General features: G+C 43.3%; 48 protein-coding genes and 1 pseudogene (1 of these 49 running past the window's edge). 41 read left to right on the forward strand and 8 right to left on the reverse strand.

The features are described from left to right. From L4D76_RS19370 to L4D76_RS19385, 4 genes are all read left to right on the forward strand, one after another. A partial coding sequence (locus tag L4D76_RS19370) for an SEL1-like repeat protein (protein WP_489686029.1) occupies nucleotides 1-745 on the forward strand: 745 nt, incomplete at its 5' end. Between the two features lie 74 nt (nucleotides 746-819). Then, nucleotides 820-1,104, forward strand: coding sequence for a hypothetical protein (locus L4D76_RS19375; RefSeq protein ID WP_428442532.1), 285 nt, complete (start codon nucleotides 820-822; stop codon nucleotides 1,102-1,104). A gap of 421 nt (nucleotides 1,105-1,525) precedes the next feature. Beyond that, complete coding sequence (locus tag L4D76_RS19380; protein WP_428442533.1) at nucleotides 1,526-2,077, forward strand: OmpA family protein; 552 nt, start codon at nucleotides 1,526-1,528, stop codon at nucleotides 2,075-2,077. A 324-nt stretch (nucleotides 2,078-2,401) separates the two neighbouring features. Continuing rightward, nucleotides 2,402-3,766 carry a cytochrome-c peroxidase gene (locus L4D76_RS19385; RefSeq protein ID WP_428442534.1) on the forward strand — a complete coding sequence of 455 codons (1,365 nt, stop codon included), beginning with the start codon at nucleotides 2,402-2,404 and terminating at the stop codon, nucleotides 3,764-3,766. Between the two features lie 64 nt (nucleotides 3,767-3,830). Here the strand turns inward: L4D76_RS19385 and moeB are convergent, their stop codons facing one another. Together moeB and moeA are read right to left on the reverse strand one after the other, a co-directional pair. Continuing rightward, entirely contained in the window at nucleotides 3,831-4,577 is a 747-nt protein-coding gene (gene moeB / locus L4D76_RS19390) for a molybdopterin-synthase adenylyltransferase MoeB (RefSeq protein ID WP_428442535.1), read from the reverse strand. A gap of 143 nt (nucleotides 4,578-4,720) precedes the next feature. Next, nucleotides 4,721-5,956, reverse strand: a complete 1,236-nt coding sequence (gene moeA, locus L4D76_RS19395; RefSeq protein ID WP_428442536.1) for a molybdopterin molybdotransferase MoeA — start codon at nucleotides 5,954-5,956, stop codon at nucleotides 4,721-4,723. Nucleotides 5,957-6,171: 215 nt separating this feature from the next. Between moeA and folE the strand changes: the two genes are divergently transcribed. Next, nucleotides 6,172-6,825: a GTP cyclohydrolase I FolE gene (gene folE, locus L4D76_RS19400; RefSeq protein ID WP_428442537.1), complete on the forward strand. Its 654-nt coding sequence runs from the start codon at nucleotides 6,172-6,174 to the stop codon at nucleotides 6,823-6,825. A gap of 82 nt (nucleotides 6,826-6,907) precedes the next feature. Further along, nucleotides 6,908-7,831 carry a LysR family transcriptional regulator gene (locus L4D76_RS19405; protein ID WP_428442538.1) on the forward strand — a complete coding sequence of 308 codons (924 nt, stop codon included), beginning with the start codon at nucleotides 6,908-6,910 and terminating at the stop codon, nucleotides 7,829-7,831. 20 nt (nucleotides 7,832-7,851) lie between these two features. On the opposite strand, the gene L4D76_RS19410 is transcribed toward L4D76_RS19405, so the two are convergent. Together L4D76_RS19410 and L4D76_RS19415 are read right to left on the reverse strand one after the other, a co-directional pair. Beyond that, a complete protein-coding gene (locus L4D76_RS19410) occupies nucleotides 7,852-8,766 on the reverse strand; it encodes a YjjW family glycine radical enzyme activase (RefSeq protein WP_428442576.1) in 915 nt (304 codons plus the stop codon). 9 nt (nucleotides 8,767-8,775) lie between these two features. Continuing rightward, nucleotides 8,776-10,305: a YjjI family glycine radical enzyme gene (locus L4D76_RS19415; RefSeq protein WP_428442539.1), complete on the reverse strand. Its 1,530-nt coding sequence runs from the start codon at nucleotides 10,303-10,305 to the stop codon at nucleotides 8,776-8,778. Nucleotides 10,306-10,771: 466 nt separating this feature from the next. Here L4D76_RS19415 and L4D76_RS19420 point away from each other — a divergent pair, with 466 nt between their 5' ends. Continuing rightward, nucleotides 10,772-12,538 carry a L,D-transpeptidase family protein gene (locus L4D76_RS19420; protein ID WP_428442540.1) on the forward strand — a complete coding sequence of 589 codons (1,767 nt, stop codon included), beginning with the start codon at nucleotides 10,772-10,774 and terminating at the stop codon, nucleotides 12,536-12,538. Nucleotides 12,539-12,649: 111 nt separating this feature from the next. On the opposite strand, the gene L4D76_RS19425 is transcribed toward L4D76_RS19420, so the two are convergent. Next, on the reverse strand, nucleotides 12,650-13,609 hold the full coding sequence (locus L4D76_RS19425) for a TerC family protein (protein WP_428442541.1): 960 nt from the start codon (nucleotides 13,607-13,609) through the stop codon (nucleotides 12,650-12,652). Nucleotides 13,610-14,206: 597 nt separating this feature from the next. On the opposite strand from L4D76_RS19425, the gene L4D76_RS19430 reads away from it, so the two are divergent. The 20 genes from L4D76_RS19430 (at nucleotide 14,207) to L4D76_RS19525 (ending at nucleotide 31,936) form a co-directional block, all read left to right on the forward strand. Continuing rightward, nucleotides 14,207-14,380, forward strand: a complete 174-nt coding sequence (locus L4D76_RS19430) for a hypothetical protein (RefSeq protein ID WP_428442542.1) — start codon at nucleotides 14,207-14,209, stop codon at nucleotides 14,378-14,380. A gap of 806 nt (nucleotides 14,381-15,186) precedes the next feature. Then, complete coding sequence (gene eutS / locus L4D76_RS19435) at nucleotides 15,187-15,537, forward strand: ethanolamine utilization microcompartment protein EutS (protein ID WP_107282488.1); 351 nt, start codon at nucleotides 15,187-15,189, stop codon at nucleotides 15,535-15,537. A 1-nt stretch (nucleotide 15,538) separates the two neighbouring features. After that, on the forward strand, nucleotides 15,539-16,009 hold the full coding sequence (locus tag L4D76_RS19440; protein ID WP_428442543.1) for a EutP/PduV family microcompartment system protein: 471 nt from the start codon (nucleotides 15,539-15,541) through the stop codon (nucleotides 16,007-16,009). Between the two features lie 30 nt (nucleotides 16,010-16,039). Beyond that, entirely contained in the window at nucleotides 16,040-16,744 is a 705-nt protein-coding gene (eutQ, locus tag L4D76_RS19445) for an ethanolamine utilization acetate kinase EutQ (RefSeq protein WP_428442544.1), read from the forward strand. Between the two features lie 2 nt (nucleotides 16,745-16,746). Further along, entirely contained in the window at nucleotides 16,747-17,622 is an 876-nt protein-coding gene (gene eutT, locus L4D76_RS19450; RefSeq protein WP_428442545.1) for an ethanolamine utilization cob(I)yrinic acid a,c-diamide adenosyltransferase EutT, read from the forward strand. Then, complete coding sequence (gene pta / locus L4D76_RS19455; protein ID WP_428442546.1) at nucleotides 17,609-18,586, forward strand: phosphate acetyltransferase; 978 nt, start codon at nucleotides 17,609-17,611, stop codon at nucleotides 18,584-18,586. The genes eutT and pta overlap by 14 nt, the downstream gene beginning before the upstream one ends. Before the next feature lie 36 nt (nucleotides 18,587-18,622). After that, nucleotides 18,623-18,949: an ethanolamine utilization microcompartment protein EutM gene (gene eutM, locus L4D76_RS19460; RefSeq protein ID WP_428442547.1), complete on the forward strand. Its 327-nt coding sequence runs from the start codon at nucleotides 18,623-18,625 to the stop codon at nucleotides 18,947-18,949. Between the two features lie 27 nt (nucleotides 18,950-18,976). Further along, nucleotides 18,977-19,252 (forward strand): ethanolamine utilization microcompartment protein EutM, encoded by a 276-nt coding sequence (eutM, locus tag L4D76_RS19465; protein WP_107282494.1) that lies wholly within the window; start codon nucleotides 18,977-18,979, stop codon nucleotides 19,250-19,252. Nucleotides 19,253-19,315: 63 nt separating this feature from the next. After that, on the forward strand, nucleotides 19,316-19,609 hold the full coding sequence (locus L4D76_RS19470) for a EutN/CcmL family microcompartment protein (RefSeq protein WP_107282495.1): 294 nt from the start codon (nucleotides 19,316-19,318) through the stop codon (nucleotides 19,607-19,609). A 65-nt stretch (nucleotides 19,610-19,674) separates the two neighbouring features. Beyond that, nucleotides 19,675-21,093 (forward strand): aldehyde dehydrogenase family protein, encoded by a 1,419-nt coding sequence (locus tag L4D76_RS19475; RefSeq protein WP_428442548.1) that lies wholly within the window; start codon nucleotides 19,675-19,677, stop codon nucleotides 21,091-21,093. A 2-nt stretch (nucleotides 21,094-21,095) separates the two neighbouring features. After that, nucleotides 21,096-21,935: an ethanolamine utilization protein EutJ gene (gene eutJ, locus L4D76_RS19480; RefSeq protein WP_428442549.1), complete on the forward strand. Its 840-nt coding sequence runs from the start codon at nucleotides 21,096-21,098 to the stop codon at nucleotides 21,933-21,935. A 3-nt stretch (nucleotides 21,936-21,938) separates the two neighbouring features. After that, complete coding sequence (locus L4D76_RS19485) at nucleotides 21,939-23,201, forward strand: iron-containing alcohol dehydrogenase family protein (protein WP_428442550.1); 1,263 nt, start codon at nucleotides 21,939-21,941, stop codon at nucleotides 23,199-23,201. Continuing rightward, complete coding sequence (locus L4D76_RS19490) at nucleotides 23,201-24,631, forward strand: ethanolamine ammonia-lyase reactivating factor EutA (protein ID WP_428442551.1); 1,431 nt, start codon at nucleotides 23,201-23,203, stop codon at nucleotides 24,629-24,631. The genes L4D76_RS19485 and L4D76_RS19490 overlap by 1 nt, the downstream gene beginning before the upstream one ends. A gap of 13 nt (nucleotides 24,632-24,644) precedes the next feature. Beyond that, nucleotides 24,645-26,009 (forward strand): ethanolamine ammonia-lyase subunit EutB, encoded by a 1,365-nt coding sequence (locus tag L4D76_RS19495; RefSeq protein WP_428442552.1) that lies wholly within the window; start codon nucleotides 24,645-24,647, stop codon nucleotides 26,007-26,009. 10 nt (nucleotides 26,010-26,019) lie between these two features. Then, nucleotides 26,020-26,928, forward strand: coding sequence for an ethanolamine ammonia-lyase subunit EutC (gene eutC / locus L4D76_RS19500; RefSeq protein WP_428442553.1), 909 nt, complete (start codon nucleotides 26,020-26,022; stop codon nucleotides 26,926-26,928). A gap of 15 nt (nucleotides 26,929-26,943) precedes the next feature. Continuing rightward, a complete protein-coding gene (eutL, locus tag L4D76_RS19505) occupies nucleotides 26,944-27,600 on the forward strand; it encodes an ethanolamine utilization microcompartment protein EutL (RefSeq protein ID WP_428442554.1) in 657 nt (218 codons plus the stop codon). Between the two features lie 15 nt (nucleotides 27,601-27,615). Continuing rightward, a complete protein-coding gene (locus L4D76_RS19510) occupies nucleotides 27,616-28,959 on the forward strand; it encodes a 4Fe-4S dicluster domain-containing protein (protein ID WP_428442555.1) in 1,344 nt (447 codons plus the stop codon). 23 nt (nucleotides 28,960-28,982) lie between these two features. After that, the gene (locus L4D76_RS19515; RefSeq protein WP_428442556.1) at nucleotides 28,983-29,531 is read left to right on the forward strand and encodes a BMC domain-containing protein; all 549 of its coding nucleotides are present in this window, start codon (nucleotides 28,983-28,985) and stop codon (nucleotides 29,529-29,531) included. 146 nt (nucleotides 29,532-29,677) lie between these two features. Next, entirely contained in the window at nucleotides 29,678-31,105 is a 1,428-nt protein-coding gene (gene eat, locus L4D76_RS19520; protein ID WP_428442557.1) for an ethanolamine permease, read from the forward strand. A 432-nt stretch (nucleotides 31,106-31,537) separates the two neighbouring features. Next, a complete protein-coding gene (locus L4D76_RS19525) occupies nucleotides 31,538-31,936 on the forward strand; it encodes a hypothetical protein (RefSeq protein WP_428442558.1) in 399 nt (132 codons plus the stop codon). 107 nt (nucleotides 31,937-32,043) lie between these two features. Here L4D76_RS19525 and L4D76_RS19530 read toward each other — a convergent pair whose 3' ends face one another. From L4D76_RS19530 to L4D76_RS19540, 3 genes are all read right to left on the reverse strand, one after another. Beyond that, nucleotides 32,044-33,450 carry a basic amino acid/polyamine antiporter gene (locus L4D76_RS19530; RefSeq protein WP_428442559.1) on the reverse strand — a complete coding sequence of 469 codons (1,407 nt, stop codon included), beginning with the start codon at nucleotides 33,448-33,450 and terminating at the stop codon, nucleotides 32,044-32,046. 182 nt (nucleotides 33,451-33,632) lie between these two features. Beyond that, complete coding sequence (locus tag L4D76_RS19535) at nucleotides 33,633-34,103, reverse strand: cell division inhibitor SulA (RefSeq protein WP_428442560.1); 471 nt, start codon at nucleotides 34,101-34,103, stop codon at nucleotides 33,633-33,635. A 148-nt stretch (nucleotides 34,104-34,251) separates the two neighbouring features. After that, complete coding sequence (locus L4D76_RS19540) at nucleotides 34,252-34,518, reverse strand: hypothetical protein (protein WP_428442561.1); 267 nt, start codon at nucleotides 34,516-34,518, stop codon at nucleotides 34,252-34,254. Between the two features lie 744 nt (nucleotides 34,519-35,262). On the opposite strand from L4D76_RS19540, the gene L4D76_RS19550 reads away from it, so the two are divergent. The 14 genes and pseudogenes from L4D76_RS19550 to L4D76_RS19615 all read left to right on the forward strand — a co-directional run. Beyond that, complete coding sequence (locus tag L4D76_RS19550) at nucleotides 35,263-35,676, forward strand: hypothetical protein (RefSeq protein ID WP_428442562.1); 414 nt, start codon at nucleotides 35,263-35,265, stop codon at nucleotides 35,674-35,676. Beyond that, nucleotides 35,663-38,422 carry a hypothetical protein gene (locus L4D76_RS19555; RefSeq protein ID WP_428442563.1) on the forward strand — a complete coding sequence of 920 codons (2,760 nt, stop codon included), beginning with the start codon at nucleotides 35,663-35,665 and terminating at the stop codon, nucleotides 38,420-38,422. The genes L4D76_RS19550 and L4D76_RS19555 overlap by 14 nt, the downstream gene beginning before the upstream one ends. Beyond that, nucleotides 38,422-39,087 carry an OmpA family protein gene (locus tag L4D76_RS19560; RefSeq protein WP_428442564.1) on the forward strand — a complete coding sequence of 222 codons (666 nt, stop codon included), beginning with the start codon at nucleotides 38,422-38,424 and terminating at the stop codon, nucleotides 39,085-39,087. Before L4D76_RS19555 ends, L4D76_RS19560 begins: the two co-directional genes overlap by 1 nt. After that, the gene (locus L4D76_RS19565) at nucleotides 39,077-40,468 is read left to right on the forward strand and encodes an EH signature domain-containing protein (RefSeq protein WP_428442565.1); all 1,392 of its coding nucleotides are present in this window, start codon (nucleotides 39,077-39,079) and stop codon (nucleotides 40,466-40,468) included. Before L4D76_RS19560 ends, L4D76_RS19565 begins: the two co-directional genes overlap by 11 nt. A gap of 24 nt (nucleotides 40,469-40,492) precedes the next feature. Continuing rightward, nucleotides 40,493-42,670, forward strand: coding sequence for a hypothetical protein (locus tag L4D76_RS19570; RefSeq protein ID WP_428442566.1), 2,178 nt, complete (start codon nucleotides 40,493-40,495; stop codon nucleotides 42,668-42,670). Then, nucleotides 42,670-43,449 carry an OmpA/MotB family protein gene (locus L4D76_RS19575; RefSeq protein WP_428442567.1) on the forward strand — a complete coding sequence of 260 codons (780 nt, stop codon included), beginning with the start codon at nucleotides 42,670-42,672 and terminating at the stop codon, nucleotides 43,447-43,449. Before L4D76_RS19570 ends, L4D76_RS19575 begins: the two co-directional genes overlap by 1 nt. Next, entirely contained in the window at nucleotides 43,446-44,441 is a 996-nt protein-coding gene (locus L4D76_RS19580; RefSeq protein ID WP_428442568.1) for a hypothetical protein, read from the forward strand. The genes L4D76_RS19575 and L4D76_RS19580 overlap by 4 nt, the downstream gene beginning before the upstream one ends. A gap of 9 nt (nucleotides 44,442-44,450) precedes the next feature. Beyond that, on the forward strand, nucleotides 44,451-45,335 hold the full coding sequence (locus tag L4D76_RS19585) for a hypothetical protein (protein WP_428442569.1): 885 nt from the start codon (nucleotides 44,451-44,453) through the stop codon (nucleotides 45,333-45,335). A gap of 212 nt (nucleotides 45,336-45,547) precedes the next feature. After that, a pseudogene (locus tag L4D76_RS19590) lies at nucleotides 45,548-45,679 on the forward strand (restriction endonuclease subunit S); the annotation flags it as partial. 60 nt (nucleotides 45,680-45,739) lie between these two features. Beyond that, nucleotides 45,740-48,190, forward strand: coding sequence for an McrB family protein (locus L4D76_RS19595; RefSeq protein ID WP_428442570.1), 2,451 nt, complete (start codon nucleotides 45,740-45,742; stop codon nucleotides 48,188-48,190). Nucleotides 48,191-48,193: 3 nt separating this feature from the next. Continuing rightward, nucleotides 48,194-49,567 carry an McrC family protein gene (locus L4D76_RS19600; protein WP_428442571.1) on the forward strand — a complete coding sequence of 458 codons (1,374 nt, stop codon included), beginning with the start codon at nucleotides 48,194-48,196 and terminating at the stop codon, nucleotides 49,565-49,567. Between the two features lie 78 nt (nucleotides 49,568-49,645). Beyond that, the gene (locus L4D76_RS19605) at nucleotides 49,646-49,984 is read left to right on the forward strand and encodes a hypothetical protein (protein ID WP_428442572.1); all 339 of its coding nucleotides are present in this window, start codon (nucleotides 49,646-49,648) and stop codon (nucleotides 49,982-49,984) included. Nucleotides 49,985-50,087: 103 nt separating this feature from the next. After that, complete coding sequence (locus tag L4D76_RS19610) at nucleotides 50,088-53,483, forward strand: STY4851/ECs_5259 family protein (RefSeq protein WP_428442573.1); 3,396 nt, start codon at nucleotides 50,088-50,090, stop codon at nucleotides 53,481-53,483. 20 nt (nucleotides 53,484-53,503) lie between these two features. Then, nucleotides 53,504-57,671: the 5' portion of a DEAD/DEAH box helicase gene (locus L4D76_RS19615; RefSeq protein WP_428442574.1), read on the forward strand. It continues 2,018 nt past the right edge of the window; 4,168 of the gene's 6,186 nt are visible here — the first part of the coding sequence; it begins with the start codon at nucleotides 53,504-53,506; its stop codon lies off the right edge, out of view.

Consider the following 57,671-nt stretch of genomic DNA (forward strand, 5'->3'; position numbering starts at 1 on the left):
TCCGGATGCAATGTACTGGCTGGGTCGTTCATTAGAATTTCAGGATTTTCAAAAGGGTTTAACCGCCGGAGAATGGTTCTATAAATCAGCTGAGTTAGGTAACCCATGGGCGATGACCTCACTTAGGGATAAAACGAATTGTGAATTCTTTGGTTGGCCGTGTAAAAGAACAAACTGGAGTGAAAAGCGATTAGAGATCTGGCGTGACATGACAGCAAAAGGTGATGGACGCGCTGAATATTATTTATCACATTATGATTTAGGATGGAGAGGATATATTCCATTTGTTAGAAAAAAAGAGAAAATTCGTAGAATGGTTAGAGCATTAGATATGGGGGAAGGTTATGCTGCAATAACATTAAATGAAATTGTACTCGGAAATTATGGTTATGATACCGCACCAAAACAATTAAGAGAGGAAAGTGCTAAGTATTTATTAATTGCGGCAAATAACGGCTATGCCCCTGCCATGAGTGATCTTACAAGTTATGCTGATATTATTGGCTATAAAGAAACAAAAGAATGGTTATATAAAGCACTTAATCTTGGTTATCCTGCTGCAGCGTTTTTATTAATGATTAATTACGATGAGGGACGATATGGGAGCACAAAAGATAAAGAAAAAGCGTATTATTACACAAGGATTTTAACAGCGTTTGGTGGGAGGTATTCAAATAGCTCTTATATCTCTAGAGACGGTGGTTACATTCAAGATTATTTATCAATAGAAAAAAAATTGAATTAGATAAAAAAGCAGAAGAATGGCTATCTACTCATACAGTAAATCACTTTTACAACGAAGTTAATTTGTTTTAAGCCATGATGAAAGCCTTCTTAACACAACTAACACATGCCATATTGATCAATGTAGTTCTCTGCAGCTACAGCCATGCCAGTTTCGAACAAGGTATGGAATATGTTCAGCAAGCCCGTTGGTATGATGCTGAGCAAGAATTTAGGCCAGAAGCAGAAGCGGGAAATGCGCATGCAATTTACTGGCTGGGGCGTTCATTAGAATTTCAAGATTTCCAAAAGGGGCTAACAGCTGGGGAGTGGTTTTATAAATCGGCTGAACTAGGTAACCCATGGATGATGGCTCGCTAAGTGATCAAGCAATTGTGGTTTTGGATGATCTTTCTTTAATAAAATAAGAGTCGAAATGATTGTAAACGGTCTGTGTAAATTACAGGTAATACATTTTCCTATAAATTGAAATACAAATTAAATATATTGATAATGAAAGTGGGGTAGGTGGTTTGTATATATCACGGCTGTTTTTGACGGTAGATTTCCATATCTATTTGTGACTTAATTTCCAGTGGTATTTCTTGGTCTAGATGGAAAGAATAATAATAACAATATTGACATTAAAAACATACTGATGAACATATCCAAGCAAATCAATGTAAATCTTGTTTTACTTGAAATATACTTGTGAAGTCACTCTATTATAATAATTTTCACCGTGTAATTAACCAGTCGGTTTGATAGCCTTTCATATAGAAGCTTGGATGGGAATATATTCATGGATAAAGTAAAAATCGCAATTTTGGTGTTATTGTCAACATTGCTAGTTGGTTGTCAATCTACCGGTAGTGAAGCGGCAAAGCAAAAAGCCATTAAGAATGATATTGAGTCTTTTGTAAGTTATAACTTCAAACAAGCTCAGAAATTAATTCCATCTAAAATTGGTACGGTTATAAGAGATGGCGATGAGGTCATCATTGTCTTTAATGGTGATAAAAGTTTCGACGGTAATAGTGCTTATATACGTAGTGATAGTCACGATGCACTAGAAAAGCTTTCTTCTTTACTAGCTGATAGCCCTAAATCTAAAGTATTTATTGCAGGCCATACTGATAGTGTTGGTAGTAAGGTCTACAACAAGGATCTGTCGGCTAAACGTGCGAAATCTGTATTGAAGTTCTTTGTTTTAAGAGGGGTTGATCCTGATCGTATCGAAACACAGGGTTTTGGTGAGATAAGCCCTATTGCGAGCAATAAGCTGGCTTCGGGGCGAAAACAAAATCGTCGCATTGATGTTCGAATTACACCTTGGGTTGAAAAATTCGAATAAGAATCATTCCTTATACCTGCCTGTAAAAGAAGGGAAGCATGATGCTTCCTTTTTTGTCTTATCTTCTATCATATTTACATTTATTGAAGAAAGCATAATGTCAACAATTATCACTTTTGAAAATATCTGTCCTTTGAATGATTATGATGTATTAAACGTAAGAGTGTCACTTTTTCCTTCATGATTCTGTTTTATTTATAACTAAAATTGAGAGCATCGGTGATTTTCTTGTTTGTTTGTATTTATTTGTTCATAGAAAGGGAATAAAGGAGACAACTGATGAGAAGCAGTGTGTTGACTATAAGCATAATAATAAGTGGCCTTTTGGTAAGTTCAACAGCATCGGCCGTAGAAGGAGCCGATAATAATAATAATTTCGGTCTAGTGCCTCTAACCGATGCAGATTTTCGTAGTCATACTGAGGCACAGGTTGAATTGGGGAAAAACCTATTTTTTGACAAAATTTTAAGCGGTAATGAAAATATCTCCTGTGGCACCTGCCATCATACCTTGACCAATACCGCCGACGGCTTGTCTTTGGCAATTGGTGAAGGAGCCAGCGGTTTGGGGGTTAATCGTGATACCGGTGAGGGTCTTGATGCTGTTCATCAGCGAGTTCCACACAATGCCCCGGCAATCTTTAACTTAGGTGCAGATGCATTTAAAGTTTTGTTTAATGACGGCCGTATATTTGAAGACGTCGGTCACCTCAGTGGATTTACGTCGCCTGCAGGAGATTTTTTACCAGAAGGCTTAGAAAACGTCCTGGCCGCGCAAGCCATGTTCCCCGTAGCCAACGCCACCGAAATGGCTGGACAAGACGGTGAAAATCCCGTAGCAACTGCCGTAGCAGCTGCCCCCGGTGGCGAAGACTTTAGACTTGCCTGGGATCTGCTTGCCGAGCGGTTGCAAGGTATTCCTGAATATGTGGATATGTTTAAGGTCGCCTTTCCTGATGAAATCAGGTATGCCAACGAAATCACCTTTGTTCATGCTGCAAAGGCCATTGCTGCCTTTGAAGGAACAGCCTGGCGTGCTGATAATAGTCCGTTCGACCGTTATCTACGGGGTGAAAAACAAGCGATGAGCAAAAATGCCCAAAAGGGGATGGATCTATTTTACAAACAAAAGAAACAAGGTAGTCAAAATCAAACGTGCGCGAACTGTCACAGCGGGATCCTTCAAACCGATCATGCTTTTCATGCCATCGCAATGCCTCAGATAGGCCCTGGTAAGGGAGATGGTTTTGAGGGTCGTGAAGACTTTGGTCATAAACGAGTGAGTGGTGATGAAGCTGATCTGTATAAATTCCGTACGCCGTCCCTGCGCAATATTGTACTGACTGCACCTTATGGTCATACTGGCGCCTACAATACGCTGCGCGCAGCTGTTGAACATCATGTCGATGCGATCAACGCCTTACATGACTACGACCAAAGCCAGGCTGTTTTGCCATCAGGCGTTAATTTTGATGGCGATAATTTGGATGACTTTGATTTTGTAGTTATGGACTCGGACACTTACAGAGGGTATATCGCTGATGCCAGTGAAATACAGAGCCTCAACTACAGTCGCCAGGATATTGACCGAATTATGGATTTCCTGCATGCGTTAACGGATCCGGCCAGTCTCGATTTGCGATCTCATACACCTAAGCGCTTACCCAGTGGTTTGCCTTTAGCAGACTAATACCAAGCGGAAAAAAGAAAGGAAGCATAATGCTTCCTTTTTTTAGCTACAGCGTTTGAGAGCTTTAACCACACACAGGGCAAGTTGGCTGTTTGGTGAGTTTCATTTCACGCCAGCTCATCGACATTGCGTCCAGCATCAGGATTTTCCCTGTTAGCGGGGTCCCCATATTTGCGACGACTTTAATGGCTTCCATCGCCTGTACGGCACCTATGATGCCAACAACAGGAGACATAATCCCTGCTTCAACACAGCTCAGGGTTTGCTGGCCGAACAGGGCGCTTAAACACTGGTAGCAAGGCTCATCGTCTTTATACGTGTAAACGCTGATCTGCCCTTCCATACGGATAGCGGCACCCGAAATCAGCGGTGTTTTTGTCTGATGACATAAACGGTTGAGCTGATTACGGGTATCAACATTATCGCTGCAATCAAGCACAATGGAGTGCTGTTCGATTAACGGTAAAAGCTCGTCATCACTTAAGCGCTTGGCGATAGTGTCAACTTGGGTGTAGGGGTTAATCGTGGTTAATGCCTGTCTGGCAGATTCCACTTTTAACTGGCCAATGGTGCTGTCATTATGCAGCACCTGACGTTGCAGGTTTGAAACTTCCACTTTGTCGTCATCGATCAGAGTGAGTTTTCCTACCCCTGCTGCCGCCAGGTATTGGGTTGATGCACAACCTAAACCACCAGCCCCTAAAATGAGCATAGATGCTGCTTTCAGCGCTTCCTGACCATCAAAATCAAACTGACGAAGAATGATCTGGCGGTTATAACGAAGCATTTCTTCATCAGAAAGTTCTACCACAATGCGGTCCTGTTCAATATAGTTTCGAGTTTCGAGTTTCGAGTTTCGAGTTTCGAGTTTCGAGTTTCGAGTTTCGAGTACCGAGTATCGAGTATCGAGAACCTAGACTCTAGCACCTAGATCCTCTCCACTCTCCACTCACATTAGTACATCGTGTGATTGAAAAACTCGATAGTGACGTCTTCACCCGGCATAATTCGCCCGCGTTCTTGTTCAAGAACCACGAAGCAGTTGGCTTGGTGCATCGAACTGAATGCGCCAGAACCCTGATTTCCTGTGGTTGCCACTTCAAGCTGGCCTTCAGCGTTGATCTGGTAAATACTGCGTTGGAAGTCGGTACGCCCCGGACGCTTTTTAAAGACGGTTGTTGCTTTTGCTTTCATGCGTTGCGGTGGTTGATACTGAGAATGACCAGACAGCTGAGCCAGCATTGGTTGCACCAGTTGATACAGCGTCAGCATGGCGGATACCGGGTTGCCTGGCAGACCGCAAAACCAGGTGTTTTCGATAGTGCCGAAGGCAAATGGTTTACCCGGCTTCATCGCGATTTTCCAGAATCCAATCTCACCCTGCTCATCAAGAATGTCTTTGGTGTAGTCTGCTTCACCGACACTCACACCACCAGAAGTGATCATCACATCTGCTTCGTTCGTTGCCTTGGCGAAGGCCTCACGCAGTTTTTCCGGGCAATCTGGGATAATGCCCAGATCGATAACATCACAGCCAAACTTTTCAAGCAGTGCACGAATACCGTACCGGTTGCTGTCATAGATCTGGCCAGCTTCTAATGGTTCACCGACCGGACGCAGTTCATCACCGGTTGAGAAAAATGCAGCCTTAGGGCGTGCAATCACGTTGATCGTTGCAACACCTAATGAGGCCAGTAGCGGCATTTCACGTGCTGTAATACGAGTGCCTTTAACTATTACTACATCACCAAGGTGAACATCATCACCAATCGGGCGGACATTATCATCAGCGGGTGGCTTGATCAGAAAGCGAATTTGGTCGTCGTTGGCTTCTGTTTCTTCTTGCATGACAACTGCATCAGCGCCTTCGGGCATCTGTGCGCCGGTCATAATGCGAATGCACTGACCTTCAGACCATTCGCCGTCAAAAGGAATGCCTGCAAATGATTTTCCAGCAAGAACAAGCGTGTCGGTAGTGTTCAGATCCTGAGAGCGAATCGCATAACCGTCCATTGCTGAATTAGCAAAGGGTGGCACATTAATTGGTGAGAGAATATCTTCTGCGATGACACGTCCCATCGCGTCGGAAAGGGAAACAGCAGAGACTGCTTCCAAAGGCTTAACATCGGCCAAAATTTTGTTCAAAGCCGTTTCAACAGGCATTAGGCCTGGAGCGTCACAACATCCCATATTGGTGTCCGTCGTTAGTTATAAGTTATAGGCTTAGTAAAGGTTTATTATGACAAAAAAAACGTGTTTGAACTATTCACTTATCATTATGTGATGTAATTGTTTTTATTTGCAGGTATCCTTCGGTCAGATTTATCACTGGCGTAGTGATTTCAGATAGACATTATGAATGGGCACGTTTTTGCATTTAAGCCCAGGCCAGTTGGAGGCGAAGAATGACGGCATTAAGCGAATCTGCATTAAAGGTGCGTGCAGCACTTGAAGCTCGCGGACTTGAAACACCAATGACTGACAAAGCTGTGAGTCGCGAAGAGAAAAAAGAAAAGATCGAATATCATGTGCGTGAGATCTTAGAGCTGCTTTCGTTAGACTTAACGGATGATAGCCTGATGGAAACACCTCACCGTGTTGCAAAAATGTATGTGGATGAAGTGTTCTCCGGATTAGATTACGCAAACTTTCCGAAAATCACAGTGATCGAAAATAAGATGAACTGCGATGAAATGGTGCGAGTGAAAGATATTACGCTTACCAGTACCTGTGAGCACCATTTGGTGACGATAGATGGTAAGGCGACTGTCGCTTATATTCCGCGTGGCAAGATCATAGGTCTGTCAAAGATCAACCGCATAGTGCGCTTCTTTGGCCAGCGTCCTCAGGTGCAGGAACGTATGACACAACAGATTTTAGTTGCGCTGCAAACATTGCTGGAAAGCGATGATGTTGCGATCACCATTGATGCGACGCATTATTGTGTAAAAGCACGCGGTGTGATGGATGCAACCAGTGTGACGACAACAACGGCACTGAGCGGTATCTTTAAAAGAAACCCCGCGACACGTGCTGAATTTCTTCATGGCATCCGGTAATTTTATACAAGTAAAAATGAAGCCGCGACTTGTTCGCGGCTTTTTTTTGTTTTTCTGAACGCAGATTATGGAGTACGGTTTAATGGATCTGATCAAGCTTTCCCGGATCAGTATGAAGCACTTGATAACGCTTCATGTCATGTTAGATACCTTGAGTGTCACGGCCAGTGCCGAACGATTATGCCTGAGCCCGTCATCTGTAAGTAAGACCTTGAGTCAGCTGCGGGAAAATTTGAATGACGAGCTGTTCTATCGTCACGGGAACAAGTTAGTCGCTACTCCGCTTGCGCGGCGACTGGGCCCGACAGTACACCAGATGATTAATGACATGAACCAAATCATGACGCAGGAGGCTTTTGAACCGTCTCGCTATGAAGGTCGTTTTTCACTGGCTATGCGTGAAAGTACCTTTGAATTACTGGCGGCTAAGCTAAGTGCTCAGGTGCTCGCGCAGGCGCCTAATATCCGATTAGATATCTGGTCGAAAGATAGCTTAGGGTTTGATGGGGTATCTAAAGGTCAGCTTGATTTTATTATGTTGCCTCATGACAGAAGTCAGCCACCGAGCTCTCATAATAACTTGGTATGGGAGACCTTAATTCATGATGAAATGGTCTGTCTGATGAATCCGTCTCATCCTTTAGCCGATAAGAACTTAACCATTGAAGATTACCTGCGCTATGGTCATATCGGGATCATGGATAGCGATCTGAATGTTCCTTTCTTTGAATTACAACTTGCCCAACAGCATCAAAAGCGCAAAACTATCATTACCGTTCCTGATTTCGGTGGTGCAGCACTGATGTGCCACCACAGTGATCTACTCTTTACCTGCTCGAAACGCTGGGCACAAATCGCTTTTCAGGCTAAGGGATTGATCACCAAACCGTTACCCTTTAATTACGGGGATGTGGCCTATAGCTTAGTCTGGCATCAGCCAAGTATGAATGATCCCGCACACCGATGGTTGTATGAGCAGATAAAGCAATGTTGTAAAGACGCATAACCTGAATTTTGATTCTGTTATTAAACATAAACCGCAGGCAACACTAAGTTTCTCACCCCGCGAGAGGTTAGCCCGATTGCCAGCTGGTCAATATCTTCTTCCAGACAGACAGCCCATTCGCGAGCTTCACGTGTAACCCCGTGATGCTGAAAAGCATTGAGCTTAATTCGGGTATCGGTTGGCAGTGTGTTCAGGTAGGCTGCTAGCTCGTCGATTTCTGCATCAAAATCCGTTATTCCGGGAATGTGAAGCAAACGCACTTCATACAATTTTTGGTGTCTGGCTAATAGTTCAATAGATTGAAATACACGATGATGATTGCGACCGGTCAGCCATAAATGAGTTTCCTGTTGCCAGGCTTTCAGATCGATCATCGCGCCATCAATGACGGGAAGCAGTTTCTGCCAGCCATTGCTGCTAAGGCTGCCATTGGTATCGACCATGCACGTTAAATGCTGCAAATCGGGCGCTGATTTAATCGCTTCAAACAATGCAATAATGAACTTAAGCTGTAGGGTTGCTTCTCCACCCGTAACGGTAATACCCGTAATAAACAGACTATTTTTTCGGATCACTGCCAGCATCTCTGCAACCGAATATTGCTGGGTTTTCGGGGTTGATTGTTGCGGGCAAACCGCTAAACACTGATCGCAGTGGCTACAGAGTGAAGCGTCCCAGCGTACTCGGGTTGTGCCTTTTTGTTTCTGTAGATCTTGCCCGTCCTGATCTTGTTCATAGAGCGATAACGCCTGAGTAGGACATTGCGAAACACAGTCGCCGCAATCATTACAGTGCCCAATCGTATGGGGATTGTGGCAATTCTTACAGTCGAAGTTGCACCCTTGCAGGAAGATAACGAGCCTGTTGCCAGGCCCGTCAACGCAAGAGAAAGTCAGAATTTTACTGACCGTCGCTTTATTTACAGTCACTTTTATTACTCTGCTTTATTTAACATAGCAAGGGGATTGTTCATGACTGGCGACTCTTGGTTTGCGATTTAAGATCCCGGTCTTTTCAGCCGCTTCTGCGCCTAATCCTGTGGTATTGGTACGAGAACCTTGTTCTTTAAAGATCGCAATATCTGATAACTTAATCATGTAACCCGTCACACGCACTAAATCATTGGAACCAACATTCGCAGTGAATTCTCGGAAGCCAAGATTGAGTGCCCCTTTGCACAGCTGATACATTGCTTCAGGGTTCGACTTAACGGTTTCATCAATGGTCAGGATCTCACTGATGCCTGATGTGTAGTATTGATGGTGCTCAGCCAATGCCTGAATGTGAGAAACCGGATCCGGCTCTGTACCATAGGGAATACGTACGCCCGGAGTCACGCCTTCATCAAGACTAATACCGCCCTGAGAGTGAAGCAACGCCCGATCACGGTAGCCGTAAGTCACTGGCGTTGATTTCACAATAGTATCCAAGGCTGCTGAGATTTGATGGCCTAACTGGTTTGCTGTTTCGTCATGACCGTATTTGCCGTTGCGGTCAGATTTTTCCATCAGAATGTTCACGGCTTCGGCCATCCCATAAATGCCGAACATTGGTGCAAAACGGTTCTGGTCAATTAAGCCTTCTTTGACCAGATAGCTATCAAAGAAGTGGGATTCTTCATGGAGGAACTTCGCACGGGCTTCAATCAGTTCATACATGATTTGACAGTAATGAGGCAGGGTTTCGGCAAAGAAGCTATCGCTGTTTTCTGCTTGCAGTGCGACCTCTTTTAAATTCATTCGAACCAAGGTATTGGCACCGCCCGCCAGTGGTAATGAGTTATAACAGCTGACAATACCGAAGCCTTTATTGTCGAAAGCGTTGGCATGAATAGGGTAGTTAGCGATATGTGGCTTACTGCATTCACAGATATTGCTGGCTGCGACACGCAATAGACTATCTGGTGTGAGTGTCGGATCGTACATAAAGGTCAGGTTTGGCGCGATTTGTTTTAGCTCGGCATCGACTTTGAGAATGGTACGACAGATGATGTTATCGCTTGGGCCGATGTTCACATGCATAAAGGCATCGGGCAGGGTCCGGTCAAGCATGATCCAGAATAGCTTGATTTTACGATAAATTGCCGCTTCATCCAGATCATCAATATAAGGAATTAAGAGCTCATCAAGTTGACCCAGATATACGGGGATGTTGGTCACTGAAGGCACATGATGATAAATAATGGTTAATGCGTTTAGCGCTTCATCAAAATTCGTCGCTGGTGGTAATTCCAGATACTCCGAACCTTGTTGAAGAAATTTGGCGTAGTCAGGCAGAACATAGCGTGGTTTGAATGGGGCATTGCCCTCAAACATATCGCAGATGATACCTGCCGTCATAGCGGTTTTTACCCTTTCAGAGACGGGTAGGTAAGGTAAGCTTGCATCAGCTTCTAACGCGAGATAATTTGATTTTTGCTTAGGGGAAAGCGTCGGATCAGTGACGATCTGTTTAAATTTAGCCGGCAAAGTCATAGTACAAAATCCACGTAGTTATTATGGTTATAAGTTACCGTCTACTTTAGCTTTCCAAAAGTGAAAAACAGAGAATCATTAATTTGCCAAATGGAAATTCGCAGTTCCCGTTCACACTTTTTTTTCCAGCAACAATAAAAAAATAATCACTTTTTTGTGCTAATTGGTAATGCCTGCATTTGAATAAATTTGGCTGTTATTTAAGTTTGTTTTATTGATGAAAATCAATCGGTTTGTCAAATTATTGACGCTTATTTCTCAGAGGAAAAGAGTGAGTCTGGAATACTAATACTAAAAAAATAACCTATTTGAGCTGTATGAATAGCGATTTTTTGTCTAAATATATAATGAGTAAACAAAAATATCAGGGCTTTTCGAACCATGAAAATCGTTTCTGACGGCGTTAATTATCATGGATTGAAGTCAAATATTTATTCATTTTCCACAGATAAGGATCGCGTTGACGATGTTTGATCATAAGCGTGTTTTTCCTCAACGGTACGGCCAATGTTTAGCGTTGTCTTTATTGCTGTCCGGTGGAGCCTCAGCTGGCGAAAATTTCATTACGGATAAATATGTGGTTGCTGTTGAAATTTCCCCTGCAGAAGAAAGTGTCGCTGAAATAAATGCTGCTATAAAGATCCCATTAGTCAAAAATATCGCAGCGGTTAGAAGCTCCCTGAGTTGGTCCTACCTGGATGATGTTGCCGTTAACAGCAGTAGACAACTGTGCCCGTCAACAGGATCGAAAGTGTGCTTTTCTCAGCTATCAGAACAAGCGTATGCGGCTAATAATTTTTATCCACTCTGGCATGAAGAAGCGTTAAGAAAAGAGCTTGAGTTGCAACTCAAATCCGTTGCTGACACTGAAATGGTACCCGGTTTAACGGAACGTCTGTCTGAATTACGAACCTTGGCATTATTTATAGATCAGCGGGCTTATGATCTGCTCGCGACGGATAGCTATTACGTTTATCAATCTTATCTGACGCAGATCAAGCAAGATCGCAGTGCGTTATTCAGAACAGAGCCATTAACTCTATCTAATCAATCTGATGTGATGTTAAGTCAGCTCTCGTTGCCGTTGACTCTGACAAAATTACAGTCATTACGACCGCGAAATACAAAGTTTGAATTTGCAATGAATATCGTGGAAAAGATGCAGCAACTGCCATCGCATCCGTTATCTTCTTTTCACTTACAGGGAGTGATTCATCAAGGTGAGATAATAACGGCAGGTCAGGCGTTAATTCGCGTTTTTTATGATCAAGGTGATCTGGTGCCGTTAGATTTCGAACTGCTTTCGCAGAGCGGCGTCATTAATAATTCCGGTGTTGTATTTGACAGTATCAAGGGTTTTCAGAGACGTCATGGGCTCGTTGTCGATGGGATTATAGGGCCTGAAACGGCAATGCGATTAACCATGCCATATGATGAAATCGCCCGCCGCATCGCACTTAACTTACAACGCAGTCGCGTTACAAATCACATCGAAAATACCCCGCATATCTGGGTGAATATTCCTGATTATATGCTCAGAATATTCGATGGCAGTGAGGTGGTTTTTGAGTCAAAAGTGATTGTCGGGCGCTCAACCCGCCCAACGAACCTTTTTTCATCATCAATTAATACCATGGTTGTCAATCCGAGCTGGAATGTGCCATTAACGATCAAACGAAAGGATATTGTCCCGAATGTAAAACGTTCCCGTGACTACCTTGTTAAACATAACATGCAGATTTTGAAAAGCTGGCGTGATCGTACGAAAATTCCGGTCGATCAAATTGACTGGCAATCGGTGAATCCAAAAACATTTCCCTATGAATTCCAGCAAGGGCCAGGTCCGAATAACGCCTTAGGTAAAGTGAAGTTTCTGATGCCGAACGACTATTCTATTTTTTTGCATGATACGCCCACACGGGGATTATTCCGCAAAACGAAGCGTAACTTTAGTTCGGGCTGCGTCCGAGTTGAAAAAGCAGACGATTTGGCGAACTTTATTATCGACTTCCAGCGGCGGAGTAATATTGCGCCTTATAGTGCCATGGTGAGTAGCAATAGTTCAGATACGGTATATCTATCGCAGCGGCTAGGGGTTGATTTCATTTATCTGACAGCCTGGATAGATGAGAACAATGCCCTGCAGATGCGTGAAGATATTTACGGTTACGATAGCCCTAGAGCAGAGCCTGTTGAATCGAAGTATATTTCGATGAAGAATTTCCGTCACTGAGTGTAATACACTATACCCAAACCGCGATTATAAAGGCCTGAGAGTCACTTGATTCTCAGGCCTTTATGTTTTCAATTTTTTTTCTAGTCGACCCTTTTATACCGTTCGGTATTATTGTGTTATTGGTTTATCTGTCTGGTCTTTGGTCTTCCATAACGATACGACGATCGCAATGGTGATAGTCAGTGCAATAACACATAAGGAAACCGGTGTTGGGAGAGCCCATGCCGTTTCCATCAGTAACATTTTTACGCCAATGAAGCTGAGGATAAACGCCAGTGCAACTCGAAGGTAACAGAAACGGGTCAGCATACCTTCTAAAACAAAGTACAGTGAACGTAAACCAAGCAAGGCGAATACATTTGCCGTAAGAACCAAAAACGGTTCCTGCGTGACGGCAAAGATTGCTGGAATGGAATCCAACGCAAACATCACGTCAGTTAGTGCAATAACCGCAACCACGATCATCAATGGTGTCGCAATCCAGCCTTTGTTGTCTTTTACCAGCATTTTGTTGCCCTGGTATTTATCGCTGACTCGGAAGCACTTCTTCACTAAACGGACGGGGAGGATATCTGAAAAATCGTCTTGTTCCTCATCACTTTCTTTCCATAGTTTGTAGCCGGTATAAAGCAAGAAAGCGGCAAAAATATAGATAACCCAGTGGAATTGCGTCAATAGTTGTGCACCAATGGCGATCATAAAGCCACGACAAATTAATGCGCCAACAACGCCTAGCATCAGAACCCGAGGTCGAAGCTGTTCAGGTACAGCGAACTGACCAAAGATCAATGCGAATACGAATAGGTTATCGACACTTAATGATTTTTCCAGCAGATAGCCAGTGAGGAAAGCCGTTGCTGCTTCACTGTTGGTATAGCTGCTTTCTGGTGCCAGAATTGGCCAGTACAAATAAATAGCAAAGTTGAAAATTAACGCAAGTGCTAGCCAGAAAAGACTCAAGACGGTCGCTTTCTTGATTGTGACTTTTCCACCGCGGGTTTGACACAAATCTAACGCCAGCATGAACATTGTGAGGACAGCGAATCCCTCATAACTTAAAATACTCATGTTTTTCTCCTTCCAAACGAACGCGGAAGGGGATTGGTATGGGTTTAACCGTTGACCTTCCGCGCATTAAATAATCACACCTAATGGTGCGTTTAATAAAGGCGTTGGTCTCGTCATAGTGGTGCAAGCTGCGTTTAAAAGTGAACAACCACTTAAAAACGTTAGCAATTACAAATCCACTATCGGCTGCCGGAAGTGTGTGGCTTCGAGATGACGACAGACGAACAATTGGTGACTACTCCCCAAACACGCGGATTCTATTCTTCTTTGATGGCAGATGCTAGCAATTTTACGCATGAATACTTTTGATGACCCAATGTGAAGAGTAAAAAAGTGTTGCACGTCTCGTAGGAGGCGGAAAATGTGATCTTCTCCTTATCTTTTATGTAAAAAAAGACACTGATATTTATCAATGATTAAATTTGGTTTGTGGTGCGAAAAAAGTTGGCGAAGTAACTGAAATGCAACAATACTTAATAGCTACTGAATGGTTAATTTTTGTGCAACAGAAAAAAGCAATATTGAGAGGTCTACATCTTTCAGGTTATTCTTTTTTTTGTTACTTTTATATTACAGTTGATGCATAAGGGATAAACGATGGAACGGAAAATGCTAATACGAAATATTTCTTATATGGAGAGGGAGCTCGCTGATATGAAAAAGGAATTAGCACAACTGGACGCTAAAGCAGAAGTGCTAGAGTTAAGGGAGTGTCGACCTAAGCAATTATATCAACCAGATTCTCAACTCAGGGCGATGGCAATTGCATAAGCAGAAGCCCATTACCTACTCTGGAGTACCCCTCTTTTCTTCGAAGAGAACAGGTTTTAGAAGATAGCTGATCTTTGAAGAAAATGGGCGATTAGTCGCGCTGAGAATGTTAAGTTTATGTTGCTGGAAACGGTGTGTTACGAGCACCGTTTTAGTATGAATTTACCGTCATTTGTCTAGTGCTTAGGTGTAATATGATTCGGGATAAGTGTTTGGTACGTCCACAAAGGACGAGTTTGATTGGCTTTTATTCTGTGTTAGCCATTAACTAAATAGAACCAGTATTCACTCAAATGGCTGCCTTGACAAAAAGAAAATGAATTATCGAGGAACTCTGCATATTAAGGTTGTTCGGGTATATAACCACCGTGACTTCAGCGTTTAAAATGCTTCAGTTGTTATAGTTAACAGTGCATCATACTCTATAAACCTCCTCCTTTATCATTATATAAAATAGATGTTTATTTCTATAATGATATGAAAAGTTAATTGCTTAGTGTTTGTTAAATCCCCACCTTTATTTAAGTCGCGTAATATGTTTTTTCCAACAAAAATAAATCATGGTTTAGCCATGTCAGCTTCATTAATTTCTTATTTTAATATTAAAAACCCCCACAAATTAGAAAGATCTAACTAATTTTCACTGCCATTAATAAATGTATAAATAAAGTGACTGCAGTCAACTATTTGAATTATAAGCAACCCACGCCTTACTCTTACATCAATTCTGTGACATGAATAAAAAAACAACCTCCCTTTTGGGAGTATGCTTATATGCAGTTGTTAATATTCTGTAGATTGATCCAATGCTAGATTTTGATGCTGGTAAAGAGCGAATAATTCAGGAGTTTGTTCCGGGTAAGCAGGTCACTCTTGCGCACCTAGTTGCTAATCCGACTGAGGAGTTATGCGAGAGAGTGGGGGTTGAAAGCAAAGGGGCTATTGGCATTTTAACATTAACGCCAGGTGAAACATCCATCATCGCTGGTGATATTGCCACCAAAGCTGCCAATGTACATATTGGTTTTCTTGACCGTTTCTCTGGTGCGTTAGTTATTACTGGTTCCGTTTCTTCTGTAGAGGAATCATTAAAGACTGTCATTGATGTTTTAGAGAGAAATTTGTCTTATAACACCTGCGAATTAACCAGAACCTAAAATGAAAAATAATCCGTTAAACAGTATCGCATTTATTGGTGAGGTTGATGCAGGTAAGTCGGCCCTTATTGATAAATTAATTGATCAAGAGACACATACCGGTAAAACACAATCTCCCATTTTTTATCAGGGACAAGTTATCGACACCCCTGGAGAATTTGTTGATAACCGTTCATGGAATGGTGCCTTGCTTTCGACAATTTGCAGCGTGAAAACCGTGGTGTATTTACAGCCTGCCAATGCGAAGCGTTTTTCGCCGCCAAGTGGATTATTAAGAGTGTATCCAAATAAAACCATTGTCGGGGTTATTAGCAAAGTCGATGCACCTGATGCCGATCTGGAAAAAGCGACAAAATTCTTACGGCAAAATGGCGTGCCAGAGCCTTACATTCATACTTCCATTTTTGAACAAGCATCAATCGATCATCTTTATCACCATTTACTTTCACTCCAGCAGCCCGTGCTGGCGTGATTTGTGTGAATACCATCAAGGATTGCAGTAATGAAAAAACTAATTTCTGCTGCGGATATACGACAGGTTAAGTCGGAAAATAAGACTTATATTGTCGCTCCCGTAAAAGACTTTATTGTCACTCCCGAAGCGCGTGATGTCGCTAAAGTGGAAGGTATTGAGATTTTAGAATCTTCTCCGCCTTCACCACAGCCACAAGTTGCGGCTGCTTCCCAAGTTGTAGCTGTTCAACCGATACCGGCGTCAGCACCGACTGCGCAATCGATTCAGTCTGAAATTGAATCGCACCTGTCAGATGTTGATTCTGAAAAGAGTGCATTGATTCAGTCATTAGTAGCAAAAGCTATGGCTGATTTTAATCAGCAAGCCCCTGATTCACCGCGCCAGATTAATGATGACGGGATTGTTTTAGTTCGTGGCAATGCCGTTCAGCTCAATGAATTCGATGGCGCACCAGGCAAAAATATTGGCTTGACGGACGTTATTGGTGCTGAAGACGGCAGTAACATGGGCGTGGGTTACATGGGGTGGGAGAATGCCTTCTTCCCATGGACGCTTTGCTACGACGAAGTCAACGTTGTACTCGAAGGTGAGTTACACGTAAAAACAGCATCAGGCACCTCAATAGGCAAACCTGGCGATGTGATTTTTATTCCTAAGAACAGCACCGTTGAATTCGGCACCCCGACGCATGTTCGCTATGTCTACATTACTTACCCGGCAGAGTGGGCATAAGTATGGACAACCATACAGTGCCTCAATTTATTACTGAAGACTATCTGCGTCAGCATTTTGGTATGCGGCAAGGTGGGGAAATTCAGTTAGAGCCGGGCACCCGTTTTACACCCGCAGCGCAGCAGATGCTGAATGAAAGACAGATCACCGTTCGCTGGCGTGATGAAAAAGGCCAGGTATTTGTTGAGAAACCCCATTCAGCAGATCTACAACATGGTCGTTCTCAAAGCACCTTGCTTGAAAAAGTACATCCGCTGAAAAGTAACAACGTACGTCCCTCAAATGGCTGTATGTTGTGTGGCTCAGATGTGGCGGAAAAACCTGCATTGATGACCCACCTTGACGATCAGGTTCTTGTGCCGAAAACCCATCCCCGCATTACGCTACGTGGCAAGCTGGATTCTTGTATCAGCTACTGTGTTTTAGTGCAGTGCGAAATGCGTCAGCAGCCAGAATTACTGCAAGGTTTTATGGCCGATATTCGCTCCTATCTTGGTCAGATCCTACAGGCCGAAGTGACCGGGAAAGCGTTACCTGAACTGACGCTCGGTGAGTTCAGTTCAGATACCGTTCACCAATGGTCACATAATCCGTTAAAGCACCTTGGCCATGATCATATGTTACCAGATGTTAGCTATGGTGAGCTTGTTGCGCAGTTGAATTATTTACGTGCGTTAGTGCGTGAATTAGAGCTGGTGGCAACTCAGGTGTTTATCGATCACAGCATGAAGTTATCGAGTGACGGAATCGATCGCAACGATATCGTGGCCGGTTTGAATCGTCTTTCCAGCGCAGTGTACGTGGTGATGATCTTGGTGTGGCAATGCCAGAACGGACAGGGTTCAGTGTTAGGAGGATTAGCACATGGAACTGCTTGATAGGTGTCGCGCCAAATGTCGCCAGCAGCCGAAACGCATTGTGTTCCCTGATGCTAACGATGTGCGGTTATTACATGCTGCCAACGATCTGAAGCTTGCTGGTTTGGCGGAACCTATTTTATTAGGCAACCCATTCCAGTTGCGTGATTACGCGCACCGTAGCGGTATTGCTGTGCCGTGTCTGACTATTCTGACTCCGGAATTTGCAGGCTGTTTTGACGAAATGGTCGATCGCTATATAGCGAAACAGCGCAAGCCGATTGAGCGGGAAGAGGCGATTAGCCGCCTTAAGCTGCCACTGAACTTTGCCATGATGATGGTCGATCAAGGCTATGCCGATATCTGTATCGGCGGCAATATTTCCACTACCGGTGATGTGATCCGAGCTGCAATCCGCGGCGTTGGTGTTGCCCCGGATTCAAAGACGGTATCCAGCTTCTTTATGATGTTGTCGCCAGACGGTACACAAACCCATGCGTTTTCCGATGCCGGGGTTATTCCGCTGCCAACGGCTGAGCAACTGGCAGATATTGCGATAGATACCGCACATAACTATCAGCGCCTGACCGGGAATGAACCACGTGTTGCCATGTTGTCGTTTTCAACCAAAGGCAGCGCAGAACATCCCGCGGTAAATAAAGTGACGGAAGCGACTGAGCTGGTTCGCCACCGCGAGCCAGACCTGATTATTGACGGTGAAGTGCAGTTTGACGCCGCCATTGTGCCAGCCGTCGCCGCACAAAAAATGCCAGACAGCCCACTGGGCGGCTGTGCCAACGTATTTATTTTTCCATCCCTGAATGCCGGCAATATCGCTTACAAGGTAGCGCAGCGTTTAGGTGGATATATCGCTCTGGGACCGATGTTACAAGGGCTTGCTGGCCCGGTACATGATTTGTCTCGGGGGTGTAGTGCCGATGATATCGTCGATATCTCGGTACTTGCATCCAGTATATGTAATTAACAAACCTAACCAGTTGACATTTCTGAGGAAATTAAGATGGAAGCTCTAGGAATTATTGAAACAAAAGGTCTTACGGCATTAATCGAAGCATCGGATGCCATGGTGAAAGCAGCACGTGTTCAACTGGTCGGCTACAAGCAGATTGGTTCAGGCATCGTTTCAGCAATGGTGCGTGGTGATGTTGCAGCATGTAAAGCTGCGACAGATGCAGGGGCAGCGGCCGCACAGCGTTTAGGTGAAGTGGTTGCGGTACACGTGATCCCTCGTCCGCATGGTGATCTGGAAGGGATCTTCCCAATCACATTTGATGAAGCGCCAGAAGAGAAAGCTGCCCCGGCAGCCAAGCCTCGTACATCTAAATAAATAACTTATTTTCAGAAGGAAATTCAAATGGATGCTTTAGGTATTTTAGAAACAAAAGGTCTGACTGCGTTAATTGAAGCATCAGATGCGATGGTAAAAGCGGCACGTGTTGAGCTTGTGGGCTATCAGCAGATTGGTTCTGGTTATGTGACGGCGTTAATTCGCGGTGACGTAGCGTCATGCAAAGCAGCAACAGATGCAGGTTCTGTGGTTGCTCAACGTTTAGGTGAGTTGGTCGCGGTACACGTTATCCCTCGCCCGCATGATGATTTGGAAAAAGTGTTTCCAATTAAAGCAAAGTAAACGGTCCCCCTTGGTAAATGAAAACCCCAAGGGGAGATAAGTCTGGAATAAGAAGGAGATCTCATGCGAATTGCTCGCGTAATTGGTCATGTGATTGCCACGGTCCGCAGTCATAACATGCGAATGGACAAATTGTGCTTAGTCGAATTTGTTAATCAGCGCGGCGAAGCCACCGGAGATACGCATATCGCGATGGATCAGCTTGGCGCTGGTGAAGGGGAGTGGGTAATGGTGGTGGCTGGCAGTTCAGCGCGTGTAGCGTATGGAAGCACCGAGGATGGATCTCCGGTTGACCTATGTGTGGTCGGCATTATTGACGAAGTAACATCCGCAAACGAGCAATGTTATTGCAAGTGACAGATCACGTTGAATTCAAAACTGATCAGTCGGAATGTTAGTGGATGGGGTGGAGTAGATTCAATATGGATCAGCAGCAAATAGAAGAAATTGTTAGGCGCGTCGTATTGCAGTTGAATGACAATTCTGGAACTGCATCTTCCGCGAATGCTTTAAAAGAACAAGGCGATTACGGTGTATTTGCAACCTTGGAGGGTGCCGTTACGGCAGCTACCGCGGCTCAAAAACAGATCCGTACTATTGCTCTGCGCGATGAAATGATCTTAGCCATTCGTCGTATGGCAAAAAAACAAGCGCGTGAACTCTCTGAAATGGCAGTTGAAGAAACCGGTTTTGGTCGGGTTGATGACAAAATTGCCAAGCACCTATTGGTAGCACAACGCACACCTGGTACCGAAATTCTTGCCCCGCAAGCGATTTCTGGCGATGCCGGTATGAGCTTAATTGAAAACGCGCCATGGGGTGTTATTGCATCCGTAACCCCAAGTACCAACCCGTCTTGCACGGTAATTAATAATGCTATCAGCATGATTGCAGCTGGCAACGCCGTGGTATTTGCGCCGCATCCAGCGGCTAAAAAAGTTTCACAATATGCGATTCAGTTGGTGAATAAAGCCTCCGAAAGTGTCGGTGGCCCCGCGCATATTTGTACCACAGTCGCCAATCCATCACTGGAAAACGCCCAAGCATTATTTGTCTATCCGGGTATTCGTTTATTGGTCGTAACGGGTGGTGATGCGGTTGTCGATGCGGCACGTAAAGTGACAGACAAGCGTTTGATCGCAGCAGGCCCAGGCAATCCGCCAGTAGTGGTTGATGAAACCGCCGATATAGAACGTGCCGCAATTTCGATTGTGCAGGGTGCGTCTTTTGATAACAACATCGTCTGTGCCACGGAAAAAGAAATTATCGCCGTTGATTCCATTGCCGATGAGCTGAAAGCGGCGATGTGTCGTAACGGGGCATATCTAGTGACGCCAGAGCAGGCTGAAGCTATAGCTCGCGTGGTACTGAAAGGATATCCGGGCGATAAACCTTCTGCGAGTCCGCAATGGGTTGGCCGCGATGCTGCCAAAATTGCTGCCGCAGCGGGCATTGATGTACCGGCAGAAACGCGTCTGTTGATTTTCGAAGCAGACAAATCCCATGTATTTGCGGTTACCGAGCAGATGATGCCGATCTTGCCATTGATCCGTGCAGCGAATGCCGATCAAGCCATTGATTGGGCGGTTGAGCTGGAAAGTGGTAATCGTCACACCGGTGCGATTCACTCGAAAAATATCGATGTGCTGACGCGCATGGCCTATGAACTCGACTGTAGCCTGCTGGCGAAAAATGGTCCTGCGATTGCTGCCATTGGCGCAGGTGGTGAAGGCTGGACAACCATGACGATTTCAACACCGACCGGAGAAGGGGTAACCAATGCGTTGACCTTTACCCGTAAGCGTCGTTGTACCGCTGTTGATGCATTCAGGATTGTATAAGTATGAAGACGGATTATCTCGCTCAGACCAACCAGAATCTGCTCATTATCGATGAGATTGTAAACGATGAAACACCGGTTACAGCTCCAGAATATGTGCAGATCGGAATCGATTTGGGAACGGCAGATATTCAGACCGTTGTGATAGACGATCAAGGTACGCCGATTGCGGCGTTCCTTGACTGGGCTGACGTAGTACGGGATGGGGTGGTGGTTGATTATTTCGGTGCCTGTCAAATCGTGCGTAGTCAGTTACAAAAAGTGCAGCAAAAACTTGGCATTGAGCCAAAAGATGCCATCACATCTTATCCTCCGGGAACCGATCCGCGCATTTCAATTAACGTGGTGGAATCGGCGGGTATCGTGGTGAGTCATGTTATTGATGAACCATCCAGCGTTGCCGCGTTACTCCATATCGACAGCGGTGCCGTGGTGGATGTTGGTGGCGGTACAACCGGTACTGCGATCATTGAAAACGGTAGCTTGGTGCTTTCTCTCGATGAGCCCTCGGGCGGTCGACATGTCAGCCTAACGATTGCTGGTGGTATGGGGATTGATATGGAAGAAGCGGAACAATTTAAGCGCCGCAGCCATGAAGAACCTATGGTAGCTGCGATGGCAAAACCGGTCATTGAGAAAATGTCCGATATCGTAGCAGGGCATATTGCCGGTCATCAGCCCGGAGCCATTTATCTCACCGGTGGCGGCACCTTGATTAAGGGCTTTGCGGAGATTTTCAATCAGACGTTCCCGGCCATTGAAATTGTCGAATTATCGCGTGCGTTGTATCTCACCCCGCTAGCGATTGCCAGTTACGGCCTGACATTGCAGGGAGAGGAATAAATTATGACTCAGTCGTTGCCTGTTTCAATGCCGGTATCAACAGCTGATATCGCCAGTATTGTTAACCAGACCCTCAAACAGTACCGCCCGTATAAGGGTTTTGCCTTCCGTTCTCCGGCGATAACCGTCACCGGCGGATATTGTGTCAATCAGCTTGGCGACATCTTGCAAGAGCTGGGTGCCACTCATGTCTTGTTGGTTGCCGACAAAATGGTGTGGCAATTAGGTCTGGTTTCAGGTTGCGTAGCAGCAATTACAACGGCGGGACTTGGGCTCACGGTATTCAGCGATGTTGAAGGTGAACCTGATAGCGCAATGATAGCCAAAGGCTTAGCGGCACTAAAAACGAGCGAGGCTGATTTTGTTTTAGGCGTTGGCGGCGGTTCTGCATTAGATGCAGCCAAAGCAATTGCGGTCGTTGGTGATTATCAAGGCCCGTTGGCAGATTTTAAAGTTGGTGGCTTAGCATCACGCCGTGTGGGCTTAGGCGCTATTCCAACCACTGCGGGCACCGGTTCTGAAGTGACTGACATTACAGTGATTAAAGACTTGGTGTACAACATCAAAGTGCCAATCAAAGGTCCGGCTTTAGTGCCAGATATGGCGCTGCTGGATCCGGCATTAATGCTGGGTGTACCTGCCGGTATTACTGCTGCAACAGGTGTTGATACCTTGACCCACGCAGTTGAAGCTTATGTGTCTCGTCAGGTTAATCCATTATCCAAGGCCTATGCCTATCATGCGATGGAAACGCTGATCCGGGCATTACCGATTGCAGTCGGCTGTGGCGAAGACATGGATATGCGTTATGACATGGCCGTTTCTGCTTACAAAGCCGGATTAGCCTTCAGTAATGCCGGGCTGGGTTTGACCCATGCCATTGCCCATCAAATCGGCTCTCGTTATCACATTCCGCATGGCGTCGCGAACGCTATTTTGCTGCCTTATGTGATGGCGTTTAATGCGTTGTGCTGTGAAGCCGGATATGCCGAGGTAGCCAGTGCATTGGGCGTAAGTCGCGAGTCGATGACCCAACGCGAACGTTGTAATGCCGCGATCACCGCAGTGCGCCAGTTAGTGATTGACTTAGGGTTACCGACGTCGCTGGCAGGTTTTGGCGTGGTTGAACACGATCTGCCGCAACTTGCCGAGCAAGCGATGCAGGATATTTGTCTGATTGGTAATCCTCGCCAGGTCACGCCAGCTCAGATTGTGACATTGCTAAAGCAGGTATTAAGCGGTGAATTCCCTGAGGGGTACTGCTGATGGATCGCAAAACTGTACACAGTGTCGGTATCGATATCGGGACCACCACCACACAGGTGATCTTTTCTAACCTTACGGTGGTTAACCGAGCCCCGGCGTCACAGGTGCCAGTGTATGAATTTGTTGACCGTGAAATTAGCTATCAGAGCCCGGTATCGTTCACCCCAATCGATCACAACGGCACGATAGATGCGGCGGGTTTACGTCAGTTTATCGACCAGCAGATTGAGTTAGCCGGATTTTCTTCGCAAGGGGTTGAAACGGGAGCAATTATTATTACGGGTGAAACCGCGAAAGCCCATAACGCCCGTGAAGCCATCATGGATTTATCGCACCAACTAGGCGATTTCGTGGTCGCCACCGCGGGCCCTAATCTGGAATCGGTTATCGCTGGCCGTGGCAGTGGCGCACAAGAATATTCACAGAAAAACCACCTTAAAGTGATGAACATTGATATCGGTGGCGGTACCTCAAATTATGTGATTTTTGATTGCGGACGAGTGGTCGATACCGCTTGCTTGAATATCGGCGGTCGCTTGATTGAACTGAACCCGCAAGGTGGTATCAGTTATGTGCATAAACCTGCTGTCGCTGTTATTCAAGAGCTGTTTGGTGAGGCGCTGCATCCGCGCCAGATCACGGCTGATCACATCAACCGTATTGTTACACGCATGGCGGATCTGATTGTCGAGCTGATCGACGGCAAGATGACAAAGCTTGCAGCGTATTTGTTGCAAACCCCGGAGTTGAAAGCAATAGCTGACATTGACGCCATCTTCCTAAGTGGCGGGGTAGGCGAGTGTTTTTATCAACAACAACAACAGCCACTCGAACTTACTCAATTTGGTGATTTAGGTCCGTTGTTAGCCCGGGCGTTATTACGCCATAAAGAGTTAGCACACCGGACAGTGAAAAAGCCGAACCAGACACTGCGGGCTACTGTGATTGGTGCCGGTGCCTATTCATTGACGTTGTCGGGTTCAACCATTTGGCTTAATTGCGATGAACTGCCACTGAAGAATATTCCAGTAGTACATCCAGCGATTGACTGGCAACAACCAAGGCCTGCAATTTGCGACGAGATCGTGATTGCCGCAGAACGGATGGATTTAGCGTTGGGCTGCGACCGTTATGCAATCTCACTGGATGCCACCATGCCGATCCGTTATCAGGCGGTACAGCATGCCGCGCAAGAATTGGCACAGTTTTATCGTGACCATGGTAATCACCATACAACGGCATTGGTCATCGTGCATAACGACATCGGCAAAGCGTTAGGCATGGAATTACAACCGTTACTCACACCGCAAGCCCTGAGTGTGATTGATGAAGTAGCCACCTGTGAGGGTGACTATATCGATATAGGTAAAAGTTATTTCGGCGGGGAGATTGTCCCGTTAACCGTGAAATCACTCGCCTTCCCGTCTTAATAGGAGTTGTTTGATGAAGTTGAAAACCTACCTGTTTGGTCAGACTTACCAATTCAGGGATGTAAAAGAAGTGCTGGCGAAGGCCTCGGAATTGCGTTCAGGCGATGTGCTGGCCGGTGTGGCAGCTGAAACAGCTCAAGAGCGCGTTGCCGCTAAACATGTCTTGTCGGAAATGACCTTGAATGATCTGCGTGAAAATCCAGTGGTCAGCTATGAATCCGACATCATTACCCGGATCAATCAGGATAGCCTGAACCGCTCGGTATTTGAGAAAATTAAGAACTGGTCACTCAGTGAGTTGCGTGAGTATGTATTGTCGGATGATCCGACCAATGAGGATGTTCAACGTCTGCGAAAGGGCCTGACGGCAGAGATGGTGTCTGCGGTCGCCAAATTGAGTTCGAACAGCGATTTGATGTATGGCGCTAAGAAACTGCCAGTGATCACCAAAGCAAACGCAACGGTGGGTCTGCCAGGTCGCTTTAGCTGCCGTCTACAGCCAAACGATACTCGCGATAACGTTAACTCTATTCTGGCACAGACATTTGAAGGTCTGACTTATGGTTGTGGCGATGCGGTGATCGGTATCAACCCTGTTACCGACAGTGTTGAAAACACGACTCAAATGCTGAATGCCATTCAGGATGTTATCACCAAGTGGGACATTCCCACTCAGCCTTGTGTACTTGCCCACATCACCACTCAGATGGAGGCGATACGTAAAGGAGCACCGGCCGGATTACTGTTTCAGAGTATTGCGGGATCGGAAAAAGGGCTGGCTGAATTTGGTGTGAGCGTTGAAATGCTCGATGAAGCCTACGAAGTGGGCAAACAGTATAGCAATCTGGCAGGTAACAACATGATGTACTTTGAGACCGGCCAGGGTTCAGAGTTATCAGCTGATGCGCACCACGGTGCCGATCAGATGACGATGGAAGCGCGTTGTTATGCGTTAGCCCAGCGTTATAAGCCGCATCTGGTTAATACGGTTGTTGGTTTTATCGGTCCTGAATATCTTTACAATCATCAGCAGATCATCCGTGCCGGTCTTGAAGATCACTTCATGGGCAAACTGTCAGGGATGCCGATGGGTTGTGATGCTTGTTATACCAACCATGCGGATACCGATCAGAACTCAAATGAAAACCTGTTGGTGTTATTGGCTGCGGCCGGCGTGAACTTCGTGATTGGTATGCCGATGGGCGATGACATCATGCTGAACTACCAGACCACCTCTTTCCACGATACCGCGACAACTCGTCAGCTATTGAACTTACGCCCGGCACCAGAATTTGAAGCATGGATGGAAACAATGGGGCTGATGGAAAATGGTTGTCTGACTCGTAAAGCTGGCGATCCATCAATCTTCTTCAAGTAAGGGTGTGGTAATGAACGAGCAAAGAATTCAAGACATAGTAGCAACTGTTTTAGCCCAGCTTGGCGAAAACAATATTCAACCCTCGGCAATCACGAAAGTGATTGATGCAACCACCAATGCAGCCAATCAGGCTGGTGGTTTATCGGCCGTTAGTGACGAGTCACTGCCAGATCTGGGTGATCAGTGTTTTAAAAAGTGGAACGGCATTGAGAACGCGGTTGAACCGAAAGTTGTGGAAGATCTGATCAGCCAGACAGATGCCCGTGTGGGTACCGGCCGCACCGGTCCTCGTCCGCGTACTACGGCATTGTTGCGTTTCTTGGCCGATCATTCACGTTCAAAAGATACGGTGATCAAGAACGTTGAATCATCTTGGCTAGAAGAGCGTGGCTTAATGGAAATGCAAACTTGCGCCCGTGATAAAGATGAGTATCTGACTCGTCCTGATATGGGCCGTAAATTAAATGATGAGGCCAAAGCCCTGCTTAAAGACAAATGCAAGCATGCACCTCAGGTGCAGGTTGTGTTGTCAGATGGTCTGAGCCTTGATGCCGTCACCGTGAACCACGATGAAATATTACCTCCGTTATTGAACGGTCTGAAAAATGCCGGATTGGATGTCGGTACGCCATTCTTCCTTCGTTTTGGCCGAGTTAAAGCACAAGATGAAATTGGCATGCTTTTAAATGCTGAAATAAATATTTTGCTGATCGGCGAACGTCCGGGGCTAGGCCAGTCTGAGTCACTCAGCTGCTATGCGATTTATAAGCCTAACGACAATACGGTTGAATCAGATCGTACCGTGATCTCGAACATTCATGCGGGCGGTACACCACCGGTCGAAGCGGCTGCGGTTATTGTCGATCTCGTGAAAACCATGCTGGAGAAGAAAGCCAGCGGTATCAACCTGAAACGCTGATATAGGAAATGAACGATGGCTATCTTAGATAAAATTCAACCATCAGTTTTAGCGACACGTGTGATCGCTTCTGTTGATCCTGTTTATAAAGAAAAATTAGGGCTGAAGCCTCACCATAACAGTATCGGTTTGATCACGGCAGACTGTGACGACGTCACTTACTGCGCCCTTGATGAAGCGACCAAAGCAGCCAATGTCGATGTGGTGTATGCCAAGTCTTTCTATGCGGGTGCGGCGCATTCATCAGGCCCTACGTCCGGTGAAGTGATTGGCATTATTGCCGCAGCGTGCCCGGCCGACATTATTGCGGGCTTAGAGCGTGTGAAAGCGTTCATTGAAGATGAAGCCGCTTTCCAGTGTGCGGATGAAAGTGGCGAGCTGGCCTATTTTGCCCACCTTGTTTCATCGACGGGAAGTTACTTATCAGAAGAAGCAGGTGTTGAGCAAGGCGAGGCACTGGCTTATTTAATTGCCCCGCCTTTGGAAGCCATGGTGGGCCTTGATGCGGCAATAAAAGCGGCGGATGTGAAGCTGGTTAACCTGTTTGCGCCACCATCAGAAACTAACTTCGGTGGCGGTCATTTGACCGGTTCTCAGGCGGCGTGTCAGGCAGCCTGTGACGCGTTTGAGGCTGCGGTATTAGATGTCGCCCGTAATCCAATTGCGAACTAAGTTGGGAGTGTTTTGATGGATCCGTTTTTACAACAGATTCAGGACGGTGGTGTGATTGGCGCTGGTGGGGCAGGTTTCCCCACCTACGTTAAGCTCGATTGTCAGGTTGAATGGGTGCTGGCTAACGGTGCCGAATGTGAGCCGTTGCTCTATAAAGACCAGGTACTCATGCAGCGTTGGGCCAAAGAACTGTTTGGCGGCATGTTATTGGCTATGCATCAAGTGGGTGCCAGCCGTGGTGTTATCGGAATTAAAAAGAAAAATGCCGATACCATTGCGGTTTTACAAGCCTCGCTACCTGACACCATCGAATTATTACTGATGGAAGATGTGTATCCGGCGGGGGATGAAGTCGAATTGGTTTACGAAGCAACAGGCAAACGTATTCCGTCTGGCGGCTTGCCGAAAGACATCGGTGTGATGGTCAATAATATCGAATCGTTCATTAATGTGTTCCGTGCGGCACAAGGTGTGCCAGTCACCGAAACCATGGTAACAGTGCACGGTGAAGTACGGCAGCCGTATACGGCGTGGCTACCTGTCGGGATGTCTTACCAACAGGCTATCGATTTAGCAGGTGGTATCACTTGTGGCGAGTTTGTGGTTGTCGAAGGCGGCCCGATGATGGGCTCAGTCACCGATGATTTATGCCAGCCTGTCACCAAAGTATCGAGCGGTCTGTTGGTATTGCCGCGTGAGTCCCGCATTGCACGCATTAAAACCCGCAGTGAACAAGATTTACGTCGTATCGGTAAAGCCGCCTGCGATCAATGCAGTATGTGCACCTCAATGTGTCCTCGTGGATTATTGGGCTACCCGATTAAGCCGCATTTAGCAATGCGCGCCTTACAAGTTTCTGGCACCAATAACTTAAGTTATGCCCTTGCGGCTCAAGCATGCAGTGGTTGTAACTTGTGCACTATGTGGTCGTGTCCCGAGGGGTTAGATCCTAGCCGCGTATGCGGAACAACTAAGCGTGAACTACGTGATAACAACCAGTTGATGAGTCCGCAGCAGCTACAAGCCAAAACGACGGATGTCCATCCTCTGCGTGAATACCGTGGGGTGCCAACCAAACGGCTAACTCGCCGATTAGAGCTGGCTGAATATGCGTTAACGAAAGCAGCGTTTGTTGAGCTTGATAAAGCGTTAGAGGCCGATGTGTGTCAGGTAAGTATTCCGTTATCGCAGCACATCGGTAAGCCCGCTATGGCGGTTGTTAAAGTCGGTGACAGCGTGGAAAAAGGCCAGCTGATTGGCAAGGCCGTACCGCAAGCACTAAGTGTGTCGGTACATGCCAGCATCAGCGGAAAAGTAATTTCAGTCAGTGATGTCATTGTCATTGAGCGTCAGAAGTAACGGTTAAAGAAGAAGAGCAGAAAATGGTAAATGCAATAGGTTGTATTGAACTTAATTCGATTGCACGAGGTTATCTGGTGGCTGATGCCATGTTAAAAGCCGCGGATGTTGACATTCTTTTTAACCGTACAATTTGCCCTGGCAAATTCATGGTGATGATGGGTGGTGATATCGCTGCGATTAATGCGGCGGTTGAAACGGGCTTATGCGTAGGCGGCGGTGAAATAGTCGATGATTTGATCATCGCCAATGTTCATCCCGACGTTTTTCCGGCTATATCAGGCACGCGTGTGGTTGAACAGACCGATGCATTAGGCATTGTCGAAACCTTCTCGGTTGCTGCCATTGTAGAAGCTGCCGATGCTGCGGTGAAAGCGGCAAATGTTCAGTTAATGGAAGTTCATATGGCGATGGCAATCGGTGGTAAGGGGTTCGTGACGCTTACCGGTGATGTGGCAGCGGTAACGGCCGCCGTTGAAGCGGCCGCAGAGAAAATTAAACACAAAGGTTTGTTAGTAGACAAGGTGGTTATTGCACAACCGCGAAAAGAGATATTAGAGGATAAATTATAGGGAGATTAAACAATAAGCATTAAACAAACAGAACGGCATAGAGAGAGGGTTTAGGTTCTTATCACTAAATGGATTTGAATAGTACGTTTACTTTTAACCTAAATCCCGCACAACACAAATTATAACTCTTACTCTACAGGTGATTTATGTCAGAACAATCCAATTCGTCTGATTTTGGCTCGAAAGAGTTCATGCATCAGAGACAGTTGAAAAAAGGGGTTGCAGGGTGGATGGTACTCGCAACACTCGGTGTTTCTTATGTCATATCCGGCGATTATGCCGGCTGGAACTTCGGTATAGCAACAGCAGGGTGGGGCGGCATGTTAATTGCCGCTTGTGTAATGGGGGTAATGTACCTCGCTCTTGTACTTTCTCTGGCTGAAATGTCGGCGGCTATTCCTACGGCCGGTGGGGGGTACAGCTTCGCTCGTCGTGTTATGGGGCCCGTAGGCGGGTACGCAACAGGACTGGCAGTATTGCTTGAATACGCCATTGCGCCAGCGGCGATTGTCATATTCATCGGTCAATATACCAATGCACTGTTTGGCTGGGATGGACCAACCGTCTATGCAGCTTTCTATCTGGTCTTTGTGGGCATTCACTTAATCGGTGCAGGTGAAGCGTTGCGCATTATGATGGTGATCACCGCGTTAGCGGTAATTGCAATCATTGTGACGGCATTTGGCTTAATCCCTCACTTTGAAGTAAGCAACCTGTTTGATATCGCCGCTAACCCAGATGTTGCCGGAGCGACTACGTTCTTACCTGAAGGCTGGTATGGCGTATGGGCGGCTCTGCCATTTGGTATGTGGTTATTCCTGGCTGTTGAAGGTGTTCCTCTGGCTGCCGAAGAAGCGAAAGATCCTAAAAAGGATATGCCTCGCGGTATTATTGCGGCCATGATCTTCCTTTTGATCTCTGCTGCGATGGTGATGTTCTTGGTTCCAGGTGCTGCAGGTGCTTCCGCGACAGGTGAATATGGTGCGCCGCTGGTTGATGCACTTCGCAAAGTGTACGGTCAAGACTCGATGCTGGCTAACTTTGTTAATGTCGTTGGCTTGGCAGGGTTAATTGCATCCTTCTTCTCGATCATTTATGGATACAGCCGTCTCGTATTTGCTTTATCGCGTGCGGGTTATCTACCTGATTTCATGTCATTAACAGGTAAGCGTAAAGTGCCTACTTGGGCACTGATTATTCCGGGTATTTTTGGCTTCATTGCTTCACTGACTGGTGAAGGTGACATGATGATCATGATGGCGGTATTTGGTGCTACCATTTCTTACGCACTTCAGGCGTACAGTCATATTTTATTACGTCGTCGTGAACCTGATCTTGAACGTCCGTATAAAACGCCTGGCGGTACAGTGACATCTGGTATTGCGCTGGTCTTGTCAATTATCGCACTGAGCTCTTGTTTTGCTTATGATGCTCGCGCGGCATTATGGGCGGCAGGTCTTTATGCTATTGGTATGGCTTACTACTTTGTATTCAAACACAAAGAAGTTTCAAAGCACACCGCAGAAGAAGAGTTTGCAGCCATCCAGGAAGCAGAAGCAGAGCTTGATGGCTAAGAGAACTTACTCGGCATTCTATTGGTGACTAAACACTAGAATAATGCGATTTAACAACCACCGACATTAGTTGGAGGTTGTTGATTTCTTTGCAAAGCGATGTATTTATATAGAACCTCTGAAGCAAATTTTGCCTCAGAGGTTTTTTGTATAAAAGGGAAATTAATAAGCAGTAAAACGATCTGTTGCTAACAGAGTCCTGTTGTTATTTCAATAAGGTGATTAAAGTGTTTTCGAGGTTTCATTGATGTTAATCAAATGTTCCCAGGGTATATTTTAATTGATTTTTACGTGGAAAAAGCAAGATCAAGTGCAAATTTCCTAAAACTAAGAATATCTCTCAAACAAGTTGATCGTATAGTTAATTACTAATGCAAACGAGTGCATTGAATGGTCAAAGCAACAGTAGTTATGTTYCTCTTAAGGATTAATATGGAAACATCAGTTGAAGCCTCAAAAAAAGAAAATGTCGTGTTTGATTACACATCGTTTTTGTCTGCGTCCTGTAAGCATAAGTTAACGTTTATTGATGCATTGAAAGCCTTGCTGCCTGCTTTAGAGATATCATGGACATCGTCTCTGCCCATTGGTTTAACTGAGTCTGAAAAACTCCAGATGCAGGCGCTTAAAGTGCTCTCTACCAATATTAGTGATGCAAATAATATGATCCGTTTATTGCGTCTGGCCCGTTCTGAACATATTGAGACACTTCTTATTACATTGCCTTACTCTCTGGATGAAGAGCAGTTGGCTTTAATTGAGGAAAAATCAGATTGCAGAATTAGTTTTGTCGCAGAGAACGGTGAAGCACTTAACGTCTGCATTATGTGAGATGAGCAAACCGATAATTACCAGGAATATTTAAGCATGTTTGTTGTGTCAGAAAGAGAAAAGCCAGTATATTTACTGGCTTTTTTTATAGGTTAATTAGTATGTTCTTATAAAATGCCTTTCCATAACATGCCAACCGCGATACAGGCTGCAACCGTTAACAGACTGGCTGCGGCTTTTTCTTTGCCGATAAAAATCTTAACGCCTTGCTCACGTTTCGCCTTGCTGTAAAAGTACAACCCAGGCAGGTAGAGCAGCGCGGAGAGCAGAAGATAGTTGAGGCCTGAGGCATAAAGCAGCCATAATCCATAAATGCTGGCGCAGATACCGATAACCAGAAGCGAACCGCGGTTTTTCGTTTCAATGGCCAGGCGTAAGGTGTAAGCACCAACCAAGAAGTAGGGAACCAATATCATTTCTGAGGCGACAGCGAGAAGTGTGTCGTAGGTTCCGCCAGCAAACATAACAAAAAACAGTGAAATCTGAATACAGATGCTGGTTAGCAAAAGGGCTTTTACCGGGCTACCGGCTTTGTTTTGCCGCGTGTAGCTTTTAGGGAACATGTTGTCTTTAGCTGCCAAATAGGGAGCCTCTGAAGCCAGTACAGTCCAACTGAGAAAAGCGCCACAAACAGAGATCAATAATCCACATCCGATAATGATCCCTCCCCAAGGGCCCAGTATGTGGGTTAGTACCTGAGCCATGGAAGGATTCTGGAAGGTTGCAAGCTCCTGAGTGCTAATCACCCCCATAGAGAGTAGTGTTACCAGTACATAAATAGAGAGCGCAGTTAACAGTCCAAGAATGGTTGCACGACCAATGTCCTTACGGTGCCTTGCCCGGCTGGAAACGACCACAGCACCTTCTATACCAATGAACACCCACACGGTGATCAGCATGGTACTTTTTACTTGCGACAGTAAATTGTGTTGTTCGCCGAAGTGGAGGCCGGTGAAATCCCACACGAAGGTGTCCCACTTAAATGCGATGAATGCACATAGGATGAACATAATCAGAGGAATAAGTTTGGCTATGGTCGTAACCATATTGATCACAGCGGCTGTTTGTATTCCACGTAACACTAATGCATGTACCAGCCATAATAAAACTGAAGAGCCGGCAACAGCAAGCCAGGTATTTCCTTCGCCGAATAACACCATATCAGGTTGGTCGAAAAACATACCTAGCGTGCTGAAAACAATGACTAGATAAGAAACATTGGCCAGCATAGCACTGAGCCAGTACCCCCAGGCAGAGCAAAAACCAATAAAATCCCCAAATCCGGCCTGCGCATAGCCAAAGACACCACTTTCAATTTCGGGTTTTAGTTGCGAGAGGTGTTGAAAGGCCAGGGCGAGAAAGATCATTCCGAGCCCCGTAATACCCCAGCCAATCATTACAGCTGCAGGGCTGGCGACGGCCGCCATATTTTGTGGAAGACTAAAGACTCCAGCGCCAATCATTGAGCCAATTACCAGTGCGGTCATCGCACTTAATCCAAGCTTATTATCCAAAATACAAACCAAGTTTTAAAAACTAGAGGCTGGTGATAATAAAGCATTTTATGGTGCATATTTGCGTCATATCACAAATTTTATGATATCCATTGCCTCAAAAATAGGCATTTACGCTGATTATTGCTGTGGATCAAGAAAGCCGACAGTGAATTGACGGCAAGGGTCAGGATATATAGATATTAGTGAAATGTCAGATTGCGGTTTGCTTCGCGGTTGATGACAAAAGCTAATGACTGGCCTTGTTCCGCTGCCTCGCGAATAAATTTTGTCTCGAAATCCTCAATATCACCCGTTGTAATGACAGCGCTGCAGTTCCCGGAAATAAGAGCTTTAGCCATTAGCTCCTGATCGGTAAGTGATTTTTTATTATTTAAGACCAGTATTTTGTTTAAAGCAATACCGGCACTAATTAGTAGATTTTTATCGATAAGCGCGTCATCGCCAATGAACATGATCCAGCGATCTTGCTGACCAGCTTGCTTTAGTAAACGTAGGAAGTAGGCAAGTTGTGTCTGTTTTTCGTTTGAAAAACAAACTTCAATAGGGCATTTAACCGACTGATAATGAGGCATTGCAGAGTTTGTAGTAAAGGTCGATTTGTACGCCTGCGAAGCAGTAACCGATTGTAAGCGATTAAATATTGCTGTCATTGGTCCGTCATCCTCATCCAGTGGTTATATATACATACTGTATGTCTATACAGTAGTTTTATTTAGGCACGGATGCAAGTGTTTTTTTTGTGTCCTTTCCGGTCTCACATGAAACTTTTTCCGGGCAAATGGGACTGAAGGTTTAATTTTATTTTGCTGTTTTTAAATGTTTTATTTCTACAAGGTGATTTTTGGATAAAACGGAGTTTCCTGTTAAGCGAGACAAAACCCAAGAAAATGATGCTCTTAAAATTTGAGTTACTTCACGCCTGATGAGTGGATTGTATACAGTAAATTGCCAGTTCTGATTGTGGTTTTGCCACTTGTGATGATTAGAACCTATCCATTTCTGTCTTCTGGGATGAACAATCGAGATTGCCAGAGTGATTTTTTCTCGATATAGCCTTTTATTCATCAAGGATTTTCAGGTCATTAACTTCCGCCATACCGCTTGCTGTATGAAAAGTAGGCAATCAGTCAGTTTTGACTTGCTAGGTAGTTAGTCATGTCTAAGTTATTGGATAAATATCAAGCCCATATAAAACCAGTTGATATAATTAATATTTCATATAGTTGCTGCGGCTATGGGGCCGATACCCAAGGGCGGTAGCATGGCAATACTCAACAACACTGAGGGTGAGTAGCGGGTTTAGGACTTAAGCAATGTCTGGATATGCAAATAAAGCTCGAGCGTATATCTGCTTCTTATATTAGGTGGAATTGGCCCAGGATTTGAGCAGAAAGTTCATATACTCATTTCCAAAGCAAGCAGATTTGCTTGACCTTCAATTCACATTACAACTTAGCGCTAATCAGACATGCTTTGCTGGCTTCAAACCCTCGCGGGCTGAGATGTCGTTCTCTTTTGTTGATTACGATGATGCGGGAGAGGTTATTGATGGTTTTTGGGAGCAGTTGTTGAAGCACGTTAGCTGGTTGGGGAGTTTGAAGAGAGCATAGCGATGTATTAACTATCTGCTTTCTTGGAAGCTGTTTTGACCAAGGCGTTGCATAGTGAATTTCTATCGCCGCATTACACAACATGCTGGAAGGATTTATCGCCAATTAAGTGTGAGCAGTGGCTCATTCAGCGATTTGTGCATAAGTAGTCCGGATTACTTTTACCTCTCTTTACGCGATAAGGAAATTAGTTTTTCTTATGGCGATTACTCTCGAGACAGGATTTTTTGTGGAAACTTACAGCATGTTGGAATTAATTGATCGCATTGTAGCGATCAACCGTGCATGGAAAATCGCTCAAGACGACTCATGCTCTGTTGTTAGCACTACAATTGCGAAGCGTCTTCAATATCAAAAATCAAACTGGCAAGTAGAATTAATCCGCTCATTTCCAGAGAAAGTGTGGCTAAAGGTTGATGAAGAAAATTCTACCGAAAAGGAGAAATTATTCAGTGTGCGTTTTGGTGCTGCAGTTCAGCTTTCCGATGGTTCGATAAAGCAAGATGCAGAGCATTTACCCAAGCGAATTGCCATTGAATTACTTACAGAGGAAGAACTCGCTCACGCCACCACCAAATTAAAAAACAAAGAGCATAATCATGCAATTAATTGATACCCCGTTTTATGCAGCTATCGCCATTGGCTTTATTTGGTATTTATCAGTTTTAGCCAAAAGGCATAAAGCTTACTTATTGCAGCTTTCTGAATTAAAAAATGATTTTACTGCTATTTCGTCAAGCCATGGCGTGAGCATCAATGAGCTATCAGTAGGGGCTCTTAACATTGCGCGTGATATATGCGTTATAGAAAGAAGAAAAGGCCGTCGTTTCGTTGTCTTTAATGATGAACTGGTTGCGATTAATAAGTCCATTCATCATCTAATTCCTAAGCCTGCTGACCGAGAGCTAAAATCAGTACCAGCAATACTGACCACGCTAGGCATTCTCGGCACTTTTACGGGTATTAGTATTGGCTTATACCATCTAGGTAATGGATGGGAAGATGCGAGCCAAATGGCTAATCAAGCGCGTGTGCTACTTAGTGGCATGAAAACCGCGTTTTTCACTTCTATTTTAGGTATGGGTACAAGTGGCTTTTTTATGTTCTTGCTTGCTCAAACCCAATCAAAGCAAAATAAAGCCTACGGCGAAACGGTCAAGATTTTACAAGCACAATCTGAAGAAGTCAGCGCAGCCGACTTACTTTACGGGCTATTGTCATCAGCAGAAAACCAAGAAAACCAACAACACGATTTTTCTGAATTAGTCGCTGTATTGAGAGCCAACGCAGAGCAAGCGCCGGCTATAACTGTAGAAGAGTTTGAGCGCATTACTTCAAATCTGTTAGCAGAATTTAATCGTAAGTTGTCTTCATTAGAAGACAGAGTATGCTCGCATCTGAAGTCACTAGCATTGGATGAGAAGACGTTTGCAGTAGAGTTTGGCAAGGAGCTTACTTTGGCTTTACCTAGTATATTAACCAAGCCACTATCTACTGAAATTCAATTTGTTCGTAGTGAAATAGAACAGACGAATTCAGGGTTAACTGCTGCCGTTGAATTACTTGGTGATCTGAAATCTACCAATGAACAAGGGACGCAAAGCATAACAATCGAAGCTATCGAATTAGCATTGCAACAGTCAGTGACAGATCCTTTATCAAGTAAACTTGAATCTGGATATGTTCATTTGGCAAGTATCGAACATCAAAACAGTAATTTATTGAAACATGTGTCTGAATTCTCACATGAAGTAACAACCTTGTCGCCTAAAGTTGAAGCAGTTTGTGTTGCAGTAGAAAAAACTAATATGTCCGTTATTGATACGGCCAACTTACTGTCTGATATTAAAAGACTTAAAGAGCTTGGACAGGAAGAGTTTAATATTGCATCTATAGAAACACTATTGCGAGATTCAGTAACAACGCCATTGTCTAGTGAGTTGAAGTCTGGCCGTAATTATTTGATGAGTATTGAACATATAAATAGTGATTTGTTGAAGCGTCTATCTACAATTCCACAAGAAGTGACAATGCCATTAACAAACAAAATTGAGGCTGTTTGTATTGAGGTGGAAAAAATTAATACGTCAGTTAATAGTGCTAGTCAACAACTGTCGGAGATTAAGTTACTTACTGAGCGTGGGCAGCAAGAGCTTAATATTATATCGATTGAAACAGTATTGCGTGATTCAGTAACAGTTCCATTGTCTGGTGAGATTGGAGCAGGGCATCAACACCTCACCAATATCGAATATGGTATTAAAGATCTAGCCAAAGAACGTACGGCTGAATTCGAGCAGTTAGTGGATACAATGGGTGAGCAAATCGTTAAGCCAATTACTACTGAATTGAGCATTACAAATAAAGTAGTAAAAGATTTTGCTCAAGTTAGTGATAAATTAAACCAAAGTGTTTCTAAGACTGTAGAAGAAATGGTGAAAGCAACGGCAACCGTTGCTAACTTTGAACAGTCAACGCTTGTCAAACTTAACGATTTTGCCGAATCGATGGAACGCTCACTGAATGACTTTGCAACTAACAGTACTAAAGCTTTAGATTCAATTACTGCCAAAGTAGGCGAAATTGTTGATTTGGGAAGTAAGTCAATTGAGCAGCAAACTCAAGCATTTGGCTCTTTGGTCTCGGACTCGGAAACTATTTTTAAAGAGCAAGCAGCAACACTACAGCAAGTTGGAGTAAGCTCTGCTCAGTTAATGGAGAAAGCGAAACACGAGCTTGAACAAGGGCTGGGTGATATCGATACTAAAGTCATTAATATGTCGCACACCGTTCAAACTGAGCTTGAAATATTTAGAACTGATTATCAGAATAACTTAGTTGACTTCTTTACCGCACAAAATAATGCCCTTGAAGATACATTAGGTAAGCAGCGCAATAGCTTGGTAGAGGTTATCGATAAATTCAAAGTTGTATTTGAAGATGAATACAGTCAGCGTCATGATCTATTGGACTCTCTTAATGATCAATATCTGTATTTAATGGAATCAGCAGAAAAAATTGAGCATCTTGCTAAAGCTGTTGGGTTACATGAAAGTGCAAGAATGTCTGAGTTGGAAAATGCAGGAAACTCAATAGGCCGAGCCGTTGGGCAACTGAATAGAGCTTTTGAAAATGCATCTCAAGATTTCAGTCATGTCGCATCTCAAATGAGACCAGAAATGGATTCATACTTTGAGCGTGCAAATAAAGGTGTAGAAAAATATTTCTCGAGCTTTGATAAAATTTCTTCACGTATCTATAGTAGGCTTGATAGGGCTGCAGAATTATTAATCACGGCCAGAGAAGAAGAGTTAGCCCAGCAAAAAGAAGCAAAAAATGAGAGTGGGGCTGCAGTGTAATGAACGCTTCACCTGAACCACATCATACTGATGAAATAGACCAGACGGGCACATGGCTATCAATAAGTGACTTAATGGCAGGAATACTTATGGTATTCACATTATTACTTATCTCTACATTGGCGCAGCTTTTAGATTCCGAAAATCAATCTAAAAGCAATCGAATTATTATTATCGAAGGTTTGCAAACCGGATTAGAGAATGCCGGTATTGAATCAGAAATCGATCCATTGACCGGAAGTCTATCACTTTCAGAATCTGTACTTTTTGAAGGTGGAAGATATCAACTAAAACCAAAAGGTAAACAATTCTTAGAAAAGTTGATCCCGATTTATAGCCAAGTTATTTTTCAGTCACAAGAGATTTCTGATGAAGTACTTTATTTGGTGATTGAAGGTCATAGTAATACTGGTGAAGCGGCGAGAAGTAGCATGTCTCTAAGTATAAGACGTGCAGAATCAGTGGTGGAACAAATTGAAAAAATGATTTTCCCTTACAAAGGCCCATTTCTTCGAAAAGTGTTACCTGCTGGGCGTGGCAGTTTAGACGTTGATCCAAATTTGCCAGCAGAAAAAAATCGGAAAGTACTGTTTCGTTTTGAATTCCAGAGCCATGACTTCGCGGAGATGATTGGTGGGGATAAGGTAGATAAAAATGTTCAATAGTAGCCCTTGGTTTTCGACTCCTAAACTTCCAGAGCGGTTGACTATCGTGGACGTCATAGTGCCAATTGGTGGCGACATATCTTCTGAAAATCCCACTACAGCGAGTGATAAAGCGTTAAAAGAATTCGTCAAAAAACTGCAGCGTGAAGGTAAGCTTAGAGATATCGAATGGTTGATGATTTTCAACCGAGAAGAAGAGTTCAAAGCGTTAAACCCTGCCGAGTTACAAGCAGTGACCAAGCTGCTTTGGGAGTATTTATTCAAAACCCCTACAGCTTTAAGAAGAGCATTAAAACAAATTATGCGTGGGTACGAGCAAGGTTATCAGTCTTTCTCAGAATCACTTGCCAGTAAAATGCCATCAAATGGTTATTTGATTAATAAAGAAATAGATAAGCAAAGGCTTGCTTGGGTCAGCGCACTCAAACGTGAAGATAAGGTAACTTGTGCACGTATATGCATGAATAAACATTGCTCTATACATAAGTATGTCGACCAATTGGGGTACAGTGCTAATGCACCTTACATCAAAGAGATCTATTCACATGCAGTGACAATTCTTCCTATGCCAACGCAAGAAAGAGAACAAGACTGGTGGCTAAAATGTGAATCTGTATTGAGCCGGGTAGAAACCATTTTACAGTTGGAATTGTTACTGACAAAAATAAATCATGTGGAAGATGGTTCAAAATTTGATGTGTGGGCAAAGAAGGCTTGTTTCCCAGAATCAAGTTACACGCTTTGGTATGAACTCAGTGATAGTTCAAAATCTCGTTTGAAGAGTTTTTATAATATTACCAATTATGATGTGGTGAAAACCTTACTCAGTAAGCTTCGAGATACCTCGATAGATCCTTCTTTAGAAGAATGGGAATCAAGAAATCTTAAACGAAGGATTGATTTTTGGTCAGACTATAGTAACTCTTTCAAAAGAGTAAGATTTATACTAACGGCTAGGTCATACGATCTGTTAAAAAATAAATTCGATATGTCGGGCTCAAGAATAACGGTCATGGAAAATACAAGCCTGAACAACCACAGCGAGGTGTGTATTTTTGAATTCGATAATTGTTATATCGTAGAGCGTTTTAGAAATGATTACGATATGGGAATATTGAAAAAATCACAGGTTATAGAAAATCTATTATTTGTAAAAGAGATAGCTAATGCATCACAAATAACAACGATAGCACCAGATTTCTTTCATGATCATATTAATGATTGGCAATATTTTGCTAAGGAATATCTGCGAAAGAAATGTTGGATTTCGCCAAATAAGAGTTCTAGGCTGGATAACTGGTCTACCCCACCACCAGACCGTATAAGAACACGTAAAGAAAAGCTTGCACTACGATACATGAGGAAATCCACCTATTATTAAAAACGAGCATATTAGAATCTGATTATGAACTATATATTAAACAACCCTATGACATTAGCTTTTTGCGGCGTAATATTTTTACTCTTTGTTGTCGCATTAGTTCGACTACATACAAACGCAAGAAACATACTAGAACAACTTAAAACAGTGAATACAAAACTGTCTGAATTAAAACATCGTGTTGATTACGATGATGAAGGAGAAGTAATTGAGCATAGCTGGCAACCAGATTGTACTAGCATTGCCTATCAAAATTACGAGCAAATGAAGGTGATTATTTCCAATGTATGTTGCTTAAAAACATTGTGGAAAGAATATACAAGAAGCATGCAGTTGCCGAATAAAGACTATCAATTAAAGCCAACGGTAGCGCCAAGTTTAAGAAATACCATTCATGTAAAAGAAATGTTTAACTTTTCTGAAGTGGTTGAGCATAACCTTAATATCCGTTTATTCACGTCAATACCTAATATGCTTACGGGGCTTGGCCTTTTGTTTACATTTGTTGGTTTGATGATAGGGATAGGAGAAGCCTCCATCGGTTTAAGTTCCAACAACATAGACGCGGCAAAAGAATCACTTAATCCACTTTTGAGAGGCGCTAGTATTGCATTTACAACGTCGGTTGTTGGCTTAATCCTTTCAATAATATTTTCTTTTTATGAGAAATTTGAATTCCATAAATTAGAAATATCAGTAAAAATGTTTAGTGATTATCTAACGACACATATCGAATTTGTTGATGCAGATAAATTAGCGTCAATGCAGTTACAAGCGACTCAAGAACAAACAAAAGCACTGGCAGACTTCCAACTTGATCAACAACGGATTACCGATGAAACGATTACTCGTGTTTCTAAAGAGTTCCGCGAATCGTTAGTTGAATCTGCAGGAAAAGAGCTCAATATCCTGGGGGAATTGATTGGGGATATGAACTCCCGCCTAGAAAAAAACATCACTGATTTTTCTGAAAGTCAACAAAAGATGCAGTCTGTGGCAAGTGAACTGACAAACACAATAGAACGCTCTTTCAGTAAAGTGACCACGCAGCTGACAAATACAATGGATGATATCGATCAGCGTGAAAGGGAAAGAACTGAGCATATTGTCAATAGCTTCTCAGTAGTGATGGGTGATATTGAAAAAACGAATAAGGATGCGAATACATCCTTAGATTCTCTGCATAAACGAATTGAAAACAACATGGAGGCATCTGCCGCTCGTACTACAGAACTTATTCAACAAGCTGCAACAGCTAGCTCGACAGTGGTATTTGCGGAAGTAGAGAAGATCACAAGTACAATAGAAGGCTCTTTCAGTAAAGTGACCACGCAGCTGACAAATACAATGGATGATATTGATCTGCGTGAAAGGGAAAGAACTGAGCGTATTGTCAATAGCTTCTCAGAAGTGATGGGTGATATTGAGAAAACGAATACGGATGCGCATACATCCTTAGATTCTCTGCATAAGCGAATTGAAAGCAACATGGAGACATCTGCTGCTCGTACGACAGAACTTATTCAACAAGCTGCCACAGCTAGCTCGAAAGCGGTATTTGCGGAAGTAGAGAAGATCACAAGTAATGTCATTCCAGAGATGGTAACCAATATCTCAGCCACAATGTCGGACTCACTTGACGGATTCGCAACAAGAATGCGCCAAACAGAAACTGGAATGAGTGCACTATTAGAACAGCTGCCTGGCTCAGTTGATCAGTTAGTAAAAATGAACAGAGAAGTGTCAGGAAATATCGAGGTAATTACTCGTCTTCAAAAGATGACTCACGATTCAGTCAGTAAATTGAACTTTACAATCAAAGAAATGAATCAATCTAGTGAAAACCTGAAATCAGTGAATGATAAAGCAACAGAAACTGGGAAGATCTATTTTACCTTAATGGATTCAATTAATAACGTAGTAGATAAAAATAGCGAAAATACTCAGAGCATTAATACGGGTATGCATAAAATTAAAAAAGCATTGGATGTACACCAGGCGAACCAAAGTGGGTTTGAATCGAATTTAAACGTATTATTTAATAGTTTGGAAAATGGCTTGGGCAATTATACCCAATCTACTAACGAATATATGCGCTCTCTCGATCAGCATACTGCGAGTATTACGGGAAGCTTAGTAGAAGCGGTAAAAGAACTTAAAACAACGGTACAAATGCTGGAATATGCTGACGAGGAAGTCTAATGAAAATGTTTAAAGGCAATGAAGAGTCAAGTTACATAATGTCGGTATCCGACATTATGGCTGGCCTGATGTATATTTTCATCATTACCTTAGCGATTTTCGTGATTGATTTCTTGGTTGCTTTTCGTGAGTATGAGCAAAAACTGGAGCAGTTAACTCAGGTTCTTAACAAGCTCGATGAAAATAACAAAATGCGTGGCCAAATGCTGACGGATATGCAAGAAGCAATGGCCCAAAAGAGCGTAGAAGTCGAAATTGACCAAGAGCATGGAGTATTACGCTTAAACGAAAATGCTATTCGGTTTGATACTGGTTCAGCCTCACTAAATGATATTCAGATGAACCGTTTAGCCGTTGTTTCTGAAGTGCTTGCGGAAATTTTACCTTGTTATAGTTTGAATCAGCCTGATAACGGCATGTGTTTGCCTGAAACCAAAGGGAAATTGGATTCTGTTTTTGTAGAAGGTCATACTGATAACGTACCTATCGTAGGGCGGTTGGCATTGCGATATAAAGATAACTGGGCGTTGTCGACAGACCGAGCCATGTTCACTTATCGAGCTGTGACGGAGTCACAGTCACTGCTTGCAGAAATGTTGAACTCAAATTACCTGCCAGTGATTAGCGTAAGTGGATATGGCGAGGGCAGGCCTGTTCCTGGTCATAGTTATGACGTACCTACAAATGACCCAATCAACCGAAGGATCGATTTTCGCTTTATTATGACACCACCATCGCTAACAGAGACTCAAGCAGCATTAGAAGGGAATGTGCAATGAGTATCGAATCGATGATTCATTATCCTCAAATTTCTGATTGGAATCAGACTGCACTAGTCGAAGAGACAATAAATGACAATTTGTTTGATGCTGTAGGGCGTCCACCGTTACATAAACTTCAACATGGTGCTCAGGTACTTGAAAGTGCACTTACAGAGAAGCGGTTCGATGCAGAGGTTATTTCACTGCAACTGCAACGCATCATGCCATGGGTTCTTTTTAACGTTAAAGAAAAAAAATGGTCTTATGCGGGGTTATTAAATATTGATGGCGCTTGGGCACAAATAATTTCGTTAGTTAAAGATCGTCCTGATCCAATATCCATTGATGCGCTTGTCAGCGAGTTTGAAAATAACTTAGTAGCACCAGTTAAAGATCTTCGAGTGATGCTAGGTGATGTGGAAAATCTTATTGAATCGAGTGAAAGTACTCGCGTTAAGGTGCTGAAGGAAAGGATGAAACGCACGCTTCCTAATCATGAAAAAGCGATCTCATGGCCCAATTGGGTCATGTTCAACCGAGCTAAAAAACACGTAGAACTTCTTAGTTTATTTGAATCTGAATCGGCTAAACATGCTTCAGTTGAAAAGTCTTTACAAGGTTTGATCGATGATAGAAACAATTTTTGGCGAACGTACTTTAAAAAAGGCTTAGTTCAGGACTGCTGGCTGGTGGTAAGTGAATCTAAATCGAAGAGCTTAGATGCTAAGTATAAAAACATACTCATTTCAGAAGAGTATAAAGATTCTGAATTGGGAATAATTTTAAGCATTGGTGGAACCATTTTTCTTGAATGGGCAAAACCTAATGGCATTGCAATTTCACCTTCATCGATTGACATTACTTTGCTGGAAAGGGATATAGACAAGTTAGTTCTATCCAAAAAAATCTTTGCGCATTCGTTTAGTAGCTTAGGTTATTGGCAACATATAACAGCAGTTTTTTTACGTAAGCGTACAGGTTATATGCCTAAACGTGCTGACTATAAATAGATACATAATATGATGAAACACAATCGACACTCAGAAGAAGCAAATTACATTATGTCAGTTTCAGATGTAATGGCCGGGCTGATGTTTATATTCATCATTACATTAGCCATCTTTGTAATTGATTTTATGGATGCATCTTCTAGGCATCAAGAAATTGTTAGGCAGCTTGAAGTAGAGAGAAATGCTCAGAAAGAAATAGCAGAAGAACTAGAACGCGCAGAGCAAAAGGCAAGGCAAGAAAATGAACGCTTACAGGTAGAGCGTAATATTGCTAGAGGGATTCTATCTGAACTTACCAGTAACCAACGAGGTAGAACACACCTGTTAAATCAAATACAGGTCTCACTCAAAAGCGCTGGCATCAGTGTTATTATTGATGAAAAACATGGCGTTATGAGATTGGATGAGAATGCTATTCAATTTCAAAATGGTGAAGCTGCATTAAGTGATATGTATTTGAATAGACTTATAATAATTGCTAACGTAATGGAAGAGATCTTACCTTGTTACGCAAGAAATCAACCAGAAGCTAAACATTGCTTACCAGAGACGGTAGGTAAATTAGATTCAATCTTCATTGAAGGACACACAGACAACGTGCCGATTCGAGGTGCACTCAGAAATAAATACTCAGATAATTGGGAGCTCTCGACTGCTAGAGCGAATTATACATTCAGAAAATTAGTAATTGAAAATGACTATCTATTAAGTATGAATAACTTAAATGGTCAACCGATTTTTAGTGTGAGTGGCTATGGTGAGGGGCGACCTCTGCCCGGTCATGAATACGATGAGCCAAAATCAGATCTTAAAAATAGAAGAATTGATTTTCGATTCATAATGAGCCCGCCAGTAACGACTGAAGCGCAAGCGGCTCTTGATGGTAATTTATAGAAGAAAAGGGTGATGGTTCAAATTACAACACCAAAAAAACGACAATTCAAATGAAATGACTCGATAAAAGTAGATCAAGGCGACTCATCGATGTCGAACGATTAAATTTGGATAAAAATAATTCAGGTGTCCAATGTGTATTATCATTTTATATTTATATAAACATGGTTTAAGTTAAATATTAGTGTATTAATAGCGAGTTGTAATTTCCCCAGAGTATTCTGGCTAAAGCCTTCCGTGGTGAGCTGGTGCCGCAGGATCCAAATGATGAACCAGCCGATAAGCTGTTGGAACGCATCGCCGAAGCCCGCAAAGAGGCGGATGCGTTAGCCAAGGCTGCGTAGAAGGCGCTAGCGTAATTTATTGGGGAGCCTTTGGCTCCCTTTTTTAGGGATAATGAAATAATGTCTGTTTATTTGTTAACGTGGAATCCAAAACATTTCTCTAATGGTAGCGACGGTTCGGAAGAAGGAAGCCTGAATTATGAGATAGGTGAGGAGGTAAGTTGGTCTTGCCATAGTAAGCAATTAAAGCTGGGTGATACGGTATACCTGATTAGGGTTGGCGTTGAACCAAGAGGGATTATCGCTAAAGGTACGGTTACTAAAGAAAGCTATCTTGATTGTGATTGGAAAGATCCGAATAAACAGCGTTCCTACATTCAATTTGAATGGCAAGAATTCAGGCCTACGTGTGAGCGAGGCTTATTGCCAATGTTGCTCCTCAATTCTGCCTGCCAAAATCAAAAATGGAGCTCGCAAACTTCAGGCATTCAGATTCAAGAACAGTATAGTGACCGAGTAAATGAATTGTGGCAAGCGGGCAAAAAACTTCACAGCCTAGAACAGTTTTTATGTTGGGATAAAGAGGAAAACTTCAATCCTGATGGTTGGTATCGTTCTTATGTCGAAGCGTGTGAAAGAGCAAAAATAATTAGGCAAACTGGCGTAATCGAAGATGATGATGTGCCATTGTTATGGCTAAGAAAAAGCAACGGTATAGCAAGTGTTGGCCAAGGGTTCATGTATAAATCTGAATTTGAAACCAACAGTGAGTTTTTGAAGCAACTTAGCCTCGAGATCATCCAAAATCCAACCAAAGCTGTTTACCACTCGGTAGTGGAGCGATGGAAAATTGATGGAGAGTTTAAGCGGAACTTATGGGCTGTGATTAACCGCCTGTTTGCTGTCGCGAATCCAGAGAAGTTCACCAGCATTATCGGTCAATCTTATTTAAACGATGTCTTTATCGGATTACACAAGCAATTTCAGCTTCCTATTTCCACATCGAATAATTGGATAAGAGATAACGAGACGTTGCTAAAAGCCGTTACTCCATATATTCGTTCAGACTGGGATGTTTATACTCGAAACATTCTTTTATGGCGTTTGTATGAATGGTTTACGGAAGAGCCAAAAAATGACCATGAAAATACCGTGATAGATGACGTGAAAGAGGAAAGTGCAATGTATTCAATGCGTAAACAAGGATGCGGTTTAAACACTATTATTTACGGGCCTCCAGGTACAGGTAAAACGTTTCACACGATAGAAGCATCGGTTATTGCCGCTGAACCTCATTTTACGTTTACGAATCGTAACGAGCTAAAAGCTAGATATGATGAGCTTGTCGCAGCGAAACGCATTCGATTTGTCACCTTCCACCAAAGTTACGGCTATGAAGAATTTGTTGAGGGACTAAAAGCGAACACCGAGCAAGGGCAAATTTCATACGATGTTGAATCCGGTGTTTTTAAACAGATTTGCACTGATGCAGAAGTGAAAGAAACGGGSAGTCTTTTAAAGTTTGATCGCGCCTTAGAAGAATTAAAGTTGGCTTGCGAAGATGATTTTATCTCACTTAAAACAAGTAGAGGCAAATCGTTTAAACTTACTTACCATGGAAATGCAACGTTCAGAGTGTACCCAAATGAATCTATTCATGAAGATTTAGGCAGTGGTTATCCTGCCAGTATCAAACATCTCAAGTCATTTTATTTAACGGGTGATGAGTCTGATATTTATAACCGCTCTTATGTAAGAGCAATTTTGAATCATTTAATGTCTGATTATGGTGTGCTTGAATATCAGAGGGATGATGGTGCCAATGAATCTCCTAACTTTGTTTTAGTTATTGATGAAATTAATCGTGGTAATATTTCAAAGATCTTCGGTGAGTTAATCACACTGATTGAACCATCGAAGCGTATTGGTTGTGATGAAGCCTTGTCTCTACAGCTTCCATATTCAAATAAGTTATTTTCAGTACCAAGCAATCTATACATTATCGGTACAATGAATACTGCTGATCGTTCATTAGCCATGATGGATACTGCATTACGTCGTCGTTTTGATTTTAGAGAAATGATGCCAAAGCCTGAGTTGTTTGACGGTGTAGAAATAAAAGGCATTCAGCTTAAAAAGTTACTTGAAACCATGAACCAGCGTATTGAAGTGCTGTACGATCGTGAGCATACCTTGGGCCACGCATTCTTGATGCTAGTGAAAAAATGGGTTGATGATGGCGACCAAGAAGCAGCATTCAGTGAACTGAAATCAGTATTCCAAAACAAGATTATTCCATTACTTGAAGAGTACTTCTTTGAAGATTGGAACAAGATTCGTTTAGTGCTTGGCGATAACCAAAAGAAAGAGACGAAAGAAGCGCTTCAGTTCATCAAATCGAAAACAGATTCCTATGATGATATTTTTGGTTCAGATCACGGCTTAGATAACTATGAGACGGCTAAGACGACGTATCAACTGGCATCATTTGATGGCGACGATTCCGTTTGGAATAACCAAGACGCTTACATTGGTATCTATGATCCTCAAAGTGGTGTCCAAAAGGATTAAGCCGTGAGTAAAGTGAAGAAAGATGTCACGGTTTTTGAGTTTGGTTACTTAGGTAAATGTGAGAAAGCAGAGAAGTCTGAGCGTATTCACCAGATCTCGAAGGTTGCATTTAACTACCTTAAAGGTATCTGTTTATGTGATGAGTCTGAAAGTCGTTTTTTGCGCCTAAAAAGTATCGATAACGCTGAAGTACTTCAGGTGCAAAACTATACGGGGGTACTTTTTACTCCTGATGGTACGCAAATAGAAGTGTTGCCAAAAATAGGTAAACACCTTGAAGGCGAAAAAGGTGAAATCAAAGCACGTAATACGTTAATAATTATGCTGAAAGCACTGAAGCAATTTCGGCATATTCAAACGCATAATGCTAACTTAACAAAGCAAAAAATGCCGTTGCTTGAAGTGTTTATTACCCAGTTTTTAGATTCGGTAAATACCTTAGTAAAACGGGGGGTACGTAGTGATTATGTTCGTCGTGAAGATAACTTGCCGTTTTTGAAAGGTAAGCTGAAAATCGATAAACAACTCCAACACAACGCGATCAACAAGCATAAATTTTATGTTGAGTATGATGATTTTTTACAAGATCGACCGGCCAACCGTTTAGTGCATGCGGCACTAAAGAAAGTGACGTTATTTACTCGCTCGGCCCATAATCAAAAATTACTTCGTGAGCTCATGTTTGTGTTCCATGACATCCCAACCAGCACGAATCATAAGCTGGACTTTTCTCGTGTGAAGTTAGATCGCGGTATGTCGTACTATGAAATACCATTGGATTGGACAAGATTGATTTTAGAGGGCTTTTCACCTTTAACGATGAAAGGGCAAAGTCATGCCTTTTCATTACTGTTTCCCATGGAAGCCGTCTTTGAATCCTATGTCGGAAGCATTTTAAGAAAACAGTTAGTCTCAAACTATTCATTGGTAGAACAAGCTCAGTCAAAATCATTAGTTGTACATAACAGCGTGAAGTACTTTCGGTTAAAACCCGATTTTGTTATCAAGCATGATGGGCAAGAGATTGCGTTGCTGGATACTAAGTGGAAGCTGATTAATCAGAACAAAGCCAATGGTTCTTATAAATACGGCCTATCGCAGGCGGATATGTATCAGATGTTTGCTTATGGTCATAAATACCTTGGCGGAAAGGGGAATATGTTCCTTATTTATCCAGAACATGATGAGTTTACCCAAGCCATAGACCATTGCTTTGATTTTGATGATAACGGCGAGCTTGAAGACGATAAGAAACTGAAGCTATGGGTTGTGCCATTTGTCATTGAGATAAATGGAAAAAGCCGGTTGCTGTTACCTAGAGATGAAAAATTAAAGGCTCAAATTTTTGAGGAACTTCCGTTTTCTACATCGACATGATTACAAGCTTGTGAAGTTCATTACGGCATTAAAAGCTAATAAGCTTTTTAATATCCAATGTTTTTTATTAGGTAATAGATGATGATTAAAGATGATTTGCTCAAGCGTCTACTAAATGAATTTGGTCAACCTTATCGGACGACAAAGAAGATTCAGGCTTGGGATATCACCAGCCGTTATGGCTTGGTCGTGGAATCTGATAAGCCTAATCATGGTGAATATGCCTCTGTTTGGTTACCACATCCGTTCGCAAGCACTGAGTTTCCGGATATCTCACTTCAGGTTTACCCGCAAAACAAAGGACGGCACAGTAATACATATGCTTCGGCTGGCTTAGAACGCGGTGAAGCGGCGTTGAAATTGAAAGTGGTGAGCCGAGATGATATTGACCGGCTGATTGCCTATTTAAGGCCGTAGAAGGCATTAGCCTTTCCATTATAAGTACTCTCGCAGTTTGCTGACTTTATGGACTACCCAGTCATTGTTTATTTAATATTTTCCCCTTTTATTAAGGACGACCATGAATACATTCAGACATTGCCTTGCCGATATTTTTTCAGCACGTCAGCTTGATCGTGTCAGTGGTGCGCCACTGTATAGCTATAAGTTAAGTGAACAAGAGTATCAGGCGTTATATACATCATTGGTCGATAGCTTACGCAGTCATGATATTAGCTGTTATATACCATCGGCGATGAGTTCTGAGTGGGCTGGTGCCTTTGTAATGTATGCTTCTGAATGGTGGCGCAAGCAATTTTCTGGTGGTCATTGGAGCTGGGAACCGATTTTTAGCTCTCTAAATGTGAAAGAGACGGATATAACGGCTAGCCAAAGAAATAAGCTAATTGCTGCGGGCTTCCGTTATTGGCGTCGGCCTCTGCTGACTAATGGGCAGGGAAGGATGTTCCTTGGTACGGTTGCTGTTGAAGGTGGGTTACCTCTTAATTTAATAACTGATCCTAGCAGTAAGCTTTCAAATTACTTCGAGCATGTTATTCATGACTTTGGGCGTTTTTCATTAGCTGCGCCGAATGCAGTGGTTATAGCTGAAGCGCACGATTATTGTATTGCGGCTTCTTTTAGAAATGAAGCGGTTTATTCTGTTGTCGGTAAGATTGCGGAAGCGATTTACCAATTAACGGATCAGTACGTGTTAGATGACCAAGCTGATCCATTGCGTTACTTAGATGCGGTCGCGCCAAGTTGGCCAGAAGTGTTACCTCTGAATCTTGAGCATGATGTGGCGAGAGGATTACTCAATAGTGCACTGGGTAAAGCGATTGAAGTGCAGCGTCGTTTACCAAGTACCATTCGACTTGTACGTCGTTTAATACAAATGTCAGATCAACATGCCTATCTCATGGATGATCTAAGCGAAGTCAAACAAGAGTGGAAATGCCAGTTGTCGGTGTCTCTCCGTTCGAGAGTGAATGCAGAGTATGTGCAGCAACTTTTTGGCATGTTGAACTTGCCTTCTCGATTTAGTTTGTTTGCTTTAGGTAAGAAACCTTTGCTGTTGGCTCAGGCCTTTCGCCCTAAGAATAATCCTGAACGCTATTTGTTAGAAGTGATGTGTCGTGATCTGCCTGACGACTGGTTTGATTGTGAAGTGCAGCTAATGGCTCGCTCAGATGACGGCGAAGCCTGGTATGCACCTCTATTAGGTGGGAGTAGTTTAGATTCTGATGAGCCTTGGGTGTTTCATGAGAATGAATACCAGTGGGTATTTTATGGTGCAGGGCATGTTTGCACTGAGCAATCAAAAGCGCTGATTGCCATAAATCCTGAAACGGCGACCTCGAATGGACAGTGTACTGAGTTAACATCAAATCGTTTTCTAGCGACAAGCCTTGAGCCTATGTCTCGTGCGTTGTACATGTTTGATGAAGAGGGTTCTTTCTCTATCAATGAGTACTCCATTGCATTAGGACAAAACAGTAGTTCAAGTGTCGAGTATGTCTGGCAAGGTATTGAACTACCTTATCAAACAATACCAACGAAATGTTTTATGGGTAAACCGCGCCTGATTAGGCTTTCATCACAAGGTGCAAGAAAAGAACTTCCTACCGAAAAACTACGTTGGCACCATGCGTCGAAAGGTCAGTGGCTCTCAATTGATACCTTGCCATTCGGACAAAGTGAGGTTGCTTTCATTGATGGTGGAAAGACTAAGAAGCGCTTTAGGCTGGCAAGTTTACCGAAGGATCTGACGATAGAGCTCATCTCTGGTAAGCAATTAAATAGAGGTGAAATCAAACTACAGTCCTCACGGCCGCCAATGGTGACATTGTCGAAGCAAGATGCTGAGCATATTGATTTTCAGCTAACTCAAACAATGAACAGTGTCACTATTAAGTTATTTAGTGCTGCCGAACAACCGCCAGCGCAGGTAAACCTTGAGTTATGGTGGCAGGAAAAGCCTAAGTCGATTGCACTGACGTTACCGTTCCCAAGTAAGGGCGTTAGTTTGTTGGATGGTAACGAGCAACTGATAACAAATAACAGTGAATTATTAGTTGATCAAATCAATGCTTATGAGCTTCATGGTTATGGCTTAGGAGGTGAAATTGAGATCCAGTTTGCACTTAATGCTCGTGATATTCGTGGGGTATTCAGTCGTAGTGCCTATTTTAGCAGCGTACTGCCATCCACGGACGCATTGGCGACGGGCTTGTCGTTATCGACCTTTCGCACAGACATTCAGGCTTTGTTCGCACTGTCTTCGTGCTTAGATGCGAGAGTGAAAGTGTCGGTGATTCATCACGGTCAGGCGATCTTCAATTTTTCTTTAGCGGCTTACGGACTGTCACTTCAGCCTGAGCGAGAAAACAATCAGATTGCTCTAAGCCATGCTAATGAATCAGGTTTAGTTGATTGTCACTTGTTTACTGTCCCTCTTGATCACCCGGATCAAACCCCACAGCCATTAAGCACAAACCAATCAATGGCTAATGACAATGAGATGGTTTGGGATTTTCCTAATGAAGAAATAGAAGCTGGCGCATGGTTAGTGTATTGCGATAACCCTCATGCAGGTATTCGACCATTGATGTGGAGTAAGGATCTAGAGCTATTACCTGAAGCAAGAAATGGTTTTGAAGCGGCGGCTGGTATTGGAAGGCGAAGTGATCGCCTTCATGCGTTTAGTCAGGTTGCCAGAGAGATGGCATTCGATTTTACGATGACGGAATGGAAGTACGTACGAACCCTGCTTGCTTTTGATCAAGTTCCCTTAACCACTTTTGACCTGTGGCGAGGTATCACACAGGAACCAGAATTCATGTTGGCACTGCTGCTTAACGCGAATAAAAAAGAGAACGACCGCATTTGGCAGATGGATAAACAGTTTCCATTGTTGTGGTACTCGCTAAAAATCATATCTGCGGTGAAAGTGGTGAATGCTTTTTATGACTATCTTCTGACTCGTTTGGGCGAAGAGATGGAAGAGGTTGCCCAGAACAGGCTCCAGAAAAAGTTATCTGAGTTGGTTTCTTATTTCCCTGGTTTAAGCCACTTAAACGAGTTGATGCAGCATAAGATCGGATTGGTTGATAAGAAGCCAGGGATCGCTCCTGCCGCTTATGTACAACAGCTGATGGAGCTTAGAAATACGTTATCCCAACGTAAGTCTCTGGAATCATGGCCGAACGTATTTGCTGATTTATTGTTCAAGAATTTAGTTAACAATGTCAATCCTCAATTAGTTTCTTTATGTCTGACGCAAAAAGATGGCTTTAAAAATAATGTTCTAAATGCACCAGTTTTACTGGCGTTGGCAAGTGGTGGTCAAGTTGGTTTACTGGTTACGCCTGAGCTTGTTCATGCGATGCGTGAATATCGTCGTTTTGATCCTGAATTTTTTGATGACAGCTTTGCATTAACTCAAAAACTGATCATTGGTTTTACCCAAGTTTAAGATTGTAGGATTTATTGGTTATGGAATATTTTGAATCGATTATCGATCAGTTAACGAAACGAGCAGCAAGAGCAACACTTGGTCAGTTTGGAGTTCGTTCAAAGCCATTGCGTGAATTTCTGTGGCAACAGTTTTCAAAAGCACCAGGTGTAGATGGTGCATTCTTGGGTGATCCTGTGTTCGAGGCGACATTTGGTTGGAAGCCTCACACTAAAACGATGAAAGAGTTATCAGGCGATTTGTTAGAAGCCAGTGTTGTTCATGCAATGGAAAATCCACCAAAAGAGTTAAAAGATGATTATCAATTTAACTCGCAATGGTCACCTTATGCCCATCAGTATGAAGCATGGCAGCATTTATCAAAAGAAGAGCCACGTTCGGTCATTATTAGTAGTGGTACGGGCTCAGGTAAAACTGAGTGTTTTTTAGTTCCGATTTTAAATGACATTGTTAAACGGAGCAGTAAGCCTGATGGGGTTGAAGCGTTATTCCTTTATCCTCTGAATGCCTTGATTAATAGCCAACGTGACCGCCTAGCCGCTTGGACTCATCAGCTTGGTTCGGATGTGAAGTTTTGTTTGTATAATGGTGAAACCAAAGAAAATGTTACCGTGGCTAAACAAAAACTGCAACTGAATCAGCAGCTTTCACGAAAAGCTCTACGTGATGACCCTGCTCAAATTCTAGTGACTAACGCAACCATGCTGGAATATATGCTGGTTCGCCAAAAAGATGACCCCATTCTTTCTAAGTCAAAAGGTAAATTGCGCTGGATAGTACTTGATGAAGCGCATACGTATATAGGTTCACAAGCTGCAGAGCTTTCTCTGTTGTTACGCCGTGTTATGCATGGTTTTGGTGTAAGTCCAGATCAAGTTCGCTTTGTTGCAACCTCTGCAACCATCGGTGGTAAAGATTCTGATGATGAATTGAAAGCATTCTTAGCGGATGTTGCTGGTGTCGATATCTCTCAAGTTTATTTAGTAAAAGGTCATCGAGAAATTACGTCTTTGAATGAGATGACATCGCCACATGCGATGAACTTAGATGTGATTAAATCGATTGTTAGTGATGAAGATCGTTATAAAGCACTTGAGTCAATTACACCACTAAGGGTATTACGCCAGCATCTTAGTTCTGAAGATAACAGACTCTCTTTAACTCAAATAAGGAAGATTTTGTCTGCAACAGACGAGCCAGTAACCGAAGAGTTTGCTTTGCAGTGGCTTGATGTTTGTGCTTCAACGAAGGGGCAAGATGGTCAGGCATTTATCCCATTCAGGTTGCATTTATTCCATCGCGTTTCTGGTGGCTTATGGGCGTGTTCACACCCCGATTGTAAGGTGAAAGTCGGTACGGCATTAGATACAATCGACTGGCGCTTCGGCATGGTTTATATGTCACGTCGCGAAGAGTGTGGATGTGGTGCGCCTGTATTCGAGATGGCCAACTGTAATGGTTGCGGCACAAGTTTATTGCTGGCTGATAAGAATACAGATTTAGAGAGTGGCGATAGCACCCTATCGTTAACAAAACCTGATTCTAGCATTGATGATTTTGCGCTTGATATTGAAGCTGATGATTCTGAAGCGACTTTTGATGAAGACGATGAGCAAGATATTCACACAAGTTTATGTATTCTTTCTGAATTACCTCATGATGAAACGGGTGAACATTGGTTGAATAAAACCGGTGTATTGAAGACTAATAAACATAAAGGTTCTTTCAAAGTACACCGGGTGGAAGGTTACAGCAAAGCTGGCGGTCTCGCGCTACGTTGCCCTTGTTGTCAACATAAAAAAATTCAGAATTTTGAATTCTATCGTCACTTTAGAAACGGTGCGCCGTTTATGTTATCGACAGTTATTCCTACATTGCTTGAGTTCTGCCAGGAAGGTAAGAAGGAACAACTTAATGGCCCATGGAAAGGGCGAAGAATGATCACCTTCACCGATAGCCGTCAAGGTACAGCTCGCTTTGCAGCTCGTTCACAGCAGGACGCAGAGCGTCAGTTTCTTCGGACATCTTTGTTTCATTTAGTCGCTGATCGAACGGCGAAAAGTGGGTCGTTATCGTCTGAAGATGAGCAAAATTTGAAAAAATATCAGAACCGCTTGGCAATGTTTGTCGAAGATGGTGATGATGAAATGATTGAAATAATGGAAGAGAAAATTGCTTCTCTGTGTGGTGGCGGTGATATATCTATTTCATGGTCTGATGTAGAACATGAGTTAGCGAAAGAAAAAGAACTGCAGTATTGGATCAAAGATTCTTATAAGCGTTTTGATGATCAGATGCAATTAGTGAAAGATCCATTGTTACTTGCAAGGTTGCTACTGCTTCGTGAATTCAATAGTCGCCCTAAACGTCAAAATACGCTTGAAACACTTGGTCTTATTCGTATTGAGTATCCAGATCTTAAAGATAAAGGAAATACGGCACCTAGTGACTGGAATTCGCTGTTTAGTGATACTGCAACGGGTCAAAAAGAGTGGCTTAACTTTCTAACACTATGTTTGAATTTCCATGTGCGTGCGATGAAGGCAATTTCACTAAGTAAAGAGCAACAACGATGGATTGGTGCAAAATTTAGTGCGGGCTTAATTACCGATCCTGATGATGACAGTAGCTTGAAAAATGTTCATAGTTGGCCACAAGTGGGTAAAGGGGCTCGTCAACCGCGATTGGTTCGATTACTGGCTACAGGTTTCAATTTTGATGTGACAGATATTGACGATAAAAGTCGGATTAATATTATTCTTCAAGACGCGTGGAAGGTACTGCAACGTTATGTATTATCAGCTAGTGGCGATGGTTATCGATTAGAGCTCGAACATAAAGTGAGTTTTAGCTTATTAAATGAAAAATGGCAGTGCCCTCATACTCAGAAAATTATTGATACACATCTCGAAAAAATAACGCCATATTTACATATAGATGGTGAACGTGAAGAGCAGTTGTGTCGTCTGATAGACACTCCGGTTTATCCTTATCCATATGGTCGACGTATTGAAGACGGTTCCCAAGTTACGTTAAGTGAAACCCGAGAATGGCAAGAGCTACCTGAAGTTGCGAGTGTTCGTAAAGAAAACGCATGGTCTGACATTTCAGATCGTGTCGTTGAACGTACACCCTATTTTCGGGTTGCAGAACATTCGGCTCAGCTACCAGCCCCCTTACTTCGTGACTATGAAGATAAGTTTAAGAAAGGGCATATTAATGTTCTGAGTTGTTCAACGACGATGGAAATGGGGGTCGACATTGGTGGTATATCTGTTGTTGCAATGAACAATGCACCACCTAACCCTGCTAATTATTTACAGCGGGCAGGTCGTGCGGGTCGTCGAGGTGAAACGAAATCAGTAGCATTAACGCTGTGTAAAAATACACCTCATGGAGAACATATCTTTGGACAAACTCGCTGGGCATTTGATACTCCAATTCATGTTCCCAATGTGTCGCTGTCGAGTGAGTTTATCGTTCGTCGTCATATTAATGCACTGTTGCTGTCTGTTTTCCTAAGGCAGGAAAACATCAGTGATAATTCGTTAAGGCTTAGCTGTGGCAACTTCTTCTTGTCAGTTCATGATAACTGTCCATCTCAAGCTGAATTGTTTAGCAATTGGTGTAGTACCGACGCGCTAAACGCAATTCTTAGTGGGTTAGAGACGTTATTGCGCCGAACTACTCTGCAATCAACGTCAATGAAAAAACTAATCCATGATTCTTCTGAACAGATGACGGTGATTGGACGAGCGTGGCAAGAAGAGCATAAGCTCCTCTGCGAACAGAGTGAGGAAATTAAGAGCGATAAAAACAGATTATCAACAGCCCAGGCTGCGGTAGAAACGCAAATTCAACGTTTAGAGGGAGAGTACCTACTCTCTGAACTTGCACGGAAAGGCTTCTTACCAGGTTATGGATTCCCAACAGATGTCGTTTCACTTAATAACGACAATGTTGAATCGATTAATCGCAAACGAAAGCATATTCAGGCAATAAAAGAAGCTAAGTCGGCAAAAAATAACAAGTTAGATCACCGTATAGATAATTTATATAGCGCGAGAGATTATCCGTCGCGTGATTTGTCTGTTGCTATTCGGGACTATGCGCCTGGTAGTGAAGTTGTTCTCGACGGGCGGGTGTACCAATCAAACGGTGTTATTTTGAATTGGCATAGCCCGGCAT

This window comes from Photobacterium sagamiensis (assembly GCF_050337085.1).
GTDB classification, from domain to species: Bacteria; Pseudomonadota; Gammaproteobacteria; order Enterobacterales; family Vibrionaceae; genus Photobacterium; species Photobacterium sagamiensis.

Bases quoted from the DNA above. Each gene is read 5' to 3' on its own strand.
- L4D76_RS19375 (WP_428442532.1), top strand. From the start codon at position 820: ATGATGAAAGCCTTCTTAACACAACTAACACATGCCATATTGATCAAT.
- L4D76_RS19380 (WP_428442533.1), top strand. From the start codon at position 1,526: ATGGATAAAGTAAAAATCGCAATTTTGGTGTTATTGTCAACATTGCTA.
- moeA (WP_428442536.1), bottom strand. From the start codon at position 5,956: ATGGGATGTTGTGACGCTCCAGGCCTAATGCCTGTTGAAACGGCTTTG.
- folE (WP_428442537.1), top strand. From the start codon at position 6,172: ATGACGGCATTAAGCGAATCTGCATTAAAGGTGCGTGCAGCACTTGAA.
- L4D76_RS19405 (WP_428442538.1), top strand. From the start codon at position 6,908: ATGGATCTGATCAAGCTTTCCCGGATCAGTATGAAGCACTTGATAACG.
- L4D76_RS19415 (WP_428442539.1), bottom strand. From the start codon at position 10,305: ATGACTTTGCCGGCTAAATTTAAACAGATCGTCACTGATCCGACGCTT.
- L4D76_RS19420 (WP_428442540.1), top strand. From the start codon at position 10,772: ATGTTTGATCATAAGCGTGTTTTTCCTCAACGGTACGGCCAATGTTTA.
- L4D76_RS19425 (WP_428442541.1), bottom strand. From the start codon at position 13,609: ATGAGTATTTTAAGTTATGAGGGATTCGCTGTCCTCACAATGTTCATG.
- L4D76_RS19430 (WP_428442542.1), top strand. From the start codon at position 14,207: ATGGAACGGAAAATGCTAATACGAAATATTTCTTATATGGAGAGGGAG.
- eutS (WP_107282488.1), top strand. From the start codon at position 15,187: ATGCTAGATTTTGATGCTGGTAAAGAGCGAATAATTCAGGAGTTTGTT.
- L4D76_RS19440 (WP_428442543.1), top strand. From the start codon at position 15,539: ATGAAAAATAATCCGTTAAACAGTATCGCATTTATTGGTGAGGTTGAT.
- eutQ (WP_428442544.1), top strand. From the start codon at position 16,040: ATGAAAAAACTAATTTCTGCTGCGGATATACGACAGGTTAAGTCGGAA.
- eutT (WP_428442545.1), top strand. From the start codon at position 16,747: ATGGACAACCATACAGTGCCTCAATTTATTACTGAAGACTATCTGCGT.
- pta (WP_428442546.1), top strand. From the start codon at position 17,609: ATGGAACTGCTTGATAGGTGTCGCGCCAAATGTCGCCAGCAGCCGAAA.
- eutM (WP_428442547.1), top strand. From the start codon at position 18,623: ATGGAAGCTCTAGGAATTATTGAAACAAAAGGTCTTACGGCATTAATC.
- eutM (WP_107282494.1), top strand. From the start codon at position 18,977: ATGGATGCTTTAGGTATTTTAGAAACAAAAGGTCTGACTGCGTTAATT.
- L4D76_RS19470 (WP_107282495.1), top strand. From the start codon at position 19,316: ATGCGAATTGCTCGCGTAATTGGTCATGTGATTGCCACGGTCCGCAGT.
- L4D76_RS19475 (WP_428442548.1), top strand. From the start codon at position 19,675: ATGGATCAGCAGCAAATAGAAGAAATTGTTAGGCGCGTCGTATTGCAG.
- eutJ (WP_428442549.1), top strand. From the start codon at position 21,096: ATGAAGACGGATTATCTCGCTCAGACCAACCAGAATCTGCTCATTATC.
- L4D76_RS19485 (WP_428442550.1), top strand. From the start codon at position 21,939: ATGACTCAGTCGTTGCCTGTTTCAATGCCGGTATCAACAGCTGATATC.
- L4D76_RS19490 (WP_428442551.1), top strand. From the start codon at position 23,201: ATGGATCGCAAAACTGTACACAGTGTCGGTATCGATATCGGGACCACC.
- L4D76_RS19495 (WP_428442552.1), top strand. From the start codon at position 24,645: ATGAAGTTGAAAACCTACCTGTTTGGTCAGACTTACCAATTCAGGGAT.
- eutC (WP_428442553.1), top strand. From the start codon at position 26,020: ATGAACGAGCAAAGAATTCAAGACATAGTAGCAACTGTTTTAGCCCAG.
- eutL (WP_428442554.1), top strand. From the start codon at position 26,944: ATGGCTATCTTAGATAAAATTCAACCATCAGTTTTAGCGACACGTGTG.
- L4D76_RS19510 (WP_428442555.1), top strand. From the start codon at position 27,616: ATGGATCCGTTTTTACAACAGATTCAGGACGGTGGTGTGATTGGCGCT.
- L4D76_RS19515 (WP_428442556.1), top strand. From the start codon at position 28,983: ATGGTAAATGCAATAGGTTGTATTGAACTTAATTCGATTGCACGAGGT.
- eat (WP_428442557.1), top strand. From the start codon at position 29,678: ATGTCAGAACAATCCAATTCGTCTGATTTTGGCTCGAAAGAGTTCATG.
- L4D76_RS19525 (WP_428442558.1), top strand. From the start codon at position 31,538: ATGGAAACATCAGTTGAAGCCTCAAAAAAAGAAAATGTCGTGTTTGAT.
- L4D76_RS19535 (WP_428442560.1), bottom strand. From the start codon at position 34,103: ATGACAGCAATATTTAATCGCTTACAATCGGTTACTGCTTCGCAGGCG.
- L4D76_RS19540 (WP_428442561.1), bottom strand. From the start codon at position 34,518: ATGAATAAAAGGCTATATCGAGAAAAAATCACTCTGGCAATCTCGATT.
- L4D76_RS19550 (WP_428442562.1), top strand. From the start codon at position 35,263: ATGGCGATTACTCTCGAGACAGGATTTTTTGTGGAAACTTACAGCATG.
- L4D76_RS19555 (WP_428442563.1), top strand. From the start codon at position 35,663: ATGCAATTAATTGATACCCCGTTTTATGCAGCTATCGCCATTGGCTTT.
- L4D76_RS19560 (WP_428442564.1), top strand. From the start codon at position 38,422: ATGAACGCTTCACCTGAACCACATCATACTGATGAAATAGACCAGACG.
- L4D76_RS19565 (WP_428442565.1), top strand. From the start codon at position 39,077: ATGTTCAATAGTAGCCCTTGGTTTTCGACTCCTAAACTTCCAGAGCGG.
- L4D76_RS19570 (WP_428442566.1), top strand. From the start codon at position 40,493: ATGAACTATATATTAAACAACCCTATGACATTAGCTTTTTGCGGCGTA.
- L4D76_RS19575 (WP_428442567.1), top strand. From the start codon at position 42,670: ATGAAAATGTTTAAAGGCAATGAAGAGTCAAGTTACATAATGTCGGTA.
- L4D76_RS19580 (WP_428442568.1), top strand. From the start codon at position 43,446: ATGAGTATCGAATCGATGATTCATTATCCTCAAATTTCTGATTGGAAT.
- L4D76_RS19585 (WP_428442569.1), top strand. From the start codon at position 44,451: ATGATGAAACACAATCGACACTCAGAAGAAGCAAATTACATTATGTCA.
- L4D76_RS19605 (WP_428442572.1), top strand. From the start codon at position 49,646: ATGATGATTAAAGATGATTTGCTCAAGCGTCTACTAAATGAATTTGGT.
- L4D76_RS19610 (WP_428442573.1), top strand. From the start codon at position 50,088: ATGAATACATTCAGACATTGCCTTGCCGATATTTTTTCAGCACGTCAG.